Below are 57,671 nucleotides of genomic sequence, written 5' to 3'. Positions count from 1 at the left end.
ACACGCGCCCGCTCGCCGACGCCGACCGGCTCGCGCCGGTGCGCCTCGACACCACCGCCTACGTCATCTTCACCTCCGGCTCCACGGGGCGGCCCAAGGGCGTCGCCGTCACCCACCGGGCGATCGACAACCAGATCCGATGGATGAACGACCAGTACGCGCTGTCGGCGTCCGACGTGTACCTGCAGAAGACCGCGACGACGTTCGACGTGTCGCTGTGGGGCTTCTTCATGCCGCTGCGCGTCGGTGCGACCCTGGTCGTCGCCACCCCGGACGGCCACCGCGACCCGATGTACGTGGCCGACAAGATCGCCGAGCACGGCGTCACCGTCACCGACTTCGTCCCGTCGATGCTCACCGTGTTCGTCGCCAATGCCCGCCCCGGCTCGTGCGACACGCTGCGGCACGTGTTCGTGATCGGCGAGGCCCTGCCGGCGGAGACGGCCGCGGCGTTCGCCCAGTTGTGCAACGCGCAGCTGCACAACCTCTACGGACCCACCGAGGCCGCGGTCTCGATCACCTACCACCGCGCCGGACCCGAGGACGTGACCACCGTCCCGATCGGCGTGCCGCAGTGGAACAGCCGCGCCTACGTCCTCGACCACCGGCTGCGCCCTGTGCCGCCCGGCCGGCCCGGCGAGCTGTATCTCGCCGGTGTCCAGCTCGCGCGCGGTTACCTGAGCCGCCCCGACCTCACCGCCGACCGGTTCCTCGCCGATCCGTTCGGTGCGCCCGGCGACCGGATGTACCGCACCGGCGACCTCGTGCTGTGGCGCCTCGGCGCGGACGGTGGCGGATACCTCGACTACATCGGCCGCACCGACTTCCAGGTCAAGTTCCGCGGCCAGCGGATCGAGCTGGGCGAGATCGAGACGGTCCTGCTCGCCGCCCCGGAGGTGTCGCAGGCCGTCGTGCTCGTGGTGCCCACGGCGACGGGCGACCAGCTCGTCGGCTACCTCGTCGCCGCCCCCGGGCACGCGATCGACACCGAGGCGCTGACCGAGGCGCTCGGGCGGGCGCTCCCGTCGTACATGGTGCCGGCCTCGCTGATGGTGCTCGAGGCGTTCCCGCTCAACACCAGCGGCAAGCTCGACCGCAAGGCCCTGCCCGAGCCGGTGTTCAACAGCGCCCGCATGTTCCGGGCGCCGCGCACCGCCGCCGAACGGATCGTGGCCGAGACGTTCTCCGAGGTGCTCGGGGTCGCCGAGGTGGGCCTCGACGACGACTTCTTCGAACTCGGTGGCAACTCGCTCGTCGCCACTCAGCTGGTCTCCCGGATCGGCTCCGCACTCGACACCCAGGTGCCGGTGCGGGTGCTGTTCGAGTCGTCCACCGTCGTGGGTCTCGCCGCCCGGGTGGCGCGCCAGTCCGGGTCCGGGGCCCGCCGGCCGCTCGTGGCGGGCTCGCGGCCGGACGTGCTGCCGCTCTCGACGGCGCAGCAGCGGATCTGGTTCCTCAACCGGTTCGACGTCGGCACCGCCGCCTACAACCTGCCCTTCACGGTGCGGCTGACCGGTCCGCTCGATCCCGCTGCCCTCGACGCCGCCTTCGGCGACGTCGTCGCCCGGCACGAGACGCTGCGCACCGTCTACCCGGCGGTCGACGGCGAACCGCAGCAGGTGATCCTGCCGGTCGAACACGTCGACAGCCGTGTGCCCGTCCTCGACGTCGCCGCGTCCGATCTGCTCGCCCGGGTCGTGGCGCTGGCCGAGCGCGGATTCGACGTCACCGTCGACCTGCCGTTCCGGATCGCGCTGTATCGCCTGGCGGACGACGAGTTCGTCCTGGCGATGGTGCTGCACCACATCGCCGCGGACGGATCGTCCTTCGAGCCGCTCGTGCGCGACATCGTGGCCGCGTACGCGGCGCGGGCCGCCGGCTCCGAACCGGCCTGGTCCCCGCTGCCGGTGCAGTACGCCGACTACGCGCTGTGGCAGCGCGATGTGCTCGGTCTCGAATCCGACCCGGACTCGATCTCTGCGCAGCAGATCGCCTACTGGACCCGCGAACTCGAGGGCATCCCGGATCAGCTCGACCTGCCCGCGGACCGGCCCCGCCCGGCGGTCGCCTCCTACCGGGGCGGCAAGCGCCGCTTCGGGATCTCGCCCGAGACCCACCGGGGGCTGGCCGAGGTGGCCCGCTCGCACCAGGCGTCGCTGTTCATGGTGATGCACTCCGCCTACGCCGTGCTCCTGTCGAGGCTGAGCGGATCCGACGACATCACCGTCGGCAGCGTCGTCGCCGGCCGCGGCGATCGTCTCCTCGACGACCTGATCGGCATGTTCGTCAACACGCTGGTGCTGCGCACCCGGGTCGATCCGGGGGCGCGCTTCGAGGAACTCCTCGACCGGGTCCGCGACTCCGACCTGAGCGCCTTCTCCAACGCGGACGTCCCGTTCGAGCGGCTCGTGGAGGTCCTCAAGCCGCCCCGTTCCACGGCCCGTCACCCGCTGTTCCAGGCCGCGCTCGCCGTGGAATCTCCGGGCACGCGCGACATCTCGTTCTCCGGCGTGCGCGCCACCGCGGCCGAGCTCGACGTACCGATCGCGAAGTTCGACCTGCAGCTGTGGCTCGTCGAGCGCACCGACGACGCGGGCCGCCCGGCCGGTGTCGACGCCGTGTTCGAGTACGCGACCGACCTGTTCGACGCCGACACCGTCGACGTCTTCGGGCAGCGTTTCGTGCGGATCCTCGAGGCGATCGTCGCCGACGCCGCCACGCCCGTCGGTGACATCGACATCCTTGCGCCCGAGGAGTCGGCGCGGCTCGCCTCGGTCCGTGGCCCCGGGCTCCACCGCAGCGAGCGGCCGCTCGTCGAGTTGCTCACGGCCGGTGCGGATCTCGCTCCCGACACGGTCGCCGTCCGGTGCGGCGACTCCGCTCTCACCTACCGCGAGCTCGACGAGTGGTCCAATCGTCTCGCGCGGGTCCTCATCGACAGTGGCGTCGGTCCCGAAACAATTGTGGCACTGGCATTCCCGCGTTCGGCGGAGATGGTGCACTGCGTGTGGGCCGTAGCCAAGACCGGCGCCGCGTACGTGCCGATCGATCCCGCGCACCCGATCGAGCGCATCCGGCACATCGTCGGGGACTCCGGCGCCGTGCTCGGCCTGACCACCGCCGGGCACCTGCCGGGGCTACCCGCGGACTTCGACTGGAACGCCCTGGACGACGCCGAGACCGTCGCGGCGATCGCGCGGGCGTCCGCCGCGCCCGTCCGCGACGCGGACCGGCTCGCCTCGCTGCGCCTGGACCACGTCGCGTACATGATCTACACCTCGGGCTCGACGGGCCTGCCGAAGGGCGTCGCCGTGACCCACCACGGGCTCGCCGCGCTGGTCCAGGAGAGCGTCGAACTCTACGGCGTCACCGACCGGTCCCGGGTGCTGCACGTGTGCGCGCCCAGCTTCGACCCGTCGGTGCTCGAGTGGCTGATGGCCGGCGCCTCCGGCGCCGAGCTCGTGGTGACCCCCGCGAACGTGCTGGGCGGCACCGAACTGCACGACCTGATCAAGGCGCACGGGGTGACCCACGCCGTCATCACTCCCGCCGTGCTCGGTTCGGTCGACCCCCGCGACCTCGACACGTTGCGCGTCCTCAACGTCGGCGGCGACGTCTCCACCGGCGACCTGGTCGCCCGCTGGTCTCCGGGCCGCCGCTACTTCAATGCGTACGGCCCCACCGAGACCACGATCGTCACCACCCGTGGCGAACTGCGCCCCGGGGAGCCCATCACCATCGGCACGCCCGTCGCCGGGGTCGGTGCCCTGGTGCTCGACCCGCGTCTGCACCCCGTCCCGGTCGGCGTGTCCGGCGAGCTGTACCTGACCGGGGACGCCCTCGCCCGTGGCTACCACCGGCGACCGGCGCTGACGGCGGACCGCTTCGTCGCCTCCCCGTTCGGCGCGCCGGGCGAGCGCATGTACCGCACCGGGGACGTCGTGCGGTGGGACGACGAGGGCCGGCTGGTGTACGCCGGACGGACCGACTTCCAGGTCAAGGTCCGCGGTTACCGCATCGAGCTCGGTGAGATCGACGCCGCCTTCCTGTCCCACCCCGCCGTCGACTTCGCCACCACGATCGGGCACGAGACGCCCTCGGGCCAGACCACTCTCGTCACCTACGTCCACGGCGAGGCCGGCATCGACAGCGACGAACTCACCGAGTACGTCGCCGGATTCCTGCCGTCCTACATGGTCCCCTCGGTGTGCGTCGTCCTCGACATCGTCCCCCTCACCCCGAACGGGAAGGTGGACCGCAAGGCACTGCCCGAGCCGGTGTTCGAGGCGCGGACCTTCCGCGCCCCCACCACGCCGATCGAGGAGATCGTCGCGGGCACGTTCGAGGACGTCCTCGGTATCGACCGCGTCGGACTGGACGACGACTTCTTCGAACTCGGCGGCAACTCGCTCGTCGCGACACAACTCGTGTCCCGGCTCGGCGCGGCCCTCGACACCCAGGTGCCCGTGCGCCTGCTGTTCGAGGCGTCGACCGTCGTCGCGCTGGCCGCGCGGGTCGAACACCGGGCCGGCGCCGGTCGGCGCATCCCGCTCGTGGCCCGGCCGCGCCCCGACCGGATCCCGCTGTCCCTGGCCCAGCAGCGCATGTGGTTCCTCAACCGATTCGAGCCCGAGTCGGCCACCTACAACCTGCCCTTCGCCCTGCGGCTGTCCGGTGAGCTCGACATCACCGCGCTGCAGGTCGCGATCATGGACGTCATCGACCGGCACGAGTCGCTTCGCACCGTCTACCCGGAAGGGCCGGACGGGCCGATGCAGGTCGTCACGGACGCCGCCACGGCGGTGCCCAACCTGACGCCCACGTTGATCACGGAAGAGGATCTGCAGCAGGAGATCTCGGCGCTGGCATCCACCGGGTTCGACGTGACCCGCGAGGTGCCCATCCGGGCTCACCTGTTCGAGATCGGCCCGACCGAGCACGTGCTCGCGATCGTCATGCACCACATCTCCGCCGACGGCTGGTCGATGGGACCCGTCGCGCGCGACGTCATGGCCGCCTACGCCGCGCGCATCGAGTGGGAGCGCCCCGCGTGGCCGCCGCTGCCGGTGCAGTACGCGGACTACACGCTGTGGCAGCACGAACTGCTCGGCTCCGAGGGCGACCCGGAGTCGCTGATCGCCGATCAGCTCGCGTACTGGCGCAACACCCTCGCCGGGCTGCCCGACCAGCTCGACCTGCCGTCGGACCGGCCCCGGCCGGCACGGCAGTCGTTCCGCGGCGGGACCGAACGATTCGTCGTGTCCTCCGAGATCCACTCCGCGCTCGACGAGGTCGCGCGCCGGCAGGGCACCACCCTGTTCATGGTGGTGCACGCGGCGCTGTCGGTGCTGCTGGCGCGGTTGTCGGGCACCGACGACATCGCCATCGGCACCCCGGTGGCCGGCCGCGGCGAGCAGGAACTCGACAACGTGGTCGGCATGTTCGTCAACACCCTGGTGCTGCGCACCCAGGTGGACCCGAACCGGCCGTTCACCGAGCAGCTCGCCCGGGCCCGCGAGGCGGCGCTCGGGGCGTTCGCGCACGCGGACGTGCCGTTCGAGCGGCTGGTGGAGGTGCTCAATCCCGCCCGGTCGACGGCGCGGCACCCGCTGTTCCAGGTCATGCTGTCCTTCCAGAATCTCGGGTCGACCCACGTGGAGCTGCCCCGTCTCGTCCTGGAGACGCAGGCCATCGATACCTCGGTGGCGAAGTTCGACCTGCAGCTGACGCTGTCCGAGTCCTCGGACGACGGCCGCGCCGACGGGCTCGTCGCCGAGATCACCTATGCGACGGATCTTTTCGATGCGTCGACGGTGGCGGGGTTCGCGGCGCGGTTCGTGCGGGTGCTCGAGGAGGTGGTGGCGGATCCGTCGGTGGCGGTGGGCGACCTGGAGATCCTCGAGCCGGTGGAGCGGTCGCGGGTGCTCGAGGTGTGGAACGACACGGCACATCCGGTGCCGTCGGTGACGTTGGTGGGGTTGTTCGAGGAGCGGGTGCGCCGGTCGCCGGAGGCGGTGGCGGTGGTGTTCGGGGACGAGTCGCTGACGTACGGCGAGTTCGCCGGGCGGGTGCGCCGGTTGGCGCGGCATCTGGTGTCGGTGGGGGTGGGGCCGGAGTCGCTGGTGGGGTTGGCGATGCGCCGGTCGGTGGATCTGCTGGTGGGGATGTACGCGATCGTGGAGGCCGGGGGCGGGTATGTGCCGGTGGATCCGGATCAGCCGGCGGAGCGCAACGGCTACATCCTCGAGGTGGCGGAACCGGTGGTGGTGCTGACCACGACGCGGGACGGGTTCGAGGCGCCGGGGGAGACGACTGTCCTGTGCGTCGACGCGGTGGACCTGTCGGGGTATTCCGATACGCCGCTCGCGGACGCGGACCGGGCGGGGGTGTTGCGGCCGTCGAACACGGCGTATGTGATCTTCACGTCGGGGTCGACGGGCCGGCCGAAGGGTGTGGGCGTCTCGCATGCGGCGATCGTCAATCGTCTGGTGTGGATGCAGGGGCGGTACGGGCTGACCGCCGAGGATGTGGTGTTGCAGAAGACGCCGTTCACGTTCGATGTGTCGGTGTGGGAGTTCTTCTGGCCGTTGCAGGTCGGGGCGCGGCTGGTGGTGGCGGCGCCGGACGGCCATCGTGACCCGGGGTATCTCGCTGCGGTCATGCGCGCACGGTCGGTGACGGTCGCGCACTTCGTGCCGTCGATGTTGGCGGTGTTCGTCGCGGAGTCCGCGGTCGGCGGGATCTCGTCGTTGCGGTACGTCTTCGCGTCCGGTGAGGCCCTCGCCGCCGCCGTCGCCGCCCGGGTGCGGTCGGTGCTGCCGGGTGTGAGCGTGCACAACCTGTACGGGCCGACCGAGGCCGCGGTGGACGTGACGTTCCACGAGGTGACCGACGCGGACGTGGTGTCGGTGCCGATCGGTGCGCCGGTGTGGAACACGCGGGTGTACGTGCTCGACGCCCGGCTGCGCCCGGTCCCGGTGGGGGTGGCCGGGGAGCTGTACCTGGCCGGGGTGCAGCTGGCCCGCGGCTACGTCCGTCGGGCGGACCTGACGGCCGACCGGTTCGTCGCGTCGCCGTTCGGCGCGCCCGGGGAGCGGTTGTACCGCACGGGCGACCTGGTGACGTGGACCGAGGGCGGGGAACTCGAGTACATCGGGCGTACGGACTTCCAGGTCAAGCTGCGCGGCCTGCGCATCGAGCTGGGCGAGATCGAGGCGGCGCTGCTGCACGTGCCGGCGGTGGAGCAGGCAGTGGTACTGGTCCGGTCGGATCAGCTGGTGGGGTACGTCGTGCCGGCCGCCGGTGCCGTGTTCGACGAGGGCGCGGCCCGGTCGGCGGTGGGGCAGATGCTCCCGTCGTACATGGTGCCGTCGGCGTTCGTGGAACTGGACGCGCTGCCGCTGAACGCGTCGGGCAAGCTGGACCGTAAGGCGTTGCCGGAGCCGGTGTTCGAGGTCAAGGTGTTCCGGGCCGCGACGACTCCGGTGGAGGAGATCGTGGCGGGTGTGTTCGCCGAGGTGCTCGGTCTCGACCGGGTGGGCCTCGACGACGACTTCTTCGCCCTCGGCGGCAACTCGCTGATCGCCACGCAGGTGGTCTCGCGGATCGGTGCGGCGCTCGATGCGTCGGTGCCGCTGCGGCTGCTGTTCGAGAACTCGACCGTCGAGACGTTGGCCGCCCGGATCGACGGTCACGACGGCCCGGCGCGACGGGCCCCGCTGGTGCCGCAGCCCCGGCCCGAGCGGGTGCCGCTGTCGCTGGCCCAGCAGCGCATGTGGTTCCTCAACCGGTTCGATCCCGACTCGACGGCGAACAACATCCCCGTCGCCGTCCGCATGTCCGGCCGGCTCGACGTCCCGGCGCTCGAGGAAGCGGTGTGCGACGTCCTCGCCCGCCACGAGTCGCTGCGCACCGTCTACCCCGACCTCGACGGGTACGGCTACCAGAAGGTGCTCGCCCCGTCCGAGGTCCGCGTCTCGCTCGAGCCCGTGCGGGTCGAGCCGGCGCAGCTCCCCGGCGAGCTGCGGGCGCTGGCGGCCACCCACTTCGACGTGTCCACCGACGTCCCGATCGTCGTGCGCCTGCTGTGCCTGAGTCCCGAGGAGCACGTGCTCGTCGCGGTCATGCACCATATCGCCGGCGACGGCTTCTCGATGGGGCCGCTCACCCGCGACATCATGGTCGCCTACGCGGCCCGGTCGCTCGGCAACGAGCCCGCCTGGGAGCCGCTGGAGATCCAGTACGCCGACTACACCCTGTGGCAGCGCGACGTGCTCGGCTCCGAGGGCGACCCGGCCTCCGTCGTCACCCGTCAGCTCGAGTACTGGAAGCAGGCGCTCGACGGATTGCCGGACGGGCTCGACCTGCCGACCGACCGGCCGCGGCCCGCGGTCGCGACGAATCGTGGTGCGACACATCGCCTCACCATCGACGAGTCGCTGCACGCCGCGCTCGGCCGGCTCGCCGGGGAACAGCGCGCGACGGTGTTCATGGTGGTCCACGCGACCCTGGCGCTGCTGCTGGCCCGCCTCGGCACGTCCCGGGACATCGCCGTCGGCACCCCGGTGGCCGGCCGCGGGGAACGCTCGCTCGACAACCTGATCGGCATGTTCGTCAACACCCTGGTGCTGCGCACCGAGGTGGACACTGCCGACACCTTCGCCGAACTGCTCGCCCGGGTGCGCGAGGTCGACCTCGGGGCCTTCGCGCACGCCGAGGTGCCGTTCGAGCGTCTCGTGGACGTGCTCGCGCCGGAACGCACCCAGGCCCGGACTCCGCTGTTCCAGGTCATGCTGGCGTTCCAGAACATCGGCGACGTGGCCCTGGAACTGCCGGGGCTGTCCGTCGCGCAGCTGCCCCTCGACGCGGGCGTGTCGAAGTTCGACCTCATGGTCACGATCCTCGAGGGTCAGGCGGCCGGCACCGACGCGGGCGACCTCGCCGTCGAGATCTCCTACGCCACCGACCTGTTCGACGCCCCGACCGTGGCCGCCGTCGGCGACCGGTTCGTCCGGCTGCTGCGGCTGGTGACCGAGCAGCCCGACGTGCCGGTCGGCGACCTGCCGATGCTGCCGGGCGCGGAACTCGACGCGGTCGAGCAGCTCGCGCGGGGGCCCCGCCGCACGCTCGACTGCGGGGCCACGCTGGTCGATCTCCTCGCCCAGCAGGCGGCCCGCACCCCCGACGCCGTGGCGATCGAGTCGGGTGAGTCGGCGCTGACCTACCGCGAGTTCGGCTCCCGGGTCAACGCGCTGGCGCGGTATCTCGTCGCGCGCGGCGCGGGACCGGACACGGTGGTCGCGGTGGCCGCCGGCCGCTCCACGGAGATGCTCGTGGCGATCCACGCGGTCCTTGCCGCCGGGGCCGCTTACGTCCCGCTCGACCCGGACCAGCCGGCGGACCGGATCACGTACGTCCTCGAATCCGCCTCGCCCGTCCTGGTTCTCACCAGGTCCGGGCGGGACCGCCTGCCCGGTGCGGACGCGGTGCCGGTCGTGGCGCTCGACGAGGCCGACACCGCGCCGTACGGCGACGCGCCGCTGACCGACGCCGACCGGCTCGCGCCGCTGCGGCCGCAGCATCTCGCGTACGTGCTCTACACGTCCGGCTCCACCGGTCGGCCGAAGGGCGTGGCCGTGCCGCACGCCGCCGTGGTCAACCAGTTGCTGTGGATGCGGGACCGGTTCGGCCCGACGGCCGGCGACGTCCTGCTGCTCAAGACCCCCGCCACCTTCGACGCCTCGGTGTGGGAGATCTTCCTGCCCCCGCTGGTGGGGGCGCGGATCGTGGTGGGTGCGCCCGACCTGCACCGCGACCCCGCCGGAATGGCGGCGGCGATCGCGCGTCACGCCGTCACGGTGGCCCAATTCGTGCCCGCCGTCTTCGACGCGGTCCTCGAACACCTCGACCGGACGACCGCCGCGTCCCTGACCCAGGTCTTCTGCGGCGGCGAGAGCCTTCCGGCCGAAACCGTCGCACGGTTCCGCGCACTGAACGACGCGCCCGTCCACAACCTGTACGGACCCACCGAGACGACGATCCAGACCGTCCACCGCACGGCGGGTGCCGACGACGCCGGGGCGGTGCCGATCGGTACGCCGGTGTGGAACACCGACGCGCTCGTGCTCGACGAACGGTTGCACCCCGTGCCCGTCGGCGTCGCCGGCGAGCTCTATCTCACCGGTGTCCAGCTGGCCCGCGGCTATCACGGCCGCGCGGATCTGACGGCCGAGCGGTTCGTCGCGAACCCCTGGGCCGCCGGCGAGCGGATGTACCGCACCGGCGACCTCGCGCGGTGGACCGCCGCGGGCGAGCTCGACTACCTGGGCCGCACGGACCTGCAGGTCAAGCTACGCGGGCTGCGCATCGAACTCGGGGAGGTCGAGTCGCAGCTCGCCGCCCTCGACGAGGTGCGCCAGGCCGTCGCGGTGGTGCGCGAGGACCCGCGCTTCGGGCCGCAGCTGGTCGGCTACGTCGTCCCCGAGCCGGGTGCGGAGTTCGATCCCGCGAAGGCGAAGGACGCGCTCGCGGCCACGCTGCCGTCGTACATGGTGCCCTCCGCGTTCGTCGCACTGGACGCGTTCCCGCTGAACGCCAGCGGCAAGATCGACCGGCGCGCGCTGCCGGCCCCCACCTTCGAGGTGCGCACCTTCACCCCGCCGCGGACCCCGGTCGAGGAGATCGTCGCGGGCGTGTTCGCCCAGGTACTGGGCGTGCCGCGGGTCGGCCGCGACGACGACTTCTTCGACCTCGGCGGCAACTCGCTCGTCGCGACGCAGGTCGCGGCCCGCCTCAGCGAGGCGCTCGACGCGTCGATCCCGGTGCGGGCCCTGTTCGATGCCCCGACCGTCGAGGCCCTCGCGGTGCGGGCCGAGCAGGAGGCCGGCGCCGGCCGCCGCACGCCGCTGGTCCCGTACGAGCGGCCCGAGCGCATCCCGCTCTCGCCGGCGCAGCAGCGCATGTGGTTCCTCAACCGCTTCGACCCCGAGTCGGCGGTGAACAACGTGCCGATCGGCGTGCGCTTCACCGGCGCCCTCGACGTGCCCGCGCTGCGCGGGGCGATACGGGACCTGACCGAGCGCCACGAGGTGCTGCGCACCGTCTACCCCGACGTGGACGGCACCGGCTACCAGCAGATCCTGCCGGAGTCCCCGGTGCGGCTCGTGATCGAACGCATCGACGCGCAGGCCCTGCCGGACCGCGCCCGCGAACTGGTGACGCGCGGATTTGACGTCACCACCGAGGTGCCCTTCCGCGCGGTGGTCTTCGAGCTGAGCCGGACCGAGCATGTGCTGCTGTTCGTCGCCCATCACATCGCCACGGACGGGTTCTCGGTGCGTCCGCTCGCCCGCGACGTGATGGTCGCCTACGCGGCCCGCACCCGCGGTGAGCTGCCCGGCTGGGCACCGCTCGAGATCCAGTACGCGGACTACGCCCTGTGGCAGCGCGACGTGCTCGGCTCCGAGGACGAACCGGGATCCGTGGCCGCCGAGCAGGTGGAGTTCTGGAAGCGCACCCTCGCCGCCCTGCCCGACCAGCTCGACCTGCCCTCCGATCGCGTCCGTCCCGAGCGGGCCTCCGGGCACGGCCGCACCAGCCGCTTCCGCGTCGAGGAGGCGCTCCACGACCGCCTGCAGAACCTCGCGCACGAGAAGAACACGTCGCTGTTCATGGTCGTGCACGCGGCGCTCGCGGTGCTGTTGGCCCGGTTGTCCGCGACCGAGGACATCGCGATCGGCACGCCGGTCGCCGGCCGCGGCGAGGCCGCCCTCGACGACCTCGTCGGCATGTTCGTCAACACCCTCGTCCTGCGCACCGACGTGCGGGGCGGGCAGTCCTTCGCGGACCTGCTGAGCGCGGTGCGCGAGAACGACCTCGATGCCTTCGCGCACGCGGACGTGCCGTTCGAACGGCTGGTGGAGATCCTCGATCCGGAACGCTCCCAGGCCCGGCACCCGCTGTTCCAGGTGGCGCTGACCTTCCAGAACATCGGACAGGCCGAGTTCGAACTCGACGGCCTCGCTCTGGAGGCGCTCGACTACGACCCGCCCACGGCGAAGTTCGATCTGCAGTTCACCTTCTCGGAGCAGGTGGCCCCGGACGGCTCGGCCGCCGGCATCGATGCCGCCGTGACCTACGCCACCGACCTGTTCGACGAGCTGCGGGTCGCCGCGTTCGCCGAGCAGCTGCTGCGGATCCTGCGGGCCGTGGCGGCGGATGCGTCGGTGGCGGTCGGTGACATCGAGATCGTCGACGAGTTCGAGCGCGAGCTCGTGGTCTCCCGGTGGAACTCGCTGGGCGACGACGTCGCCCCGGCGGACGTGACGCTGGTGGACATGTTCGAGGCGCGCGTCGCCGCCGCACCCGGCGACATCGCGGTGCGGTTCGGCGACGAGGCGCTCACCTACGCCGAGTTCGCCTCCCGGGCGCGGCGACTGGCCCGGCACCTGATCTCCGTGGGTGTGGGTCCGGAGTCGCTCGTGGCGGTCGCGCTGCCGCGGTCGCTGGATCTGGTGGTCGCGCTCGTCGCGGTGCTCGAGGCCGGCGGCGGGTATCTGCCGGTGGACCCGAACTACCCGGCCGACCGGATCGAGTTCATGCTCACCGACGCCGCGCCGGCCGCGGTGCTCACCCTCTCCGGCACGGGGGTCGACGTGCCCACCGCGGTGCCTGTGGTCGAGCTCGACACCGTCGACCTGTCGGGGGTGGACGACGCGCCGATCCGCGACGAGGAGCGCACCGCGCCGCTCGGCGCCACGAACCTCGCGTACGTCATCTACACCTCCGGGTCCACAGGCCGGCCGAAGGGCGTGCTGATCCCGCACCGGAACGTGGTGCGGCTGATGGTCAACACCGAGTCGGTCTACGGTTTCGGCCCGTCGGACGTGTGGACGATGTTCCACTCGTACGCGTTCGACTTCTCGGTGTGGGAACTGTGGGGTCCGCTGCTGTACGGCGGCACCCTCGTCGTCGTGGACTGGTTCACCTCGCGCTCGCCGGAGGCGTTCCGCGAGTTGCTCGTTCGCGAGGGTGTGACGGTGCTGAATCAGACGCCGTCGGCGTTCTACCAGCTCGCCGAGGCGGACCGCACGACCGGCGGGACCGGTGGCGAGCTGGCCCTGCGGTACGTGATCTTCGGTGGTGAGGCGCTCGAGCCGCGCCGCCTGGAGGGCTGGTTCGCCCGGCACGGGGACACCTCGCCGCGGCTGGTGAACATGTACGGCATCACCGAGACCACGGTGCACGTGTCGTACCGGGAGATCGGTGCGGACCTGGCCGAGGCCGGTTCGGCGAGCATCGTGGGCGTGCCGATCGCGGGCCTGCGGGTCTACGTCCTCGACACCCGTCTCAACCCCGTCCCGGTGGGCGTGGCCGGTGAGATGTACGTCGGCGGCGGGCAGCTGGCCCGCGGATACCTGGGCCGTCCGGACCTGTCCGCGGCCCGGTTCGTGGCCGATCCGTTCTCCGCCGACGGCGGATTGCTCTATCGCACCGGCGATGTGGCGCGCTGGGCGGTCTCGGGTGACCTCGAGTACCTCGGCCGCGCGGACGACCAGGTCAAGATCCGTGGCTTCCGGATCGAGCTCGGCGAGGTCGAGTCGGCCGTGCTGGCCCAGCAGCCGGTCGGGCAGGCCGCGGTGATCGTGCGCGAGGACGCCCCCGGGGCGGCGCGGATCGTCGCGTACGTGGTGCCGGCGGACGGCGCGACCGTCGACGTCGAGGAACTGCGCGCCGGGGTGGGCGCGCTGGTGCCGGAGTACATGGTGCCGTCGGCGTTCGTGGTGATCGACGCGATTCCGTTGACGGTCAACGGCAAGCTCGACCGCCGGGCGCTGCCGGAACCGGTGTTCGAGACCCGGGTCTTCCGGGCGCCGTCGACCCCGGTCGAGGAGATCGTCGCCGGCACGTTCGCCGAGGTGCTCGGCGTCGAGCGGGTGGGTGCGGACGACGACTTCTTCGAGCTCGGCGGCAACTCGCTGATCGCCACGCAGGTCGTCTCGCGGCTCGGGGCGGCGCTCGACACGCAGGTTCCGGTGCGGACCCTGTTCGAGGCGTCGACCGTCGCCGCGCTCGCGGCGCGGGTCGAGCAGGACGCCACCGGCGGCGGCCGGGTGCCGCTGACGGCGCGGACGCGTCCGGAACGCATCCCGCTCTCGCCGGCGCAGCAGCGCATGTGGTTCCTCAACCGCTTCGACCCGGAGTCGACGGCCTACAACATCCCGATGGCCCTGCGGCTGACCGGTGACCTCGACGTCGCCGCGCTGCGCGCCGCCGTGGCCGACCTGGTGGCCCGCCACGAGACGCTGCGGACCGTGTACCCGGAGACGAACTCCGGTCCGGTGCAGGAGATCCGGCCCGCCACCGCGGTGCCGATCGGTCTCGAGCCGGTCGACGTCCCGGCGGCCGAGCTGGAGTCGCGGCTGCGCGCACTCGCGTCGACCGGCTTCGACGTCACCCGCGAGATCCCGCTGCGGATCGCGTTGCTGCGCCTCGCGCCCGCCGAATACGTCCTGGTCACCGTGGTGCACCACATCGCCGCCGACGGCTCGTCGATGGTCCCGATGGCCCGCGACGTGATGACCGCGTACGCCGCCCGGGCCGCCGGCACCGAACCGGCGTGGGCGCCGCTCGAGCTGCAGTACGCGGACTACGCGCTGTGGCAGCGGGAACTGCTCGGCTCCGAGGACGACCCCGAGTCGCTCGCCGCCCGGCAGCTCGACCACTGGCGGACCGCGCTCGCCGACCTGCCGGACCAGCTCGACCTGCCCACCGACCGGCCGCGTCCGGCGCAGCAGTCGTTCCGCGGCGACCGGGTCGAGTTCACCGTGGACGCGGACGTGCACGCCGCGTTGCGCGATCTCGCCCGCGCCCGCAACGCGACCGTGTTCATGGCGATGCACGCCGCGTTCGCCACGCTGCTCGCCCGCCTGTCCGGATCCGCCGACATCGCGGTGGGCACGCCCATCGCCGGCCGCGGCGAGGCCGCCGTCGAGAACCTGATCGGCATGTTCGTCAACACGCTGGTCTTCCGGCTCTCCGTCGACGGCGGCCGCTCGTTCGACGAACTGCTCGCGGCGGCCCGCGAAACCGACCTGCAGGCGTTCGCGCATGCGGACGTGCCGTTCGAGCGGCTCGTGGAGGTGCTCAACCCGGCTCGCTCGACCGCGCGGCACCCGCTGTTCCAGGTGGGCTTCTCGTTCCAGAACCAGCAGCGCACCGCACTGGAACTGGCGGGCCTGACCGTCGCGCCGATCGACCTCGAGGGCGGCACGTCGCAGTTCGACCTGCACCTGATCGTCAGCGACCGGTACGACGAGCAGGGCGCCCCGTCGGGGATGGACGCGATCCTGACGTTCGCCACCGACCTGTTCGACGAGTCCACCGCCCGTGCCGTGGCCGAGCGCTTCCAGCAGTTGCTCCGTGCACTCGTGCAGGCGCCGGACGTGCCGGTGGGTGACCACCCGTTGCTGCTCGCGCGCGAACAGCACGACGTCCTGACGGCGTGGAACGACACCGTCCACGAGACCGGCACGGCCGCAACGCTCGTCGACCTGTTCGACGAGCAGGTGCGCCGGGATCCCGGCGCGGTCGCACTGGTGTACGAGGGCGTTGCCGTCACATACGGCGAGTTCGGCGCCCGAGTCCACCGCCTCGCCCGGCACCTGATCGCCCTGGGCGTGGGCCCGGAGGATCGGGTGGCGCTCGTCGCGCGACGGTCGCCGGAACTCGTGGTCGGCATGTACGCGATCGCCACGGCCGGCGCCGCGTATGTGCCCCTCGATCCGGATCAGCCGGCCGAGCGCAACGCCTACATCCTCGACACCGCCGCCCCCACCTGTGTGGTCACGGTCGCGGCGGACCGGTTCGACGTGCCCGGCGTGCCGGTCGTCGAACTCGACCGCGTGGACCTGTCCGGGCTGCCGGACGCGCCGGTGACGGCGGCGGAGCGCCGCGCGCCGCTGCGCGCCGCGAACACCGCGTACGTGATCTTCACGTCCGGGTCGACGGGCCGGCCCAAGGGGGTGGCGGTTCCGCACTCCGCCGTCGTCAACCAGATGCTGTGGAAGCGGGACGCGTTCGACCTCGGACCGGACGACGCGGTGCTGCTCAAGACCGTCGCCACGTTCGACCTGTCGGTGTGGGAGTTCTGGTCGGCGCTCACCTCCGGCGCGCGCCTGGTGATCGCCACCGCCGACGGGCATCGCGATCCCGACTACCTGCTGCGGCTGCTGCGCGACGAGCGCGTCACCACGCTGCACGCGGTGCCGTCGATGCTGTCGATGCTCATGACCGCCGCGGGTGGGGAGGTCGCATCGTCGCTGCGCCGTGTGCTCGCCATCGGCGAGGCGCTGCCGGCGGCCACTGCGCAGCAGTTCCGCGCGGACAACGCGGCGGTCCTGTTCAACCTGTACGGGCCGACCGAGGCCGCCGTGTCCGTCACCGTGCACGAGACCGACGACGCCGACACCACGGTCGTGCCGATCGGTGTGCCCGAGTGGAACACCCGGGTCCACGTGCTCGACGCGCGCCTGCGTCCGGTGCCGGTCGGGGTCGCCGGCGAGCTGTACCTGGCCGGTGCCCAGCTGGCGCGCGGCTACCACGGCCGTCCCGACCTGACCGCCGACCGGTTCGTCGCAGACCCGTTCGGCGGGGGCCGGATGTACCGCACGGGCGACATCGTGCACTGGAACCGCGGCGGCGAACTGGTCTACCGCGACCGCGCCGACTTCCAGGTCAAGGTGCGCGGCTACCGCATCGAACTCGGTGAGATCGAGTCGGTGCTGCGCGCCCGCGCCGAGGTGCGCGACGTCGCCGTCCTCGTCCGCAACGACCCGCACGTCGGAGATCGGCTGGTGGCCTACGTGGTTCCGGCCGGTGGTGCCGAACTCGACGCCGCCGCGACGAAGACCGCGCTGGCGCAGGCGCTTCCGTCGTACATGGTGCCGTCGGTGTTCGTCGTCCTCGAGGCACTGCCGCTGAACACCAACGGCAAGCTCGACCGCAGGGCACTGCCCGAACCGGAGTTCGAGGCCGGGCAGTTCCGTGCCCCCACCACCCCGGTGGAGGAGATCGTCGCCGGCATCCTCGCCGAGGTTCTCGGCATCGAACGCGCCGGCCTCGACGACGACTTCTTCGAGCTCGGCGGCAACTCCCTGCTCGCGACGCAGCTGGCCTCCCGGCTCGGCGCCGCGCTCGACACCCGGGTGTCGGTGCGGACCGTGTTCGAGGCGTCGACCGTCGCGGCGCTGGCGGGGCGGATCCAGCCGTCCGTCGGCCGCGGCGCCCGGCCGCCGCTGGTGCCGGAGCCGCGGCCCGACCGGGTTCCGCTCTCGCTCGCGCAGCAGCGGATGTGGACCCTCAACCAGGTGGATCCGGGATCGGGGGCCTACAACATCCCCGTCGCGGTGCGGCTCAGCGGCTCCCTCGACGTCGACGCGTTGCGCGCCGCCGTCGCCGACGTGATCGCTCGGCACGAGGTGCTGCGCACGGTGTACCCGGACACGGAGGACGGCCCGGTCCAGGTGGTGCTCCCGACGGCGCAGGCGCTGCCGGACCTGTCCCCGGTGCCCGTGCCCGAGAGCGAGATCGTCGACCGGCTCACCGGCGTCCTCGGCGCCGGCTTCGACGTGACGGCACCGACCCCGCCGGTGCGGGCGCGATTGTTCCGCGTCGCCGACGACGAGCACGTGCTCGCCCTGGTGGCCCACCACATCAGCGCCGACGGCTACTCGATGCGGCCGCTCGTGCGCGACGTGATGGTCGCGTACGCCGCCCGCGCCGAGGCCCAGGTGCCCGGATGGGCGGAGCTGCCGGTCCAGTACGCCGACTACACGCTGTGGCAGCAGCGGGTGCTCGGCGACCCGGACGACCCGGACAGCGAGCTGTCCCGCCAGCTCGGGTACTGGACCGCCGAGCTGGCCGGCAGCCCCGAGCTGCTCGCGCTGCCGACCGATCGGCCGCGGCCGGCGCGGCAGTCGACCCAGGGCGACGCGGTGGCGTTCACCATCGGTGAGGCGCTCGCGCAGCGCATCGAGAAGACCGCCCGCGAACACAACGCGACGGTGTTCATGGTCGTGCACGCCGCCCTCGCGGTGCTCCTGTCGCGCCTCGCGTCCGCCGAGGACGTCGCGGTCGGTACCCCGACCGCCGGCCGCGCCGAGGAAGCTCTCGACGACCTGGTGGGCATGTTCGTCAACACGCTGGTGCTGCGCACCCGCGTGGCCGGCGGGGACACGTTCGCCGACCTGCTCGCCCAGGCGAAGGATAAGGACCTGGCGGCGTTCGGCAACGCCGACGTGCCGTTCGAGCGGCTCGTCGACGCCGTCGGCCGTAAGCGGTCGAGCTCGTACACGCCGCTGTTCCAGGTGATGCTCACGTTCCAGAACATCGAGACCGGAACGCTGGAGCTGCCCGGACTGGCGGTCACCCCGCTCGAGGCGGGTGCCCATCAGGCGAAGTTCGACCTGCAGTGCACCTTCGTCGAGCAGTTCGCGCCCGGCGGTGGCCTCGGCGGCCTCGACGTGATCTTCACCTACGCGACCGCGCTGTTCGACCGGGAGACGGTCGAGCTGTTCGCCGAGCGGTTCACCCGCGTCCTGGACGCGGTGACGTCGGACCCCCAGGTGCGGCTGCGCGCGATCGACATCCTCACCGAGGCCGAACGGGCCCGCGTGGCCGCGCCGCGCAAGCCCCGGACCGTGGCGGACCTGCCGGACCTGGTCGCCGCCGCCGCCGAGACCGCCCCCGACACGGTGGCGCTCAGCCACGGCGGCCGGGACGTCACCTTCGGGGAGTTCGCGCAGAAACTGGCCGCGACGGCGACCGCGACGGGCGGGGCACTCACCGCGGAGGCGCTCGTGCCCGTGGTGTTGAACACCCTCATCCCCGGCGTCCTGCCCGCGCTGGGCGCCGACGGGTTCGCCGAACTGGTCCGATCCGTGCTCGCGGCGGCCGACGAGATCACCGGTAGGGGGCTCTGACCTGGGCGCTTCGTTTGCTGTCGGTCCGACCGGGATAATCGAACATCGACTGTCGTCCGACCCCGTGGGCACCGAGGTGGCCGCGGGGTCGACGGAGCGCGCACGACTGTGTGCGACACGCAGAGGTATCGGAGGATGAAGTAGATGGCTGAAGGCACGTCGGGCAAGCAGGCGCTGACGATCGCAGACCTGCCCCGGTTGCTGGCCGGAGTCGTGGACCGCGAGCCCGACCGCGTCGCCCTCGCCCACGGTGACACGCAGCTGACCTACAGCCGGCTCCAGCAGGAGATCGCCACCCTCGACGCCGCGATGGGGGGCGTGCTCGGTATCGAAGCGCTGGTCCCGGTCGTGCTGTCCAACCTCGCGCCCGCGCTTCTCGCCGACGGTGGGCTGCCCGCCGTGCTCGACCGGCTCCTCGCCGACGCCGCGTCCGTCCTCGGCGACGCGGCGGCCGCCCCCGCCGGCCCCGACCTCGGCACCCTCGCGGGCCGCTTCGACGCCCAGGTCGAGGCGACCCCGGACGCGGTCGCCCTCGAGTTCGACGGCGAGACCCTGACCTACGCGGAGTTCGACGCCCGCGTCAACCGGCTCGCGCGGCACCTGATCGGGCTCGGCGTGGGCCCGGACGCGCGCGTCGGCCTGTCGATGCGGCGGTCCTTCGACCTGCTCGTCGGCATGTACGCGATCGTCAAGGCCGGCGGGGCCTACGTGCCGCTGGACCCGGATCACCCCGCCGACCGCATCGCCTACGTCCTCGACACCGCGGAACCCGTCGCGGTGGTCACCACCGCCCGCGACCGGGTGGATCTGCCCGGATCGGTGCCCGTGGTGCTCGTCGACACCCTCGACCTCGCGGACGTGTCCGCGGACCCGGTGCGCGACGACGAGCGGCTCGGCCCCCTGACCGCCGACAGTCTCGCGTACGTCATCTTCACCTCCGGCTCCACCGGCCGCCCGAAGGGCGTCGCGGTCGAGCACCGGGCCATCGTCGCGAACATCGCCTGGCGACAGGCCGAGTACGGGCTGCGCGGCGACGACGTCGTGCTGCAGAAGACGCCGTTCACGTTCGACGTGTCGGTGTGGGAGTTCTTCTGGCCGCTGCAGGTAGGGGCGCGCCTGTCGATCGCGAGGCCCGACGGCCACCGCGACCCCGCCTACCTCGCGCAGACCATGATCGAGCGCCGGGTCACGGTCGCCCACTTCGTCCCGTCCATGCTCGCGGTCTACCTCGCCGAGCCCACCGCCGCGGCCGTCACCTCGCTGCGGTACGTCTTCGCCTCGGGCGAGGCGCTGCCCGCGCAGACCGTCGCCCGATTCCACCGGATCTCCACGGCCGGGCTGCACAACCTGTACGGCCCGACCGAGGCCGCGGTCGACGTCACCTACTACGCGACCCACGGTGACGACACCGTCGTCCCCATCGGTGCGGCCGTCGCCGACACCGACCTCTACGTCCTCGACGAGGGCCTGCGACCCGTTCCGCAGGGTGTCGAGGGAGAGCTGTACCTCGCGGGCATCCAGCTCGCGCGCGGCTACCTGCGCCGACCCGACCTGACCGCGGACCGCTTCGTCGCCGACCCGTTCGGTGCGCCCGGCGACCGCATGTACCGCACCGGTGACCTGGTCAGGTGGAACGCCGAGGGCCTGATCGAGTACGTCGGCCGCACCGACTTCCAGGTCAAGCTGCGCGGCCTGCGCATCGAGCTCGGCGAGATCGAATCCGCCCTGCTCGACCATCCCGGGGTCCGGCAGGCGGTCGTCGTCGTGCACTCCGACGAGACGCTCGGCGACCACCTCGTCGGCTACCTCGTCACCGACGGCGAACCGATCGACCGCACCGAACTGGCCGCGGCCGTGCGCCGGCGGCTGCCGGACTACATGGTGCCGTCGCTGTTCGTCGAGATGACCGAGTTCCCTCTCAACGCGTCGGGCAAGCTCGAGCGCAGGGCCCTGCCCGAGCCCGACTTCAGTTCTCTGGCAACCGAATACCGCGCACCGAGCACTCCCACCGAGGAGACGGTCGTCGCGGCCTTCGAGAGCGTGCTCGGCGTCGAGCGTCTCGGCGTCGACGACGACTTCTTCGCCCTGGGCGGCAACTCGCTGAGTGCGACGCGCGTCGTGGCACGTATCAACGCCGACCACAAGGTCCGCATCGACGTGCGGGAGTTCTTCGACGCCCCGACCGCCGCGCAGCTCGCCACGCTCGTCGACACGGCGATGGCCGCCGGCGACTCCCACCGGCCTCCGCTGGTGCCGCAGGTGCGGCCGGAGCGGGTGCCGCTGTCGCTGGCGCAGCGGCGGATGTGGTTCCTCAACCGCCTCGATCCCGGCTCGGCGGTCAACAACATCACGGTCGCACTGCGGCTGTCCGGGACGCTCGACGTCGACGCGCTCCGGGCGGCCGTGTCGGACGTGGTCGCGCGGCACGAGGTGCTGCGCACCGTCTACCCGGAGACGGAGGGGGTTGGCTACCAGCAGGTGCTGCCGGCCTCCGGCGTGGAACTGGACCTCACGCCGGCGAGGGTGACCGAGTCCGAGATCGTGTCGACGGTGGCGGGCACCGTCGCGGCCGGGTTCGACGTCACGACCGAGGTGCCCGTTCGCGTCCGTCTGCTGCAGGTCTCGGACACCGAGCACGTGCTGGTGCTCGTGGTGCACCACATCGCAGCGGACGGCTTCTCGATGGGTCCGCTCACGCGGGACGTGATGGTCGCCTACGACGCCCGTACCCGGCACGAGGCACCCGCCTGGAAGCCGTTGGCCGTGCAGTACGCCGACTACGCCATCTGGCAGCGGCAGGCCCTCGGTTCGGAAGACGATCCGCAGTCGGTCGTCACGCAGCAGATCGAGTACTGGGCGCGCCGTCTCGACGGTGTGCCCGAGCGGCTGGACCTGCCGACCGACCGGCCCCGGCCCGTCGTCGCCACCAACCGTGCCTCGGTGCACGCCTTCACCGTCGACGAATCGGTGCACCGGGGTCTCGTCCGGCTGGCGCAGGACACCCGGACGACGCCGTTCATGGTGGTGCACGCCGCCCTGGCGGCCGTCCTCAGCCGCCTGTCGGGCTCGGCGGACGTCACCATCGGCACGCCGATCGCCGGTCGCGGTGAGCAGGAACTCGACGACCTGATCGGCATGTTCGTCAACACCCTGGTGCTGCGCACCGAGGTCGCGCCGGGCGAGCCGTTCACCCGGCTCCTGGCGCGCGTGCGCGAGTCCGACCTCGCGGCGTTCGGGCACGCGGACGTCCCGTTCGAGCGGCTCGTGGAGGTGCTCGATCCGGTCCGGTCGCAGTCCCATCACCCGCTGTTCCAGGTGATGCTCGCGTTCCAGAATCTCGAACAGACCACCCTCGAGCTCGGCGACCTCGCGATCAGCCCGGTCACCGCGAATCTCGAACAGTCCCAGTACGATCTGTCGTTCATCTTCGTCGAAACGGTCGACGAGGACGGCGAGCCGGGTGGCCTCGCCTGCGACCTGCGGTACGCCACCGATCTGTTCGACGAGGCGACGATCGCCTCGTTCGTGCGGCGGTTGCTGCGGGTGCTCGGGACCGTCGCGGCCGAGCCGGCGCGGGCGGTGGGCGACGTCGAGTTCCTGTCGGAGCCCGAGCGGCGGGCGCTGACGTCGGTGCACGGCGCACCGGCCGAGCCCGCCGGCACGCTGGACGAGATCCTGTCCGCCGCCGCCCGGCGCGATCCCGGCGCCGTGGCCCTGCGGTTCGACGGCCGGTCCGTGTCGTACGGGGAGCTGGATGCGGCGTCGTCGCGCCTGGCGCGGCTGCTGATCTCCCGCGGCATCGGACCGGAAGACCGTGTGGCGCTCGCCGTCCCGCGGTCGATCGAGTCGGTGGTCGCGCTGTGGGCGGTCGTCCGGTCCGGAGCGGCGTTCGTCCCCGTGGACCCGACGTACCCGATCGAGCGGATCGCGTACATGCTGTCGGATTCCGGTGCGGCGCTGGGTATCACATCGGCCGAATCCGCCGGCGCGCTGCCGGGCACGGTGTCCTGGCTCGTGCTCGAGGAGGCGGTCGAGGCCGGCGCCGGGCTGCCGTCGGAACCGGTGTCCGACGCCGAGCGCGTACGCTCGCTGCTTCCGGCGCATCCGGCGTACGTCATCTACACCTCCGGCACGACGGGCACGCCGAAGGGTGTGGTCGTCGCGCATGCCGGCGTGGTGACCTTCTGTGCCGAACAGGTGGAACGGTATTCCGTCACCGCCGACTCCCGGACGTTGCACTTCGCGTCGCCGAGCTTCGATGCGTCGGTTCTCGAACTGCTGCTGGCGTTCGGCGCGGGCGCGACGATGGTCGTCGCGCCGACCTCCGTGTACGGCGGCGCCGAACTCGCCGGCCTGCTGGCGGACGAAGCGGTCACCCATGCCTTCGTGACCCCCGCTGCCCTCGGCTCGGTGGACCCTGCGGGCCTCGACTGCGTCCGCGTGGTGATCACGGGCGGCGAGGCGTGCTCCCCGGGCCTGGTGTCGCGCTGGGCGACGATCCTGCCCGACGGATCGCGCCGCGCGTTCTTCAACGCCTACGGTCCCACCGAGTCGACGGTGGCGTCGAACATCAGCGACGCGTTGCTGCCCGGTGATCCGGTGGTGATGGGCGGCCCCGTCCGCGGCATGCGGGTGCTCGTTCTCGACGACCGGTTGCGGCCGGTGCCGGTCGGCGTCCCCGGCGAGCTGTATCTGGCGGGAATCCAGGTGGCCCGCGGGTATCTGGGCCGGGCCGGGCTGACGGCCGAGCGGTTCGTGGCAGACCCGTACGCCACCGACGGCAGCCGGATGTACCGCACCGGTGACGTGGTGCGGTGGTTCGGCTCTCCCGGCGACGAGGCGGCCGGTGTGGTCGAGTACGTCGGCCGGGCCGACGACCAGGTGAAGATCCGCGGCTTCCGGATCGAACTCGGTGAGATCGAGGCGGCCCTCGCGCGGTGCGCCGGTGTCGCCCAGTCGGTCGCGACGGTGCGCCGGGACGGGCAGCGTGGTGAGCAGCTCGTCGGGTACGTCGTCCCCGAACCGGGCACCGAACTCGACGGCGCCGCCGTCAGGGATTCCGTGGCGCAGTTCCTGACGAGCTACATGGTGCCGCATGCGGTGGTGGTCCTGGACTCGATCCCGCTGACGCCCGGCGGCAAGCTCGACCGGCGTGCACTGCCGGAACCGGAGCAGGAGGCCCGCGTCTTCCGGGCGCCGACCACCCCGGTCGAGGAGATCGTCGCGCGGGTCTTCGCCGACGTCCTCGGCGTGGACCGCGTCGGGCTGGACGACGACTTCTTCGAACTGGGCGGCAACTCGCTCGTCGCCACGCAGGTCATCTCCCGTCTCGGCGCGGCGCTCGGCGCCACGATTCCGGTGCGGACGCTGTTCGAGGCGTCCGGGGTCGCCGCCCTGGCCGCGCGCCTCGAGCAGGCCGACGCCTCCGGCAGCCGAGCGCCGTTGGTGGCGCGGACCCGACCGGAGCGGGTCCCGCTGTCGTTGGCGCAGCGCCGGATGTGGTTCCTCAACCGGTTCGAACCGGACTCCGCGGTGAACAACATCCCGCTGGCCATCCGGCTGTCCGGACTGCTGGACCGGCACGCGCTGCAGGTGGCGGTCGCCGACGTGCTGGCCCGTCACGAGTCCCTGCGGACGGTGTACCCGGACGCCGACGGGGTGGCGTACCAGCAGGTGCTGCCGACCTCGCGGGTGATTCCCGATCTGTCGCCGATCCCGGTGTCCGAGGCCGAGCTGCTCGGCGAGGTCCTGACGATGGCCTCGGCCGGCTTCGACGTGTCGACACAGGTGCCGTTCCGGGCGCGGTTGTTCGAGGTGTCCGCGACCGAGCATGTTCTCGTCCTCGTCGTGCACCACATCGCGGCCGACGGCTTCTCCATGGGGCCGCTCACGCGTGACGTGGTGGTGGCGTACTCGGCGCGCGCCACCGGTGGGGAGCCGGAGTGGGAGCCCCTGCCGGTGCAGTACGCCGACTACGCGTTGTGGCAGCGGGAGGTTCTCGGATCGGAGGACGATCCGGACTCGGTGATCGCGAGCCAGGAAGCGTACTGGACCGGCGCGCTCGCCGGGCTGCCCGAGCAGCTCGACCTGCCGTCGGACCGGCCCCGGCCGGCGTTCGCATCCAATGCGGGTGCGGTGCACGAGTTCTCGCTCGGACCGGAACTCCATGCCGCGATCGGACGGGTGGCGCGGGAGCGTAACGTCACCCCGTTCATGGTGGTGCACGCGGCGCTGTCGGTGCTGCTGGCGCGGTTGTCGGGCACCGACGACATCGCCATCGGCACCCCGGTGGCCGGCCGCGGCGAGCAGGAACTCGACGACCTGGTCGGCATGTTCGTCAACACCCTGGTGCTGCGCACCCGGGTCGAGGGTGGGGAGTCCTTCGCGGACCTGCTCGCGCGGGTACGCGGGACCGACCTCGACGCGTTCGCGCACGCGGACGTGCCGTTCGAGCGGCTGGTGGAGGTGCTCAATCCCGCCCGGTCGACGGCGCGGCACCCGCTGTTCCAGGTGATGCTGTCCTTCCAGAACCAGGCGATGGGGTCCCTCGAGCTGCCAGGCCTGAGCGTCTCGGGCCTCGACTTCGACGCCGCGACCGCCCGGTTCGACCTGCAGTTCTCCCTCGCCGAAACGGCTGCCGAGACAGCCGATTCCGCCGGATACGCGGTCGGGATCACCTATGCGACAGATCTTTTCGATGCGTCGACGGTGGCGGGGTTCGCGGCGCGGTTCGTGCGGGTGCTCGAGGAGGTGGTGGCGGATCCGTTGGTGGCGGTGGGCGACCTGGAGATCCTCGAGCCGGTGGAGCGGTCGCGGGTGCTCGAGGTGTGGAACGACACGGCACATCCGGTGCCGTCGGTGACGTTGGTGGGGTTGTTCGAGGAGCGGGTGCGCCGGTCGCCGGAGGCGGTGGCGGTGGTGTTCGGGGACGAGTCGCTGACGTACGGCGAGTTCGCCGGGCGGGTGCGCCGGTTGGCGCGGCATCTGGTGTCGGTGGGGGTGGGGCCGGAGTCGCTGGTGGGGTTGGCGATGCGCCGGTCGGTGGATCTGCTGGTGGGGATGTACGCGATCGTGGAGGCCGGGGGCGGGTATGTGCCGGTGGATCCGGATCAGCCGGCGGAGCGCAACGGCTACATCCTCGAGGTGGCGGAACCGGTGGTGGTGCTGACCACGACGCGGGACGGGTTCGAGGCGCCGGGGGAGACGACTGTCCTGTGCGTCGACGCGGTGGACCTGTCGGGGTATTCCGATACGCCGCTCGCGGACGCGGACCGGGCGGGGGTGTTGCGGCCGTCGAACACGGCGTATGTGATCTTCACGTCGGGGTCGACGGGCCGGCCGAAGGGTGTGGGCGTCTCGCATGCGGCGATCGTCAATCGTCTGGTGTGGATGCAGGGGCGGTACGGGCTGACCGCCGAGGATGTGGTGTTGCAGAAGACGCCGTTCACGTTCGATGTGTCGGTGTGGGAGTTCTTCTGGCCGTTGCAGGTCGGGGCGCGGCTGGTGGTGGCGGCGCCGGACGGCCATCGTGACCCGGGGTATCTCGCTGCGGTCATGCGCGCACGGTCGGTGACGGTCGCGCACTTCGTGCCGTCGATGTTGGCGGTGTTCGTCGCGGAGTCCGCGGTCGGCGGGATCTCGTCGTTGCGGTACGTCTTCGCGTCCGGTGAGGCCCTCGCCGCCGCCGTCGCCGCCCGGGTGCGGTCGGTGCTGCCGGGTGTGAGCGTGCACAACCTGTACGGGCCGACCGAGGCCGCGGTGGACGTGACGTTCCACGAGGTGACCGACGCGGACGTGGTGTCGGTGCCGATCGGTGCGCCGGTGTGGAACACGCGGGTGTACGTGCTCGACGCCCGGCTGCGCCCGGTCCCGGTGGGGGTGGCCGGGGAGCTGTACCTGGCCGGGGTGCAGCTGGCCCGCGGCTACGTCCGTCGGGCGGACCTGACGGCCGACCGGTTCGTCGCGTCGCCGTTCGGCGCGCCCGGGGAGCGGTTGTACCGCACGGGCGACCTGGTGACGTGGACCGAGGGCGGGGAACTCGAGTACATCGGGCGCACGGACTTCCAGGTCAAGCTGCGCGGCCTGCGCATCGAGCTGGGCGAGATCGAGGCGGCGCTGCTGCACGTGCCGGCGGTGGAGCAGGCAGTGGTACTGGTCCGGTCGGATCAGCTGGTGGGGTACGTCGTCCCCGCGGCCGGGACGTTCGACCACACCCTCGCCCGCTGTGCCCTCGAGGCGCACCTGCCGTCGTACATGGTGCCGTCGGCGTTCGTGGAACTGGACGCGCTGCCGCTGAACGCGTCGGGCAAGCTGGACCGTAAGGCGTTGCCGGAGCCGGTGTTCGAGGTCAAGGTGTTCCGGGCCGCGACGACTCCGGTGGAGGAGATCGTGGCGGGTGTGTTCGCCGAGGTGCTCGGTCTCGACCGGGTGGGCCTCGACGACGACTTCTTCGCCCTCGGCGGCAACTCGCTGATCGCCACGCAGGTGGTCTCGCGGATCGGTGCGGCGCTCGATGCGTCGGTGCCGCTGCGGCTGCTGTTCGAAACCTCCACCGTCGAAGCGTTCGCCGCGGAGGTCGGCCGCCAGATCGGTACCGGCGCCCGGCGCCCGCTCGAGGCGGCACCGCGTCCCGAGCGGCTGCCGCTGTCGCTGGCCCAGCAGCGTTACTGGTTCCTCAACCAGTTCGACACCTCCTCCGCGGTGGACAACATCCCCTTCGCGGTGCGGCTCCAGGGTGAGCTCGACCTGGCCGCGATGCAGGCGGCGGTCCGCGACGTGATCGGCCGGCACGAGATGCTGCGCACCTACTACCCGGACCCGGACGGCGAGCCGCACCAGATCGTGCTCCCCGTGGACGACGCGCTGCCCGACCTGACGCCGTACGACGTCACCGAGGACGACCTCACCGGCGAGATCGTCGCATTCATGTCCACGACCTTCGACGTGACACGGCAGGTGCCGGTGGCGTCGCGGATCTTCCGGATCACCGACTCCGACTACGTCCTGGCGTTCGTCGTGCACCACGTCTCCGCCGACGGCGCCTCCATGGCGCCCCTCGCGCGCGACGTCACGATCGCCTACGAGGCACGTTCCCGCGGCGAGGCGCCCGGCTGGGAGCCGCTGCCCGTGCAGTACGCGGACTACGCGTTGTGGCAGCGTGACGTCATCGGTTCGGAGGACGACCCCGACTCCGTCGCCGCCGGGCAGGTCGAGTACTGGAAGCGGACCCTGGCCGGTCTGCCCGACCAGATCGATCTCCCGGCCGACCGGCCGCGGCCCCCTCGCCAGAGCTTCCGCGGCGAATCGCTGCACTTCACCGTCGACGCCGACGTCCACCGGGGCCTGCAGGAGCTGGCGCGCCGGCACAACGCCACGCTGTTCATGGTGATCCACGCCGCCCTGGCGACCCTGATGGGCCGGCTGTCGGGCACCGACGACGTCGCGATCGGCACGCCGATCGCGGGCCGGGGCGAGCGGGTGCTCGACGATCTGATCGGCATGTTCGTCAACACGCTGGTCTTCCGCACCCGAGTGCAGTCCGACGTCGCGTTCGACGAGTTCCTGGCCCAGGTGCGCGAGACGGACCTGGGGGCGTTCGCGAACGCCGACGTGCCGTTCGAGCGCCTGGTCGAGGTGCTCAACCCCGTGCGCTCGACGGCCCGCAACCCGCTGTTCCAGGTGGGCCTGTCCTTCCAGAACCTCGCGCAGACGAAGCTGGAGCTGCCGGGGCTGACCGTCTCGCCGACGAACTTCGAACTCGAGCTCGCCAAGACCGACCTGCAGCTGACGGTCTTCGACCGCTACGACGAGGACGGGACGCCCGCCCGCATCGACGCGACGTTCACATGTGCGACGGACCTGTTCGACAAGGGCACCGTGGCCGGTTTCGCGGAGCGGTTCGTGCGGGTGCTCGAGGCGATTGTGGCCGATCCGTCGGTGGCGCTGGGTGATATCGAGATTCTCGAGGTGGCCGAGCGGGTGCGGGTGCTCGAGGCGTGGAACGAGACCGCTCGTGCGGTCGGGGGTTCGGCGACGTTGGTGGATCTGTTCGACGAGCAGGTGCGGCGCGCTCCCGACGCGCCGGCGTTGGTGTTCGAGGGTGTGACGCTCACCTACGGCGAGTTCGATGCCCGGGTCAATCGTCTTGCGCGGCAGCTTGTTGCGCTGGGTGTGGGGCCGGAGTCGACGGTGGCGCTGGCGATGCGCCGGTCGGTCGAGTTGCTGGTGGGCATGTATGCGGTGGCCAAGGCCGGTGGTGCGTATGTGCCGGTGGATCCGGATCAGCCGGCGGAGCGGACCGGGTACATTCTCGAGGTGGCGACTCCGGTGGTGGTGCTGACCACCGGGCGGGACGCGTTCGAGGTGCCGGGGGAGAGGTCTGTCCGCACTCTGGAGCTCGATGCGGCGGATCTGTCGGTGTTCGCGGACGGCCCGGTCGGCGATGCGGAGCGGTTGGCGCCGTTGCGGGCGTCGAACACGGCGTATGTGATCTTCACGTCGGGTTCGACGGGTCGGCCGAAGGGTGTGGCGGTGCCGCACGGGGCGATCGTGAACCAGTTGGTGTGGAAGCGGGCGGAGTATGCGCTCGGTGCCGACGATGCGGTGTTGCTCAAGACGGCGGCGACGTTCGATCTGTCGGTGTGGGAGTTCTGGTCGGCGCTGGTCTCCGGTGGCCGGTTGGTGATCGCCGCGCCGGACGGGCACCGCGACCCGGGCTATCTGAACGCCCTGGCGGCCGAGCAGGGGGTCACCACCCTCCACGTGGTGCCGTCGATGCTCGAGGCGTTGCTCGTCGAGTCCGGCGGCACGCTGACGAACTCGCTCCGGCAGGTGCTCGCGATCGGTGAGGCGTTGCCGGCGGCGACGGCGCGACGGTTCCTGGCGCACAACACGGCCCGGTTGGACAACCTGTACGGTCCGACCGAGGCCGCGGTGTCGGTGACCTTCCACGAGGTCGACGACGCCACCGGGGTGTCGGTGCCGATCGGTGTCCCGGAGTGGAATTCGCGGGTGTACGTGCTCGACGCGCGGCTGAATCCGGTCCCGGCCGGCGTGCCCGGCGAGCTGTACCTGGCGGGTGCGCAGTTGGCGCGCGGCTACCACGGCCGGGCGGATCTGACGGCGGAGCGGTTCGTCGCGTCCCCGTTCGGGGACGGCGAACGGCTCTACCGCACCGGCGATCTCGTCCGGTGGATCGGGACGGGCGACGGGGGCGGCGAGCTCGACTACGTGGGCCGCGGCGACTTCCAGGTGAAGGTGCGCGGATTCCGCATCGAGCTCGGCGAGATCGAGGCCGCGTTGCGCGGCATCGACGAGGTGCGCGACGTGACGGTGATCGCGCGGGACGACGAGCGTGGGGGCGCGCAGCTCGTGGCGTACGTGGTTCCGGCCGCCGGTGCAGAATTCGATGCGGCGGAGCTCAAGTCGGCCCTGTCGCAGCAGCTGCCGTCGTACATGGTGCCGGCGGCGTTCGTGGTGCTCGAGGCGCTGCCGCTGAACGCCAACGGCAAGCTCGACCGCAGGGCGCTGCCGGCGCCGGTGTTCGAGGCCCGGGAGTTCCGGGCCCCGACCACCGTCACGGAGGAGGCCGTGGCGCGGGTGTTCGCCGAGGTGCTCGGTCTCGAACAGGTCGGTCTCGACGACGACTTCTTCGAGCTCGGCGGCAACTCCCTGCTCGCCACCCAGGTGGCATCCCGGCTCGGTGCCGCGCTCGATGTCCGGGTGCCGATCCGCGCGCTGTTCGAGTCGCCCACCGTCGAGGCGCTCGCCGTGTCCGTCCAGCACCAGAGCGCCGACGCCCGGCGGCCGCTCGAGGCGCGGCAGCGTCCCGAGCGGATCCCGCTGTCGCTGGCCCAGCAGCGGATGTGGTTCCTCAACCGCTTCGACACGGACACCGCCGCGTACAACGTGCCGATGGCGATCCGGCTGACCGGAACGCTCGACGTCGCGGCGCTGCAGGCGGCGGTCGGTGACCTCGTCACCCGGCACGAGATCCTGCGGACCTACTACCCGGAGACGGCCGAGGGCCCGATCCAGGTCGTCGTGCCCGCCGCCCAGGCCGAACAGGATCTCACCCCGATCGCGGTCGGCGAGAACGACATCGTCGCGGCCGTCCGGGAACTCGGCGCCACGACCTTCGACGTCACCATCGAGGTGCCGTTGCGGGTGCGGCTGTTCCGGCTCGCCGCGAACGACCACGTGCTCGCCCTGGTCGTCCACCACATCTCGGCCGACGGTTCGTCGGCGGGCCCGCTCACCCGGGACCTGATGCAGGCCTACATCGCGCGTTCGCAGGGCGAGTTCCCCGCGTGGGCGCCGCTGCCGGTGCAGTACGCGGACTACGCGCTGTGGCAGCGGGAGGTCCTCGGGTCCGAGGACGATCCGGACTCGGTTGCGGCGAAGCAGGTGGCGTACTGGAAGAACGCGCTGGCCGGTCTGCCCGACCAGCTGGACCTGCCCACCGACCGGCCGCGCCCGGCGGTGCAGTCCTTCGCCGGCGCCCGGACCGGATTCGCCGTCGATCCGGAGCTGCACGCCCGGCTGATCGACCTCGCCCGTCGCAGCAACACGACGCTGTTCATGGTGATGCACACCGCCCTCGCGGTGTTCCTCGCGCGGATGTCCGACACGGACGACATCGCGATCGGCACGCCCATCGCGGGGCGTGACGAGCGGGCGCTGGACGATCTGATCGGCATGTTCGTCAACACCCTTGTCTTCCGCACGCAGGTCCAGCCGGATGCGGCGTTCGAGGACCTGCTGGCACAGGCCCGCGAGGCCGACCTGGGGGCGTTCGCCAATGCGGACGTGCCGTTCGAGCGGCTCGTGGAGGTGCTCAACCCCGTCCGCTCCACCGCGCGGCACCCGTTGTTCCAGGTGGGCCTGTCGTTCCAGAACGTCGCCCAGTCCCGGCTCGAGCTGCCGGGTCTGACCATCGCGAACGTCGACGCGGACATGCAGATCTCCCAGTTCGACCTGCATCTGATCGTCACCGACCGGCACGCCGAGGACGGTGCCGCGGCCGGGGTGACCGGCTTCTTCACCTATGCCACGGACCTGTTCGACGAGTCCACGGTGGCCGGTTTCGCCCGCCGCTTCCTGCGGTTGCTCGAAGCCGTGGTGGCGGACCCGTCGCTCCCGGTGGGCGATGTGCCGCTGCTCGACGACGCCGAGCGGCTCCGGGTGCTCGAGGGCTGGAACGACACCGATCACGCCGTGGACGCGTCGGTGACCCTGCCCGACCTGTTCGACGCGCAGGTGCGCCGGACTCCGGACGCCACGGCCCTGTTCTTCGAGGGTGAGACGCTCACCTACGGCGAGTTCGACATCCGCGTCAACCGGCTTGCCCGTCGCCTGATCTCGGCGGGGGTCGGCCCCGAGTCGACGGTGGCGCTGGCGATGCGCCGGTCGATCGAGCTCCTCGTCGGCATGTACGCCGTCGCCAAGGCCGGTGGCGTGTACGTGCCGCTCGACCCGGATCAGCCGGCCGAGCGGACCGGGTACATCCTGGATGCCGCGGCTCCGGTGGTGGTGCTGACCGCCGACGCGGTCGAGATCCCGGGGGACAGGTCTGTCCCGCGCCTGGCGATCGACACGGCCGACCTGTCGACCTACGCCGGTGATCCGGTCACCGACGCCGAGCGGCGGGCGCCGCTGCGTGCGTCGAACACCGCGTACGTGATCTTCACCTCCGGTTCGACGGGCAAGCCGAAGGGTGTGGCGGTGCCGCACGGCGCGATCGTGAACCAGTTGCTGTGGAAGCGCGAGCACTTCGGCCTCGGATCGCAGGACGCGGCGCTGCTCAAGACCGCGGCGACGTTCGACCTGTCGGTGTGGGAGTTCTGGTCGGCCCTGGTCTCCGGGGGCCGGCTGGTGATCGCCGCGCCGGAGGGTCACCGCGATCCCGGCTACCTGAACGCCCTGATGGCCGAGCAGGAGGTCACCACCCTGCATGTGGTGCCGTCGATGCTCGAGGCGCTGCTCGTCGACTCCGACGGGATGCTGCCGAGGTCGATGCGCCGGGTGCTCGCGATCGGTGAGGCGCTGCCGGCGGCGACGGCGCAGCGGTTCCTGCGACACAACAGCGCGCAGCTGGTCAATCTCTACGGCCCGACCGAGGCCGCGGTGTCGATCACCGCGGGCGACGTGGTGGACGACGCGGGCGCCTCGGTGTCCATCGGTGTGCCGGAATGGAACTCGCGGGTCTACGTGCTGGACGGGCGCCTGCATCCGGTGCCGGTCGGCGTGTCCGGCGAGCTGTACCTCGCCGGTGCGCAGCTGGCGCGCGGCTACCACGGCCGGGCGGATCTGACGGCGGAGCGGTTCGTCGCCTCCCCGTTCGGCGACGGCGAGCGGCTCTACCGCACCGGCGACCTCGTCCGGTGGGACTCCACCGGCCGCCTGGAGTACCTCGGCCGCAGCGACTTCCAGGTGAAGGTGCGCGGATTCCGCATCGAGCTCGGCGAGATCGAGGCCGCGCTGCGCGGCGCCGACGAGGTGCGCGACGTGGCGGTGATCGCCCGGGAGGACGACCGGGCGGGCACGCAGCTCGTGGCGTACCTGGTTCCGGAGACGGGCGCGGTGCTCGACATCGCGCACGTGAAGTCCGGGCTCGCCGGCGCGTTGCCGTCGTACATGGTGCCGGCGGCGTTCGTGGTGCTCGAGGCGCTGCCGCTGAACGTCAACGGCAAGCTCGACCGCAAGGCGCTGCCGGAACCGGTGTTCGAGGCGCGGCAGTTCCGCGCTCCGAGCACCCCCGTCGAGGAGATCGTCGCGGGCGTGTTCGCCGAGGTGCTCGGCCTCGCCCGGGTCGGCGTCGACGACGACTTCTTCGAGCTCGGCGGCAACTCGCTGCTCGCCACCCAGGTGGTCTCCCGCATGGGGGCCGCGCTCGACGCGAAGATCCCCGTCCGGGTCGTCTTCGAGGCGCCCACGGTCGAGGCCCTCGCCGTCGCGGTCGAGCAGCACGCCGGCGGGGGCGGTCGTCCGCCGCTGGTGCCGCAGCCGCGGCCGGACCGGATCCCGCTGTCGCTGGCGCAGCAGCGCATGTGGTTCCTCAACCGCTTCGACACCGGGTCGGCGGTCAATAACATCCCGGTGGCGGTCCGGCTGACCGGAACGCTCGACGTGGACGCCATGCGGGCCGCGGTGCGCGACGTCGTCGCCCGGCACGAGGTGCTGCGCACCGTCTACCCGGAGTCCGACGGGCACGCCTTCCAGGTGATCCTCCCGGTCGCCGAGGCCGCACCCGATCTCACGCCCGAACCGGTGTCCGAGGCCGACCTCGTCGCCCGGGTCACCGAGGTGGTCTCCGCCGGCTTCGACGTCACCGAAGAGATCCCCCTGCGCGCCAAGCTCTTCCGGATCGCCGGCGACGACCATGTGCTGGTGTTCGTCGCGCACCACATCAGTGCCGACGGTTGGTCCATGGCACCGCTGACGCGGGACGTGATGATCGCCTACGTCGCGCGCGCGGCGGGGCACGAACCGGACCGGGCGCCGCTACCGGTGCAGTACGCGGACTACGCGCTGTGGCAGCGGCAGGTCCTGGGATCGGAGGACGATCCGGACAGCCTCGTCTCCGCGCAGGCCGACTACTGGAAGCGGACGCTCGCCGGCCTGCCCGACGAGCTGAACCTGCCCACCGACCGGCCGCGGCCGTCGGTGCAGGCCTTCGAGGGCGGCACGGTCGAGTTCCGCATCGAGGCGGCCACCCACCGGCAGGCCGCCGACCTCGCCCGGCGCAGCGGCACGACGCTGTTCATGGTCATGCACACCGCCCTCGCGGTGTTCCTCGCGCGCATGTCCGCCGCCGACGACATCGCGATCGGCACGCCGATCGCCGGCCGCGGTGAGGCCGAACTCGACGAGATGATCGGCATGTTCGTCAACACCCTGGTGCTGCGCAGCCACATCGACGCCGACGCCGGGTTCGCCGAGCATCTCGGGCGCATCCGCGAGAGCGATCTCGAGGCGTTCGCCCACGCGGATCTTCCGTTCGAGCGGCTCGTCGAGATCCTCAACCCCGAGCGGTCCACGGCCCGGCACCCGCTGTTCCAGGTCGCCATGTCGTTCGAGAACCTCCCCGAGACCGGACTCGAGCTGCCCGAGCTGAGTGTGTCCACGGTGCCGTTCGACGTGGACAGCGCCAAGTTCGACCTCGCACTGACCCTGCGGGAGCACACCACCACCGAGGGCGGACCGGACGGGATCTCCGCCGAGTTCTCCTACGCGCGGTCCCTGTTCGACGCCGGCACCGTCGAGGGGTTCGCCGCCCGCTTCGCGCACCTCCTCGACGCGGCGTTGGCCGACCCGGCCCTGCCCGTCGGTGACCTGCCGCTGCTCGCGCCGCACGAGCTCGAGCGGCTGACCCACGTCCGCGGCACCGACGTCGTCAGCGGCGGAACCCTCGCCGACCTCCTCACGGCCGGCGCGTCCCTCGACCCGGACGCCACCGCCGTGCGGTACGAGGGACGGTCGATCACCTACCGCGAGCTCGACGAGGACTCGTCCCGGCTCGCGCGGCTGCTGGTCGAGCGCGGCGTAGGCCCTGAGAACATCGTCGCCGTGGCGTTCCCGCGCTCCTACGACATGGTCCGTGCGGTGTGGGCGGTGGCGAAGGCCGGCGCCGCACACGTGCCGGTCGATCCGTCGTACCCGCCGGAGCGCGTGCGCTACATGCTCTCCGATTCCCGTGCGGCCCTGGGTATCACGGGAACCGCACACCGGGCCGGCCTGCCCGACGACGCCGAGTGGCTGGTCGTCGACGATCCCGGTCTCGCACCGGACGTCGCGGCCCGCTCGTCGGCACCGATCACTGACGCCGACCGCGTCCGGCCGCTGCGCCCGCAGCACCCTGCCTACCTGATCTACACGTCGGGTTCGACGGGCCGGCCCAAGGGCGTCGTGGTCACCCACACCGGCCTCGGTGGGCTGCTGGACACGATCATCGATCTTTACGGCCTGACGTCCCGCTCGCGGTTCCTGCACATCATGTCGCCGAGCTTCGACCCGTCGGTGATGGAGTGGATCGCGGCGTTCTCCCAGGGCGCGACGCTGGTCGTCGTGCCGTCGACGATCATCGGCGGCCCCGACCTCGCGGAACTGTTCCGCACCGAACGCCCCACCCACACGATCATCACCCCCGCGGTGATCGGCACCGTCGACCCCGAGGGCCTCGACAGCCTCGAGGTGGTCGTCGTCGGTGGTGAGGCCCTGCCGCCGGAGCTGGTGAACCGGTGGGCGCCCGGCCGCACGCTGCTCAACGGCTACGGCCCGACCGAGGCGACGGTCATCTCCACCTATGCGCACGTGCGGCCCGGGGATCCGATCACGATCGGCGGCCCCGTGCGCGGCACGACCGCCCTCGTCCTCGACTCGCGGCTGCGGCCCGTCCCCGTGGGTGTCGCGGGTGAGCTGTACCTGTCGGGTGCCGCCCTCGCCCGCGGCTACCACCGGCGCACGGTGCTCACCTCGGAACGGTTCGTCGCCGATCCGTTCACGGCGGACGGCGGGCGGATGTACCGCACCGGCGACATGGTGCGCTGGCGCGTCATGGACGACGACCGGCTCGAACTCGAGTTCGTCGGGCGCAGCGACTTCCAGGTCAAGGTGCGCGGTTTCCGCATCGAACTCGGCGAGATCGACTCGGCGCTGACGTCCCACGAGACCGTGGAGTTCGCGGCCACGCTGGGCCGCACGACGCCCTCCGGCGGCACCGTGCTCGTCTCCTACGTGCTGCCGAAGGCGGGCGCGACGATCGACACCGCCGCGCTGACCGAGTTCGTCGGCCGCTCGCTGCCGGCACACATGGTGCCCTCCGCGCTCGTCGTGCTCGACAAGATCCCGCTGACCCCTGTCGGCAAGCTCGATCGCGACGCGCTGCCCGAACCGGAGCTCGAGGAGCGCGAATTCCGGGCCGCGAGCAATGATCTCGAGGAGATCATCGCCGAGGTGTTCGCCGAGGTGCTGCGCCTCGACCGGGTCGGCGTCGACGAGTCGTTCTTTGCGCTCGGGGGCGACAGCATCGTCTCCATCCAGCTGGTCTCGCGCGCCAAGGCCCGCGGCGTCGTGTTCACGCCGCGTGACGTGTTCGAGCGCCGGTCGGTCGCCGGTCTCGCCGAGGTCGCGACCCGCACCACCGCGGGCGAGGGCCCCGGCGGGCTGAAGGAACTGCCCGGCGGCGGCGTCGGCGAGGTGCCGCTCACGCCGATCATGCGCGAGGTGCTCGGCTGGGGTGGCGGGTTCGACCGCTTCTCCCAGTCCGTGGCGGTGACGCTGCCGAAGGACATCGACCGGGACGTGCTGGTGCGCACCATCGGCGCCGTCGTCGACCACCACGACGCGCTGCGGTCGATCCTCGAGCACGACGCCGACGGCGCTCCCGTGCTGCGGGTGCGTGCCGCGGGCACGGTCGACGCCGACGAACTCGTCACCCGCGTCGAGGTGCCCGCCGACATCGACGCCGCCGCGCTCACCGCGGTCGCGTCGCGCGAGCTCGACGCCGCGCTCGACCGGCTCGCGCCCACCGAGGGACGGGTGCTGCGGTTCGTGTGGTTCGACTTCGGACCCGGCGAACGCCCCGGCGTGCTGCTCGTCGTCGCCCACCATCTCGTGGTCGACGGCGTCTCCTGGCGAATCCTGCTGCCCGACCTCGCCGTCGCGTGGGGCCAGGTGGCGGCGGGACAGGACGTCGCGCTGCCGCCGGTCGGCACGTCGCTGCGCCGCTGGGCCCACGGTCTGGTGGACGCCGCGCGCGCGCCCGAACGCCGGGCGGAGCTGGAGCTGTGGCGGTCGGTGCTCGACGGGCCGGACCCGCTGCTCGGCGGCCGCGCGTTCGACCCGGCGGTCGACGTCGCGTCGACCGTGCAGCGTCTCGACGTGAACATCCCCGCGGCCGACACCGAGGCGCTGCTGACCGCGGTGCCCGCGCTGTTCCACGGCAGCGTCAACGACGGGCTCATCGCCGCGCTCGGCCTGGCGCTGACCCGGTGGCGGCGCGACCGCGGCGTCGACGCGACGTCCGCGCTGCTGAAGTTCGAGGGTCACGGCCGCGAGGAGTCGGTCGTGCCGGGTGCGGACCTGTCCCGCACCGTCGGCTGGTTCACCAGCGCGCATCCCGTGCGGGTGGACCTGACCGGCATCGACGTCGACGACGCCTTCGCCGGCGGCACCGCCATGGGATCCGCCGTCAAGGCCGTCAAGGAACAGCTCCTGGCGATCCCGGACAAGGGCATGGGCTACGGCCTGCTGCGCCACCTCGATCCGGTCGGCTCGCAGATCCTGTCCGCATACACCACCCAGCCGCAGGTGAGCTTCAACTACCTCGGCCGAGTGTCCGCCGCGGACGTGCCCGAGGAACTCGCCGCGATCGGCTGGGTTCCGACGGACGCGCTCGGTGGGGTCGACGCCGCCCTCGACGCGGACATGCCCGCCAACGCCGTCGTCGACATCAACGCGATCGTGTCCGACGGTGCGGACGGACCGCAGCTCGCGGCCGGATTCGCCTTCCCGACCGGCCTTCTCGGCCCGGACGAGATCGAGTCCCTCGCCGCCTACTGGGTGGACGCGCTCGCGGCGCTGGCCCGGTACGCGAGCGAGCCCGGCGCCGGCGGCCTGACCCCGTCGGACGTGCCGCTCGTGTCGGTGACCCAGCAGGACCTCGAGGCGTGGGAGGCGCGCTTCCCGTCGGCGACCGACGTATGGCCGCTGTCCCCGCTGCAGTCGGGCCTGCTGTTCCACGCCCTCATGGACGAATCCAGCGTGGACGTCTACACGATCCAGGCCGTGCTCGACCTCGACGGCGTGGTCGATCCGCAGCGGCTGCGCGGTGCGGCGCAGGCGCTGCTCGACCGGTACCCGAACCTGCGGACGGTGTTCGTCACCGACGCCGCCGGTGCCCCGGTGCAGGTGGTGCTCTCCGACGTGCGGGTGCCGTGGCGTGAGGCCGACCTGTCGCAGCTCGTCGCCGCCGAGGGCGTGCGCGCGACGGTCCCGTTCTGGCGGGAGGAGCAGGCGCGCCGGTTCGCGATGGACGAGGCGCCGCTGATCCGGTTCGTCCTCGCGTCGCTCGGCGACGGCCGCTACCAGCTCGGCGTGACCGTGCATCACATCCTCATCGACGGCTGGTCGATGCCGCTGCTGATGCAGGACATGATGATGCTGTACGCCACCCGCGGGGATGCGTCGCCGCTGCCGCGGGCCCGCTCCTACCGGTCGTTCCTGGCGTGGGTCGCCGAGCGTGACCTCGACGCCTCCCGCGCCACGTGGGCCCGGGTGCTCGACGGGTTCGAGGAGCCGACGCTGCTCGCCCCGGCGACCGACCGGCACCCCGGCGCCGAGGGCGCCGACCGCGTGCGGCTGCTGCTCGACGACGCCCGCACGGCCGAGATCGCCTCGGCCGCGGCCCGGCTCGGCGTCACCGTCAACACCCTCGTCCAGGCGGCGTGGGGCGTGCTGCTCGGCCGGTCGACCGGACGCGACGACGTCGTCTTCGGCGCCACCGTGTCGGGCCGGCCGGCGGACCTGCCCGGCGTGGAGTCGATGGTGGGCCTGTTCATCAACACCCTGCCGGTGCGGGTGACGTTCGATCCGCAGGAGCCGATCGAGCGGTTCCTGCAGCGCCTGCAGCAGGAGCAGGCCGAGTTGCTCGAACACCATCATCTGGGTCTCACCGAGATCCAGCGGGTCGCCGGGCCGACCGTGGCGTTCGACACCCTCACGGTGTTCGAGTCCTACCCGCTCGACGAGAAGGGCCTGGCCGACCAGGCGGCGTCGATCGACGGCATGTCGGTCACCGGCGTCGGCACGAACGACGCCACCCACTACCCGCTGAGCCTGTTCATCCATGTCGGATCCGGCATGGAACTCGACCTGCGCTACCAGCGCAGGCTGTTCGACGTGCAGCAGGTCGAGACGCTGCTGTCGCGGTTCGTGCGGGTCCTCGAAGCGATCGCACAGCAGCCGGCGCTGCCCGTCGGCGACGTCGATCTGCTCGACGCGGCCGAACTCGAGCAGATCCTGCACGGGTGGAACGACTCGGACCACGCCCTCGACGGCACCGAACTGCTCCTGTCTCGGTTCGAGGCGCAGGCCCGGCGCACCCCGGACGCGGTGGCGCTGGCCTACGAAGGTGCCGAGCTGACGTACGCCGAGTTCGGCGCCCGCGTCAATCGCCTCGCGCGGCACCTGATCTCGCAGGGGGTGGGGCCGGAGTCCCTGGTGGGCCTGGCGATCCGGCGGTCGTTCGACCTGCTGGTGGGCATGTACGCGATCGTCGAGGCCGGCGGCGCATGGGTGCCGATCGATCCGGATCACCCGGTCGACCGTGTCCGGCACATCCTCGACACGGCCGACCCGGTGTGCATCGTCACGACCGCCCGCGACGAGTTCACCGTTCCCGACGGGCTCACCGTCGACGCCGTCCTCGTCGACGAGCTGGATCTGTCGGCGGTCTCGGACGCGCCCGTCACCGACCGGGACCGGCGTGCGCCGCTGCGCCCGGACAACACGGCCTACGCCATCTTCACGTCCGGCTCGACCGGCCGGCCCAAGGGCGTCGCCGTCACGCACCGCGCCATCGTCAACCAGACGGCGTGGATGCTCGACGAGTTCGAGATGACGGCGCAGGACGTCTACCTGCAGAAGACGGCCACGACGTTCGACGTGTCGCTGTGGGGCTTCTTCATGCCGCTGAGCGTGGGAGCGAAGCTGGTCGTGGCGACACCCGACGGCCACCGCGACCCGGTGTACGTCGCGGACGTCATCGCCCGCGAGAAGGTGACGATCACCGACTTCGTACCGTCCATGCTCACGGTGTTCGCCGCCCACGTCGACCGGGAGTCGTGCGCCACGCTGCGGCACATCTTCGTGATCGGCGAGGCCCTGCCGCCGGAGACGATCGAGGGCGTGCGGCGCATCAGCACGGCCGCGATCGACAACCTCTACGGCCCGACCGAAGCGGCGGTGTCGGCCACCTTCTGGCAGGCGCCGGCCACCGGACCGGTCGACGTGGTGCCGATCGGCGTCCCGGAGTGGAACGTGCGGGTGCTGGTCCTCGACGGCCGGCTGCGACCGGTGCCGGTCGGGGTCCCGGGTGAGCTGTATCTGGCGGGCGTGCAGCTGGCCCGCGGCTACGTCCGCCGCCCGGACCTGACCTCCGACCGGTTCGTCGCGAACCCGTTCGGGGCGCCGGGGGAGCGGATGTATCGCACCGGCGACCTGGTCACCTGGAACGAAACCGGGGAACTCGAGTACATCGGCCGCACCGACTTCCAGGTGAAGTTCCGCGGTCAGCGCATCGAGCTCGGCGAGATCGAGACGGCGTTGCTGGCGCACGAGTCGGTGAACCAGGCCGCGGTGCTGGTGGTGCCGACCCCGACCGGCGACCAGCTCGCCGGCTATGTCGTTCCCGCGCCGGGCCACGAGGTGGACGCGGGCGAGGTGATCGCGTTCGTGACGCGGACGCTGCCGTCGTACATGGTGCCCGCGGCGATCGTGGTGCTCGCGGAGTTCCCGCTGAACACCTCGGGCAAGCTCGATCGCAAGGCGCTGCCCGCGCCGACGTTCGCCGCGCGGGAGTTCCGGGCCCCGACGACTCCGATCGAGGAGATCGTCGCGGGCATCTTCGCCGAGGTCCTCGGCGTGGACCGGGTCGGTCTCGACGACGACTTCTTCGCGCTCGGCGGTAACTCGCTGATCGCCACGCAGCTGGTGGCGCGCCTGGGTGCGGCGCTGGATTCGCGGGTGCCGGTGCGGGTGCTGTTCGACGCCTCGACGGTCGAGGCGCTCGCGGCGCACGTCGAGCAGCACGCCGGATCCGGCGGCTCCGTGCCACTGGTGGCCGGGCCGCGGCCGGAACGGGTGCCGCTCTCGCTCGCTCAGCAGCGCATGTGGTTCCTCAACCGCTTCGACCCGGAGTCGGCGGCCTACAACCTGCCGGTGGCGCTGCGGCTGTCGGGCCGGTTGAACGTCGCGGCGCTGCAGGACGCGATCCGGGACGTGTTCACCCGGCACGAGGTGCTGCGCACGGCGTACCCGGAGACCGACGACGGCGCGGTCCAGGTCGTGCTGCCGGTGACGGCGGTGGTCCCGGACCTGACACCGGTCGTCACCACCTGGGACGAGGTCGCCGATCGGATCCGCGAGCTGGCCTACACCGGCTTCGACGTGACGTCGGAGGCCCCGATCCGGGTGCGGTTGTTCGCCGTCGGCGAGGACGAGATGATCGTCGCCTTCGTCGTCCACCACATCTCGGCGGACGGCTCCTCGATGGGGCCGCTCACCCGCGATCTCGTGGCGGCGTACGTCGCCCGCTCGACCGGGAACGCTCCGGACTGGGCACCGCTGCCGGTGCAGTTCGCCGACTACGCCCTGTGGCAGCGGCGGGTGCTCGGCGACGAGAACGACCCGGCGTCGGTGGCCGCGAAGCAGGTGACGTACTGGAAGCAGGCCCTGGCGGATCTGCCGGACCAGCTGGATCTGCCGACCGACCGGCCGCGGCCGGTGGTGCAGTCCTTCGCGGGCGGGAAGATCGACTTCACGATCGACGCCGACCTGCACCGGCGACTGGTCGAGCTGGCGCGGGGCCGGGGGGCGACGCTGTTCATGGCCGTCCACGCCGCGTTCGCGGTGCTGCTCGCGCGGCTGTCGGGCACCGACGACATCGCGATCGGCACGCCGATCGCCGGCCGCGGTCAGCGTGAACTCGACGATCTGATCGGCATGTTCGTCAACACGCTGGTCTTCCGCACCCGGGTCGAGCCCGGCGAGTCCTTCGCCGACCTGCTCGACCAGGCGCGGGAGCGGGACCTGCAGGCCTTCGCGAACGCCGACGTGCCGTTCGAGCGGCTCGTGGAGGTGCTCAATCCGGAGCGGTCGACGGCGCGGCATCCGCTGTTCCAGGTGGGCCTGTCGTTCCAGAACCTCGCGACGACGAGCCTCGAGCTGCCGGGACTGACCGTCTCCGGTGTGGACGCGGACCTGCAGACCTCGCAGTTCGACCTGCATCTCGTGGTCACCGACCGGTACGCCGACGACGGCGCCCCCGAGGGGATCACGAGCGTGCTCACGTACGCCACGGATCTGTTCGACGAGCCGACCGTCGTGGTGTTCGCGGAGCGGTTCGTGCGGGTGCTCGAGGCGGTCGTGGCGGATCCGTCGGTGGCTCTGGGGGATATCGAGATTCTCGAGGTGGCCGAGCGGGTGCGGGTGCTCGAGGCGTGGAACGAGACCGCTCGTGCGGTCGGGGGGCCGGCGACGCTGGTGGATCTGTTCGACGAGCAGGTGCGGCGCGCTCCCGACGCGCCGGCGTTGGTGTTCGAGGGTGTGACGCTCACCTACGGCGAGTTCGATGCCCGGGTCAATCGTCTTGCGCGGCAGCTTGTTGCGCTGGGTGTGGGGCCGGAGTCGACGGTGGCGCTGGCGATGCGCCGGTCGGTCGAGTTGCTGGTGGGCATGTACGCCGTGGCCAAGGCCGGTGGTGCGTATGTGCCGGTGGATCCGGATCAGCCGGCGGAGCGGACCGGGTACATTCTCGAGGTCGCGGCTCCGGTGGTGGTGCTGACCACCGAGCGCGACGGCTTCGTGGTACCGGGACAGACGATCCCGACGCTCACTCTCGACACCCTCGACCTCGACGAACTGTCGGACGCTCCGGTCACCGATGCGGAGCGGTTGGCGCCGTTGCGGGCGTCGAACACGGCGTATGTGATCTTCACGTCGGGTTCGACGGGTCGGCCGAAGGGTGTGGCGGTGCCGCACGGGGCGATCGTGAACCAGTTGGTGTGGAAGCGGGCGGAGTACGCGCTCGGTGCCGACGATGCGGTGTTGCTCAAGACGGCGGCGACGTTCGATCTGTCGGTGTGGGAGTTCTGGTCGGCGCTGGTCTCCGGTGGCCGGTTGGTGATCGCCGCGCCGGACGGGCACCGCGACCCGGGCTATCTGAACGCCCTGACGGCGGAGCGGTCCGTGACCACCCTGCACGTGGTGCCGTCGATGCTCGAGACGCTCCTCGTCGACGGCGAGGACCGGCTCCCGGCGTCGGTGCGACGGGTGCTCGCGATCGGTGAGGCGTTGCCGGCGGCGACGGCGCGACGGTTCCTGGCGCACAACACGGCCCGGTTGGACAACCTGTACGGTCCGACCGAGGCCGCGGTGTCGGTGACCTTCCACGAGGTCGACGACGCCACCGGGGTGTCGGTGCCGATCGGTGTCCCGGAGTGGAATTCGCGGGTGTACGTGCTCGACGCGCGGCTGAATCCGGTCCCGGCCGGCGTGCCCGGCGAGCTGTACCTGGCGGGTGCGCAGTTGGCGCGCGGCTACCACGGCCGGGCGGATCTGACGGCGGAGCGGTTCGTCGCCTCGCCGTTCGGGGACGGCGAACGGCTCTACCGCACCGGTGACCTGGTGCGGTGGGATCCAGCGGGTCGCCTGGAGTACGTCGGACGCACGGACTTCCAGGTCAAGATTCGCGGTTTCCGCATCGAGCTCGGCGAGATCGAGGCCGCGCTGCGCGGCGTCGACGGTATCCGGGACGTGGCGGTGATCGTCCGCGAGGACGACCGGGTCGGACCGCAGGCGATCGCCTACGTGGTGCCGCAGCCCGGCGTCGTGCTCGACGTCGCCGACGTGAGCACGCAACTCGGGCGGGACCTGCCGTCGTACATGGTGCCGGCGGCGTTCGTGGTGCTCGAGGCGCTGCCACTGAACGTCAACGGCAAGCTCGACCGCAAGGCGCTGCCGGCGCCGGTGTTCGAGGCCCGGGAGTTCCGGGCCCCGACCACCGTCACGGAGGAGGCCGTGGCGCGGGTGTTCGCCGAGGTGCTCGGTCTCGAACAGGTCGGTCTCGACGACGACTTCTTCGCCCTCGGCGGCGACAGCATCGTCTCGATCCAGCTGGTCTCGCGCGCGAAGGCCCGCGGCGTGGTGTTCACCCCGCGGGACGTGTTCGAACGCAAGACCGTCGCGGGTCTGGCGGAGGTCGCCACCCTCACCGGCGGTGGGGCGGGTGCACCCGCGGAACTGCCCGGCGGCGGTGTCGGCGACGTCCCGCTGACGCCGGCGATGCGTGACGCGCTCGACGCCGCCGACCACGTCGAACGACTCGCCGTGGCCACGGCGGTGATCCTGCCCTCCGGCGTCGACCACGATGCCCTGGCCGGGGCGATCGGCGTGCTCGTCGACCATCACGACGCGCTGCGTGCGATCGTCGAGCACGACGCCGACGGCGCCGTCGCCCTGCGGGTGCGTGCCACCGGCACCGTCGACCCGGAAACCCTGCTGGCGCAGGCGGAACCGGCAACGGACGCGGCCGACGACGTGCGGGCCCGCGCCGAGCGGGCCCTCGGGGCGGCCGTCGAGCGACTCGACCCCGCCACGGGCCGGATGGTGCAGTTCGTCCGCATCGACGACGGGCGCGGCGAGACGCTGCTGATCGTCGCCCACCGTTTCGTGGCCGACGACGCGTCCTGGCGCATCCTGGTCGACGATCTGGCCGCCGCGTACGACGCCCTCGCGGCCGGACGCCCGGTGGTGCTGCCCCCGGTCGGTACCTCCCTGCGCCGCTGGGCGCACGGGCTGGTCGAGGCGGCCGGCCGGCCCGAGCGCCGCACGGAACTCGCACTGTGGCGCTCGATCCTCGACGGACCGGACTTCCCGATCGGGAACCGCCCGCTCGACCCGGCCGTCGATCTCGGCGCCACGGTCGAGCACGTGCGCGGCACCGTCCCCGCCGCGGACACGGAGGCGCTGCTCACCGCGGTGCCCGAGCGGTTCCACGGCACCGTCCGCGACGGTCTGGTCACCGCGCTCGGCCTCGCGCTGGTGCGGTGGCGCCGGGACCGGGGCATCGACGAGACGTCCACGCTGCTCGCGGTGGACGGGGACGGACGCGACGCGGCCGTGGTCCCCGGTGCCGACCTGTCCCGGACCGTCGGATGGTTCACCACCGTATTCCCGTTCCGTGCCGGGTTCGAGGGAATCGACCTCGACGACGCGTTCGCCGGGGGACCGGCGATGGGCGCCGCCGTCAAGGCGGTCAAGGAACAGCTGCGGGCCCTGCCCGACGGTGGTGCCGGCTTCGGTCTGCTGCGGCACCTCGACCCCGATTCCGCCGGGGAGCTCGGCGCTCCGCGGCCGCAGGTTGCGTTCCACTACGGCGAGCCGGTCCCGGGCGGCGCGTGGGCGCCGGCCGATGCGTTCGGCGACCTCACGGTCCGCCCCGCCGGCCTGCCCGTCACCGCGACGATCGACGTCGCGGCGACCGTGTCGTACCGCCCGGAGGGCCCGCAGCTCGAGGCGCGCTTCGGTTTCCCCGCCGGGGTGGTCGAGCGCTCGGAGATCGAGGAGCTGGCACAGCACTGGCATGAGGCCCTGGCTGCGCTGGCCCGCCACGTCCGCGAGCCGGGCGCCGGGGGCCTGACCCCGTCGGACGTGCCGCTCGTGTCGGTCGCCCAGCACGACCTCGACGTGTGGCAGTCGCGGTACCCGTCGGTGACCGACGCGTGGCCGCTGTCGCCGCTGCAGGCGGGTCTGCACTTCCACGCGCTCATGACCGAGGCGAGCGTGGACGTCTACACGATGCAGGCGGTGCTCGAACTCGGCGGTGCGGTCGATCCGGAGCGGCTGCGCGCCGCGGCGCAGGCGCTGCTGGACCGGTACCCGAACCTGCGGACGGTGTTCGTCACCGACAGCGGCGATCCCGTGCAGTTGGTGCTGGGTGACGTCGACGTGCAGTGGCGGCACGAGCACCTCGGCGGCCTCGCCGAGGACGCCCGCGACGCCGAGCTGGCCCGCATCCTGCGCGACGAGCAGGTCCGGCGCTTCGACCTCGGCACCGCCCCGCTGATCCGGTTCCTGTTCGTCGACGTGGCCGAGGGCCGCTCGCTGCTCGCGGTGACGGTCCACCACATCCTGCTCGACGGCTGGTCCATGCCGGTCCTCATGCAGGACCTCATGGCGCTGTACGTCACGCACGGGGACACCACCGCGCTCCCGGCCGTCCGCTCCTACCGGGAGTTCCTCGAGTGGCTGGCGGAGCAGGACCGGGAGGCGTCGCTCGAGGTGTGGGCGAAGGCACTCGCCGGCGTCGAGGAGCCGACCGTCCTCGCCCCGTCGGTGCGGCATCCCGACGCGGACGCCATCTCCTCGGTGCACGTGGTGTTCGACGAGGAACGCGCCGGGGCGGTGACCGCCCTGGCCGCGAGCCTCGGGGTCACCGTGAACACCCTGGTGCAGGCGGCCTGGGCGGTGCTGCTCGGCCGGATCGTGGGACGCTCCGACGTGACCTTCGGCGCCACCGTGTCCGGCCGGCCGGCCGAGCTGCCCGGCGTCGAGTCGATGGTCGGCCTGTTCATCAACACCCTGCCGGTGCGGGTGGACACCGATGACGACGAGACCGTCGCGCAGCTGCTGCGCCGCGTGCAGGCACAGCAGGCGGAACTGCTCGGCCACCACTACCTGGGTCTGACCGAGATCCAGCAGCGGGCGGGCGGGCGGATCGGATTCGACACGCTGCTCGTGTTCGAGTCGTACCCGATCGACCGGGCCGCGCTGTCCTCCGCCGCCACGGACCTCGACGGCATGACCGTCACGGACGTCCGGCTCGACGACGCGACCCACTACCCGCTGACGCTGCTCACCCTCGCGCAGTCGGAGATCGTGTTCACCTTCAAGTACCTGGAGCGGTACTTCGACGAGACGGAGGTGACCGTGCTCTCGCAGCGGTTCGTGCGGGTCCTCGACGCCTTCGTGGCCGACGCCCAGGCGGCGGTGGGGGACATCGACCTCATGGACGCCGCGGAGCGGGCACACCTCGTCGCCGAGGCCGAGCCGGCGCAGGCTCCGGCCGCGAGCACCGGCCGCACGCTCGCCGCCGTGCTGGCCCACGTGGTCGAGGAGGATCCGGAAGCCCCGGCCGTGGCCGTCGACGGCACCGAGGTGCCGTACCGCGAGCTGGACGCGCGGTCGTCGCGGCTGGCGCGGCTGCTCATCGCGCGCGGCATCGGCACCGGCGACGTCGTCGCCGTCGCCGTCCCGCGGTCGGTGCAGTCGGTGGTGGCGCAGTGGGCGGTCGCCAAGACCGGCGCGGCCCTGCTGATGGTCGATCCCGGCGGCCCGTTCGTCGGGGCGCCGGGCGCCGCAGGGGTGACGCTGGGCTTGACCGTGGCGGAACTCACCGCCGGCCTGCCCGGCACCGTCACGTGGCTGCCGCTCGACGACGAGCAGCTGCGCGCCGAGCAGGCGGCGCAGGCCGCACACCCCGTCTCGTACGCGGACCGGCTCCGGGTCGTCGGGTCCGAGAGCCCGGCCCTGGTCACCGCGACCCGCACGTTCACCCAGGCCGAGCTGATCGACCGGATCGGCGAGCTGCGCGAGCAGTACGGCCTGACCTACGAGTCGCGCAGCGCCGCGGTCGGGTCGACCGCGGCGGAGGCCGGTGCGCTCGAGCCGCTGCTGGTCACGGCCACCGGCGCGACGGTCGTCGTGGTGCCCGAGGGCGCCGACTCGGGGGAGGCACTCGACGCCGCCCTGTACGACGAGTGGGTCACCCACGCCCACCTGACCGCCGACGCGCTCGACACCCTCGAACCCGGGGGGCTCGAGGATCTGGCGGTGGTGGTCGTGGTCGATCGGGCGCCGGAGGAGCTGCTCGAGCGGTGGCGCACGGCCCATCGGGTCGTCGTCGCCTGAGGTCCGGCCCGCCGCGGTGAGGCTCCCCTTTTCGTCGGGGGAGCCTCACCGCGTCCGGTCCCGGCGGGGGCCCGAGGGTAACGTCGCGGGCGCATCGGTGGATGAACGAGTGGCGGCTACCGGCCGGTACGGTCCCGCCGAGGGCGCCGGGCGCAGTGACTATGCTTGCTCGTTCGCGCGCGAGCAACGGAACCGAAGCGAAGGATGTGGGCATCTACATGCGGTCTTCTCGACACGACGGCAGCCTGGGCGGGAGCGATCCGGCGATCGCTCCCCAGTCGCCGGCCGTCGAGCGCCGCGAACGCCCCGCCCGCAGCCGCCGTCCCGCCCCCACCCGCCCCCAGCGGGGCTCCCGCACCCGCACCCAGGCGACGTTGCTGCCGCAACTGCTGGTATCGGCCGTGGAGGAACGCGGCGATCACCCGGCGGTCGTCGCGGCGGGCGGGGCGACGCTCACCTACCGGGAGCTGGACGAGAAGTCGTCGCAGCTGGCGCGGCTGCTGATCGAGCGGGGCATCGGCCCGGGCGACGTGGTGGCGGTCGCCGTGCCCCGCTCGGCGGAGTCCGTCCTGTCCGTGTGGGCGGTGGCGAAGTCGGGGGCGACGTTCCTGCCCGTCGACCCGAAGTACCCGGCCGAGCGGGTCCTGCACATGGTGTCCGACTCCGGCGCGGCCGTCGGCCTGACCCTCACGGCCTTCGCCGCGGACCTGCCGGGCTCGGTGCGGTGGACCGCGCTCGACGATCCCGGCGTGGCCGGTGACATCGCCGCCCGCCCCGGCCACCCGGTGTCGTACGCCGATCGGATCCGGCCGCTGTCCGAGCTGCACCCGGCCTGGATGATCTACACCTCCGGGTCGACGGGCCTGCCGAAGGGCGTGTCCGTCCCCCACACCGGCATCGCCGGCCTGATCACCGCCGAACGCGAGCACTACCGGGTCACCGCCGAGGCGCGGGTGCTGCACATCTGCTCGCCCAGCTTCGACGTGTCGATGCTCGAGCTGCTGAGCGCCTTCACCGCCGGCGCGACCCTGGTGGTCTCGCCGCCGACGATCGTCGGCGGCGCGGACCTGGCGGAGCTGCTCGCGGCCGAGCGCGTCACCCACACCTTCATCACCCCGGCGGCGCTGGGGTCCGTCGACCCGCAGGGCCTGGACGACCTGCGCGTGGTCGTGGTGGCGGGGGAGAGCTTCGGTCCCGATCTCGTCGAGCGCTGGGCCGCGCCCGGCCGCGACTTCTTCAACGGATACGGGCCGACCGAGGCGACCGTCCTGGCGGTGAGCAGTGCCCCCTTGCACCCGGGCGAGCCGATCCGCATCGGCACCCCGATCCCCGGCGTGGGGGCATACGTGCTCGACACGCACCTGCGCCCGGTCCCCGCCGGTGTCACCGGTGAGCTGTACCTGGCGGGCGCACAGCTCGCGCTGGGGTATCACGCCCGTCCGGGCCTGACCGCCGACCGGTTCGTCGCCAACCCGTTCGCGGACGGCGGGGCGCGCATGTACCGCACCGGCGACCTCGTGCGCCGCGACGACAGCGGTGTGATCGAGTACCTCGGCCGCTCCGACTTCCAGGTCAAGATCCGCGGCTACCGCATCGAACTCACCGAGATCGACGCGGTCCTCGTCCGGCATCCGGACGTCGAGTTCGCCACCACCGTGGGCCGCGCCCTGCCCTCCGGGGAGACCGCGCTCGTCTCCTACGTCGTGCCGGCCGCCGGGGGCGCGGACCTCGACACCGGCGCTCTCGTCGAGTTCGCGGCCGGCTTCCTGCCCGACTACATGCTCCCGGCGGCGGTCGTCCCCATCGCCGAGGTGCCGCTCAATCCCGTCGGCAAGCTCGACCGCGCGGCCCTTCCCGCCCCGGTGTTCGCGGTCCGGGAGTACCGGGCGCCGCAGACCCCGGCCCAGCAGGCCGTCGCCGACGTCTTCGCCGACGTCCTCGGCGTCGAGCGGGTCGGTCTCGACGATTCGTTCCTCGACCTCGGCGGCAACTCCCTCGTCGCCACCCGGCTCGTCGCCCGGCTCGGCGCGGCCCTCGACACCCGGGTGCCGGTGCCGCTGGTGTTCGAGGCGCCGACGGTGGAGTCGCTCGCGGCGCGGCTCGAGTCGCAGGCCGGCTCGGGTGCCGTGGCGCTGGTCGCCCGCGACCGCCCCGAGCGGATCCCGTTGTCGCTCGCCCAGCAGCGCATGTGGTTCCTGAACCGGTTCGCGCCCGAGTCGGCGGTGGACAACATCCCCGTCGCGATCCGGCTCGCCGGGCGTCTCGACGTCGACGCCCTGCGCGGCGCGGTCGCCGACCTCGTCGCCCGGCACGAGTCGCTGCGCACCGTCTACCCGGAGACCGACGGCGACGGCTACCAGGTGGTACTGCCGGTGGCCGAGGTACTGCCGGATCTCGCCCCCGTCGAGGTTGCGGCCGAGGACGTTCCCGCTCGCGTCCTCGAGCTGGTCGGCACCGGGTTCGACGTCACCGCCGCCGTGCCGTGGCGCGTCGCGCTGCTGCGGATCTCCGACGAGGAGCACGTGCTCGTCTTCGTCGTGCACCACATCTCCGGCGACGGTTTTTCCATGACGCCGCTGACCCGTGACGTCGTCGCCTCCTATCGGGCGCGCACCCGTGACGAGCCGAATCCGTTGCCGCCGTTGTCGGTTCAGTACGCCGACTATGCGCTCTGGCAGCGCGAGGTGCTCGGCGACGAGGACGATCCGGAATCCGTGCTGTCGCGGCAGCTCGCCTACTGGCGCGCGCAGCTCGCCGACCTGCCCGAGGAACTCACCCTCCCGGTGGACCGGCCCCGTCCCGCCGTCGCGTCCAATCACGGTGCCGCCCTTCGTGTCCCGATCGACGCCGAACTGCACGCGGCGCTCGCGGACCTGGCCCGCACCCACAACGCGAGCGTGTTCATGGTGGTGCACACGGCGTTGGCCGTGCTGCTGGCCCGGCTGTCCGGCACCGACGACATCGCCGTCGGCACCCCCGTCGCGGGCCGCGGCGAGGCCGCCCTGGACGACCTGATCGGCATGTTCGTCAACACGCTGGTGCTGCGCACCGCCGTCGAACCCGGTGAGCCGTTCGCCGACCTGCTCGCCCGGGTGCGCGGCACGGATCTCGAGGCGTTCGCGAACGCCGACATGCCGTTCGAACGGCTCGTCGAGGTGCTCGACCCGCCCCGCTCGCAGGCCCGGCACCCGCTGTTCCAGGTGATGCTCACCTTCCAGAACCTGCCGCAGTCCGCCCTGGAGCTGCCCGACCTGAGCATCTCCGGGGTCGAATTCGACACGGCCATCGCGAAGTTCGATCTGCAGGTCACCGTCGCCGAGCAGCTCTCGGAGCGCGGCGCCCCCGGCGGGATGACCGTCGAGCTCGCCTACGCCACCGATCTTTTCGACGCCTCCACCATGCGGTCCCTCGCCGACCGGTTCAGCCGGATCCTGCGCGGCGTCACCGTGGACGCCGCCACCCCGGTCGGCGCGCTGCCGTTCCTGGACGACGCCGAGGCCGAGCGGATCCTCACCGAGTGGAGCACGCTCGGGTCCGGGGTCCGGGTGCCCGCAGCGGCGACCCTCGCCGACCGCTTCGACGCCGTCGTCCGCCGCAGCCCCGACGCCCCGGCCGTCACGTTCGCCGGACGCACCCTCTCGTTCGCCGAGCTCGACGCGCGCGCCAACCGCCTCGCCCGCCGGCTCGTCGCGGCCGGGGCGGGCCCGGAGGAGCTCGTGGCCGTCGCGCTGCCCCGGTCGGCCGAGTTGATCGTGGCGCTGCTGGCGGTGCTCAAGTCCGGTGCCGCGTATCTGCCCACCGACACCACGTATCCAGCGGAGCGGCTGCGGTACATGCTCGAGGACGCACGTCCGCGCTGCGTCGTCACCACCACCACCGGTGACGGCGACGCACTGCCGGACGTCGGCCTGCCCCGGGTGTACATCGAGGACGACGACCCGCACGCGCCGTCCGGGCCGCTCACCGACGCCGAGCGGAGCGCGCCGCTGCATGCGGACAACCGCGCCTACGTCATCTACACCTCCGGCTCCACCGGCCGCCCCAAGGGCGTCGCGGTCACCCACCGCAACGTGCTGACCCTGTTCGACAACGCCGAACCGCTGTTCGGGTTCGGTGCCGACGACGTGTGGACGCTGTTCCACTCCTACGCATTCGACTTCACGGTGTGGGAGCTGTGGGGACCGCTGCTGTACGGCGGCCGGCTCGTCGTCGTCGACTACCTGACCTCACGCTCGCCCGAACAGTTCCTCGAGCTGCTGCGGGCCGAGCGGGTCACCGTGCTCAACCAGACCCCCTCGGCGTTCCTTCAGCTCGACGAGGCCGACCGGGTCGCGTCCGTGGAGCGTCCCGACGCCGATCCGCTCGCACTGCGATACGTCGTGTTCGGCGGCGAGGCGCTCGACCTCGGCAAGCTCGACGGCTGGTACGGGCGCCGGCCCGTGGCGCCGACGCTGGTCAACATGTACGGCATCACCGAGACCACGGTTCACGTGTCGTTCCTGGCCCTCGACCGCGGCGCCGCGCGCCCCGGTGCCGCCAGCCGGATCGGCCGCTCCCTGCCGGGGCTGCGGCTGCGGGTGCTCGACCGGCGGCTGCAGCCCGTCCCGGTCGGGGTGCCGGGCGAGGTGTACGTCTCCGGTGACCAGCTCTCCCGCGGCTACCTCGGTCGGCCGGGACTGACCGCCGCGCGGTTCGTCGCCGACCCCTTCGGGGCGGGCCGGCTGTATCGCACCGGCGACGTCGCGCGGTGGAACGCCGACGGCGAGCTCGAGTACGCCGGGCGCAGCGACGCGCAGGTGCAGTTGCGGGGCTTCCGCATCGAGCTGGGCGAGGTCGAGGCGGCGCTGCTGCGTGCCGACGCGGTGGCCCAGGCGGTCGCCGTGGTCCGCGACGACGGTCTCGGCGACCGGCTCGTCGGCTACGTCGTGCCCCGCGCCGGCGCGGACGTCGACGTGGCCCGCGTGCGCGAGCAGCTCGGTGCCTTCCTCACCGGCTACATGATTCCGGACCTCGTGGTCGTCCTCGACGAGCTGCCGCTCACCGTCAACGGCAAGCTCGACCGGCGCGCCCTGCCGGTGCCGCAGGCGACCGCCACCACCGCGGGCGGGCGCCGCGAACCGGCCACCGCCGCCGAACGCGCCGTCGCGCAGGTGTTCGCCGACGTGCTCGGCGTCGAGCGGCCCGGTGCGGACGACTCGTTCTTCGAGCTCGGCGGCAACTCGCTCATCGCGACGCGGGTGATCGCGCGGATCAACGAGTCGCTCGGAACCGCCCTCGCGATCCGCGAACTGTTCGAGGCACCGACCGTCGCCGAACTCGCGGCCCGGGCCGACGCGCACGCGGAATCGGCGCCCCGGCCCGCGCTGACCGCCGGGCCCCGCCCCGATCGGGTGCCGCTCTCGCTCGCCCAGCAACGCATGTGGGTGCTCAACCAGCTCGATCCCGCCTCCGCGAGCTACAACATCCCGCTCGCGATCAGGCTGCGTGGCCGCCTCGACACCGCGGCGCTCACCGCCGCGGTGCGCGACGTGATCGAGCGGCACGAGTCGCTGCGCACCCGGTACCCGCAGGACGAGACGGGGCCCTACCAGCACGTCCTCGACGCCGACGCGGTGGTGCCCGCGATCGTGCCGGTCGAGGTGGCGTCCGAGCAGGAGGCGTTCGCCGAGGTCGTCGCCCTCGCCGCCGAGGGCTTCGACGTCTCCGCGCAGGTGCCGGTGCGCGGCCGGATCGTCTCGGTCGGCGCCGACGACCACGTGCTCGCCCTCGTCGTCCACCACATCTCCGCCGACGGTGCGTCGCTGGCGCCGCTGGCACGGGATCTGATGACCGCCTACGCGTCGCGGTTGTCGGGCGGCACGCCGGCCTGGGCGCCGCTCGAGGTGCAGTACGCCGACTACGCGCTCTGGCAACGTCGGGTCCTCGGTGACGCCGACGATGCGCAGTCGCCGGCCGGTGCCCAGCTGTCCTACTGGCGTTCGCGCCTGGCCGGGGTGCCCGAACTGCTCGATCTGCCCACGGACCGGCCCCGGCCGCCGCAACCTTCGCTGCGCGGCGGCACGGTGGCGGTGGAGGTCGACGCGCAGATCCGGCAGCGGCTCGACGCCCTCGCGCTCGAGCACCGGGCGTCGCTGTTCATGGTCGTCCACGCGGCGCTCGCCGTGCTGCTCGCCCGGCTCAGCGGCACCCACGACATCGTCGTCGGCACGCCCGTCGCGGGCCGCGGTGACCGGCGCCTCGACGACCTCGTCGGGATGTTCGTCAACACCCTCGCCCTGCGCACGGATGTGGACCCGGCGGCGACCTTCGCCGAGCTGCTCGACCGGGCCCGCGCCGTCGACCTCGAGGCGTTCGGGCACGCCGACGTGCCGTTCGAGCGGGTGGTCGACGACGTGGTGGCCGTGCGCTCCCCGGCCCGGCATCCCGTGTTCCAGACGGTGCTGTCGTTCCAGAACACCGAGGCCGCGCGCCTCGAACTGCCGGGTCTCACCGTCGAGGCCCTCGACGCCGGTGAACTCGCCGCGAAGTTCGACCTGCAGGTGACCGTCGATCCGCGTGAGCACCCGGGCGGCTCGGCCGCCGGCATGCACGTCGGGTTCACCTACGCCGTGGACCTGTTCGACGCCGGCACCGTCGCGACGTTCGCCGAACGCTTCGTGACCGTCCTGCGCGCCGTCGCGGAAACCTCCGACGCGGTGGTCGGGGACATCGACATCCGCACCGAGACCGAGCGCACGGCGCCCACGGTCATCGAGCCCGAGCCGGTGGCGGTCCCCGACCGCGTCGAGCGGACGGTGCCGCAGGAGTGGCAGGTCGCCGTGGAGTCCGATCCCGAGGCCCCGGCGTTCGTCGCGGACGGCGTTGAGGTCACCTACCTCGACCTCGACCGCCGGTCGTCGCAGTGGGCCCGGTATCTCATCGCCGAGGGCGTCGGGCCCGGCGACGGCGTCGCGGTCGCCGTGCCGGCGGGCCCCGAGCTGATCACCGCGCTCTGGGCGGTGACCAAGGCGGGTGCCGCGATCGTGCCCGCCGTGTCCGGCTCCGCCACGCCTGCGGAGACACCCGGGCTCGGGTTGACGACGACCGGGTCGGACGCCCGTCGGTCCGCCGCCGCGCGCTGGGTGTGCCTCGACGACCCGGCGACGGTGACCGCCGTGGACACGCTGTCCCACCGGCCGGTCGACTACTCGGAGCGGGTCCGGGTCCTGCAGCCGCAGCACCCCGCGCTGTGGGTGGCCGGCCGCGTGCTCGACCACGGCGAACTGGTCGCCGTGGTCCGCGGCGGTGCGGCCGCGCTGAAGCTGGACTACGAATCGCGGTCGCTGGTGTGCGACCTCACGGCGGAGCAGTGGCGCATCTTCGCGATCCTGGCTGCCGGGATCGCGGGGGCGGTGGTGATCGTGCCCGAGCCCGGCGCCGACCTCGCCGCCGTCGTGGCCGACGAATGGGTAACCCATGCGTTCGTGCCGTCTTCGCTGGTAGACGCGTTGAACGAGGCACCGGGCGACGACCTCGGGGTCGTGGTCGTCACCGACCGCGACGAGGTCCCGCCGGGGTCCGTTGCCGCGGGTGGGCAGTGGACGACAGTGGCCGCCGTCGACCCATGGAGTATGCGGAACTGAATACCGGCCGGTAGATTCCTCCCGGGCGGGACGAGTTCTCCATGCTCTTCCCGCGTGTGGAAGGAGCTGTATCCGTAGTGCAACGCAGGAGCCCGGTCCGGGCAGATCGAGGTCCGGGCGCGTGAGGCGAGAGCCGGGGGTGCGGCGCAGGGAACCGGGCCGGTCGCGTAGCCGGGCCACGCGCGTGGCACTGCTGCCGACTCTGCTGACCTCCGCGGTGGAGGAACGCGGAGACCATCCCGCGGTGGTGGGCGCCGCCGGTGGCCCCGCCCTGTCGTATCGCGAGCTGGACGAGAGGTCGTCGCGGTGGGCGCGGTGGCTGATCGGCCGGGGCGTCGGGCCGGGCGACGTGGTCGCGGTGGCGATACCCCGTTCGGTGGAGTCGGTGCTCGCGTTGTGGGCGGTGGCGAAGTCGGGGGCGACGTTCGTCCCCGTCGACCCGCGCTACCCGCTCGAGCGGGTGGAATTCATGCTGGCAGACTCCGGCGCGGCCCTGTGCATGACGGTGCGCGATTTCGCGGCCGCGGTGCCGGCCGGAGTCGAACAGGTGCTGCTCGACGATGCGGCGGTGGCCGGGCAGGTCGGGCAGCTGCCCGGGCATCCCGTCTCGTACGCCGACCGGACGCGCGCGCTCGAAGGGCCGGACCTCGCCTGGATGATCTACACATCCGGCTCCACGGGCCGCCCGAAGGGGGTGGCGGTCACCCATGCCGGGATCGCCGGCGTGATCTCCGCCGAGCGGGAGCACTACGGGGTCGGCGCGGACGCGCGGGTGTTGCATGTGTGCTCGCCGAGTTTCGACGTCTCGATGCTCGAGTTGCTGATCGGGTTCTCCGCGGGTGCGACGGTGGTGGTGGCGCCGGCGTCGGTGGGCGGCGGTGCCGACCTGGCCGAGGTGCTGGCGGCCGACGCGGTGACCCACGTGTTCATCACGCCGGCGGCATTGAGTTCGGTGGATCCCACGGGCCTGACGGACCTGCGGGTGGTGGTGGCGGCCGGGGAGGCCTTCGGGCCGGAACTGGTGAGCCGGTGGACCGGCCCCGGCCGGCGGTTCTTCAACGCGTACGGGCCGACCGAGGCGACGATCCTGGCGACGAGCAGCGCGCCGCTGGTGGCGGGCGAGCCGATCACGATCGGCACCCCGATCCCGGGACTGGCGGCGTACGTGCTCGACGGCCGGCTGCGGCCGGTGCCGCCGGGTGTGGTGGGTGAGCTGTATCTGGCGGGCGCCCAGGTGGCGCGCGGCTACCACCGCCGGCCGGGACTGACGGCGGAGCGGTTCGTGGCCGATCCGTTCGGGTCGGATCCGGGAACCCGGATGTACCGGACGGGAGACCTGGTGCGCCGCGCGGCCGACGGCCCGATCGAGTATCTCGGGCGC

At 72.3% G+C, this 57,671-nt stretch carries 4 protein-coding genes and 1 pseudogene (2 of these 5 cut by a window edge); 3 read left to right on the top strand and 2 right to left on the bottom strand.

Features of this window, described 5'->3' with window-relative positions:
* On the top strand, positions 1 to 18,980 hold the 3' portion of the coding sequence (locus ISO16_RS08045) for a non-ribosomal peptide synthase/polyketide synthase (RefSeq protein ID WP_195886194.1). Its footprint begins 1,804 nt before the window's first position; 18,980 of the gene's 20,784 nt are visible here — the last part of the coding sequence; its start codon lies off the left edge, out of view; it ends in the stop codon at positions 18,978 to 18,980.
* 144 nt (positions 18,981 to 19,124) lie between these two features.
* Positions 19,125 to 48,668, top strand: a complete 29,544-nt coding sequence (locus ISO16_RS08040; RefSeq protein ID WP_195886193.1) for a non-ribosomal peptide synthase/polyketide synthase — start codon at positions 19,125 to 19,127, stop codon at positions 48,666 to 48,668.
* 116 nt (positions 48,669 to 48,784) lie between these two features.
* Here the strand turns inward: ISO16_RS08040 and ISO16_RS29050 are convergent, their stop codons facing one another.
* Together ISO16_RS29050 and ISO16_RS29045 are read right to left on the bottom strand one after the other, a co-directional pair.
* Complete coding sequence (locus ISO16_RS29050; RefSeq protein ID WP_442800816.1) at positions 48,785 to 52,810, bottom strand: hypothetical protein; 4,026 nt, start codon at positions 52,808 to 52,810, stop codon at positions 48,785 to 48,787.
* An 84-nt stretch (positions 52,811 to 52,894) separates the two neighbouring features.
* On the bottom strand, positions 52,895 to 56,125 hold the full coding sequence (locus ISO16_RS29045) for a hypothetical protein (protein ID WP_442800815.1): 3,231 nt from the start codon (positions 56,123 to 56,125) through the stop codon (positions 52,895 to 52,897).
* A gap of 112 nt (positions 56,126 to 56,237) precedes the next feature.
* Here ISO16_RS29045 and ISO16_RS08030 point away from each other — a divergent pair.
* Positions 56,238 to 57,671 (top strand): annotated as a pseudogene (locus tag ISO16_RS08030) (AMP-binding protein); its annotated part runs 9,755 nt beyond the window's last position; the annotation flags it as partial.

This window comes from Rhodococcus sp. M8 (assembly GCF_015654185.1).
GTDB classification, from domain to species: domain Bacteria; phylum Actinomycetota; class Actinomycetes; order Mycobacteriales; family Mycobacteriaceae; genus Rhodococcus; species Rhodococcus aetherivorans.
The sequence above is the reverse complement of the archived record's forward strand: the minus strand, read 5'-3'. Positions and strand labels throughout refer to the sequence as shown.

Coding starts and splice junctions, on each gene's coding strand:
- ISO16_RS08040 (WP_195886193.1), top strand. CDS start 19,125: ATGGCTGAAGGCACGTCGGGCAAGCAGGCGCTGACGATCGCAGACCTG.
- ISO16_RS29045 (WP_442800815.1), bottom strand. CDS start 56,125: ATGGGTTACCCATTCGTCGGCCACGACGGCGGCGAGGTCGGCGCCGGG.